This window comes from Lysinibacillus sp. FSL L8-0312 (assembly GCF_038003285.1).
Taxonomy (GTDB): domain Bacteria; phylum Bacillota; class Bacilli; order Bacillales_A; family Planococcaceae; genus Lysinibacillus; species Lysinibacillus fusiformis_D.
Map to the genome: position 1 here is coordinate 3,457,304 of NZ_JBBOOV010000001.1, position 57,671 is coordinate 3,514,974.

A 57,671-nucleotide genomic window follows, 5' to 3' on the forward strand; every position below is an offset into this window, starting at 1 on the left:
ACTGCTGATTCAATCAGGGAAGCCAGTAGCTGTATTCCGTACGCATGAGCATTCTCCCCGTGTATTAATTGCCAATTCAAACCTAGTACCTGCATGGGCAAATTGGGATCATTTCTATGAATTAGAGGACAGAGATTTAATGATGTATGGGCAAATGACTGCGGGTAGCTGGATTTATATTGGTGCTCAGGGCATTTTACAGGGAACTTATTTATCATTCGTAGAAGCAGGGAAGAAGGTATTTGGCACTGCGGATTTACGTGGTAAATTCATCCTAACAGGTGGTATGGGCGGTATGAGTGGTGCACAGCCGTTAGCTGGGAAAATGGCAGGCGCTGTAATCTTAGTCGTTGAAGTGGATCGTGCCCGCATTGAACGTAAAATAAAAGAAGGATACTGTGATTACATCGTGGAGACTGTGGATGAAGCCATTGCATTAGTCGATAAATTACGTAATCAGAAAGAGCCAGCTTCTATTGGTCTTGTAGGGAATTGTGCAGATGTCAATCGTGAGCTGTTAAATCGAGGGATTATTCCGGATTTTGTGACGGATCAAACATCTGCACATGACCCGATTAATGGCTATGTACCAAATGGCATGACATTTGAAGAAGCATTAGCACTTCGGAAATCGGACGTTAAAACGTATGAGCACAAAGCGAAAGAAACAATGGCAGAGCATGTTCGTACAATGCTAGCGTTTCAAGATGCAGGTGCAGAAGTATTTGATTATGGAAATAATATTCGTGCCTATGCCAAAGAGATGGGTGTAACGAATGCCTTCGATTTCCCGGGCTTTGTACCAGCCTATATTCGTCCACTATTCTGTGAAGGAAAGGGACCATTCCGTTGGGCGGCTCTTTCAGGAAACCCTGAGGATATTTATAAAACAGATGCACTTGCGAAAGAGATGTTCGCTGAAGACGAAGGTCTAGTCAATTGGATTGATATGGCGCAAAAAATGGTTAAATGGCAGGGGTTACCAGCTCGTATTTGCTGGTTAGGCTATGGTGATCGTCATCGCTTTGCATTAAAGGTAAACGAAATGGTTGCGAATGGTGAATTGTCAGCACCGATTGTCTTTGGGCGTGATCATTTAGATTCAGGTTCAGTCGCATCACCAAATCGTGAAACAGAAGGGATGATGGATGGTTCGGATGCAGTATCGGATTGGCCAATTTTAAATGCGCTTGTAAATACTGCTAGTGGTGCGAGCTGGGTGAGTGTGCATCATGGCGGTGGTGTAGGAATGGGATATTCACAGCATGCAGGTCAAGTACTAGTTGCGGATGGATCGGCGCTTGCTGCTGAAAAAATCGCACGAGTATTGATTTCGGACCCTGGCATGGGTGTTGCCCGTCATGCTGATGCAGGCTATGAGATTGCGATTAATACGGCAAAAAACAAAGGTGTCCATATACCAATGTTAAAGGGTGATGTGAAGTGACCATTCTAATTAGAAATGCCAATGAAGTAATTACTTTGAGAAGTAATGCACAAGGACCGCGTACGAAAGAACAAATGCAGGAAATTGCGGTAGTAGAAAATGGCTGTGTACTAATTGAAGAAGATCGTATTGTAGCTGTTGGAGCTTTTGAACAACTGGAAGTAGATTTCCCTGATTTAGTAAGGAAAGCAGACATTATTGATGCTACTGGTAAGATTGTGATGCCAGGTTTAGTGGATTGTCATACCCATTTAGTGCATGGTGGAACACGTGAACAAGAATTTAATATGAGACTTAATGGTTCTACCTATATGGAAATTATGAACGCAGGTGGCGGTATTCATGCTACAACAAAGCGTACACGAGAAACCAGCTTTGAAGAATTATATGAAAAGACGATGCAGCATTTAGATGTATTTTTAAAGCATGGTGTGACAACTGTTGAAGCAAAATCAGGTTATGGATTGGATTGGGATACGGAAAAGAAGCAGCTAGAGGTAGCGAAACAATTACAAGCTACACATGACGTTGATATTGTTAGTACGTTTATGGGTGCGCATGCAGTACCACGCGACTATAAGGAACGTGAGGATGAATTTGTTGATGTTGTAATCCATGACATGTTGCCCAAGGTGGCAGAGCTAAAACTGGCAGAATTTAATGATGTATTTTGTGAAAAGGGTGTCTTTACACCAGAGCAATCTCAGCGCATTTTAGAGGCTGGCAAAGCTCTTGGCTTAACACCGAAAATACATGCTGATGAAATCGAGCCTTATCAAGGAGCGGAGCTTGCTGCCGAGGTGGGAGCTATTTCGGCAGAGCATTTGCTGGTTGCTTCTGATAAAGGAATTCTAAAAATGGCTGAAGCGGGCACAATTGCTGTATTACTGCCAGGAACTGCATTCTTTTTACGTGCACCATATGCAAGAGGACGTCTAATGATTGATGAAGGGGTGCCTGTAGCAATATCAACAGATTTTAACCCGGGATCATCACCGACAATGAGTTTACCATTTATTATGAATTTAGCCTGTATGCATATGGGAATGACATTGGAGGAAGTGTTAACTGCGACAACGATTAATGCAGCTTATGCATTAAATCGAGGCAAACAAATAGGTTCCTTGGAAGCGAATAAAAAAGCGGATGTACTTATTTTAGATGTTGCCAACTATAAGCAGTTACAATATTTCTATGGTATGAACCATACACATACAGTTATCAAAAATGGGCAAGTTGTTGTACAAAACGGCATTCTGTTGAATAATCGATAAAAAATGGGCATAAATAAGGCTGAGGAAGCTTTATTTATGCTTTTTTAAAATTGAGTTGCAATTACCTTGAAGGAAGATTATAATACAATTAAATAGTAATTATTTAATTACAAATTACTTAACCTTGTAATCAATTAAAGGGGTTATACAATGACAAAATTCCGTACTGAGGAAGAAGTGCTTGAGCATTATGATTCTTCAAAATATCAAACACCTGATGGATATACCGCAGATATTGCCATTTTTACAATTACGTCAGAGAAAACAGAAGAAAAGGCGCCGCCCAACATGACGCTTAAGATTATGCTAATTAAGCGTGCGGCTAAGGATGCTGATGGAAATCCGAATATTGAAGGAGGGAAATGGGCACTCCCAGGAGGATTTGTAGATGCCGATCAAAAAGAAACAGCCTATATCGCAGCTAAACGAGAATTAAAAGAAGAAACCAATGTTGAAGGTTTGCATGTTCAACACTTTGGTGTTTATGATCAAATCGATCGAGATCCTCGTGGTTGGATGATCTCAAATGCATTTTACGCAATTGTTCCTGAGACATATATTGAACAACGTCAAGCAAATGATGATGCGGCTGAGGTAGAACTGTTTGATATAGAAAGTGTATTTACACTTCAACTAGCCTTCGATCATAGAAAAATTATTACAGATGCGTTGAATTTTATTAAAAGAGATATGATTCAAACAACCGTTGCTAAAAATTTTTTACCACAAGCATTCACTTTGTCAGAATTACAGCGAGTACTTTTAACAGTTGGGGAAGATCCTCGAATTTCTAATGATTCGGTGTTCTTTACAAAAGCACCCAAATTACCTTTTATCGAAAAAATATTAGATGAGGAAGGCAAACCGAAGAAAACCAAACGAAATTCATTCAGACCTTCGCAACTATATAGATTTAATAATTTTGAAATGGTGGAGTCCATTTATCATTAGGAAAGATCCGTCTTTCCTGATTGTTTTAAATGTAGTAATTTGTAATTTAGCTATTACTAATTAAAAACGGAGTGATGAGATGATGAAAAAGCGAGCATTAATTAATATTGATTATACAGTTGATTTTGTTGCATCTGATGGAGCCTTAACTTGTGGAGAGCCTGGCCAGCTGCTTGAGCAAGCAAATGTAGGCTTAACGAAGGAATTTATATTGAATGGTGAGTTTACGGTGTTTGCCATCGATGTTCATGAACGAGGAGATGTTTATCATCCAGAAACAAAGCTATTTCCACCACATAATATTCGAAATACAAAAGGCAGAGATTTATTTGGCGCTTTAAAACCGTTGTACGAAGCACATAAAGAGCAGGATCATGTCTATTACATTGATAAAACGCGCTACTCAGCTTTTGCAGGGACAGATTTAGAGCTGAAACTACGTGAAAGAGGCATTACTGAGCTTCACTTAATCGGCGTTTGTACAGATATCTGTGTTCTTCATACAGCAGTCGATGCTTATAATAAAGGGTTCGAAGTCGTCGTTCATAAGAATGCTGTCGCCTCCTTTAATCAAACAGGCCATGAGTGGGCGTTAGGACATTTCGAGCATACACTTGGCGCCACTGTGATTTGACATGAATGGAGGGAAAAACATGAAATATGCTGACGATAGTTTTATGTTACACACAGATCTATATCAAATTAATATGGTTCAAACTTACTGGCAAGATGGGGCTCATCAACGCAAAGCTGTTTTTGAGCTATATTTTAGAAACCTTCCATTTGGCAATGGGTATGCGGTATTTGCAGGCTTAAAAAAAGCTATCGAGTTTATTAATAACTTCGGTTTCTCTCAAAGTGATATTCAATATTTACGAGAAGAAGGAAAATATCCAGAGGAATTTCTTCAATATTTACAGGAGCTTAAGTTTACTGGATCGATTAAGGCGATGAGGGAAGGAGAACTAGTCTTTGCGAATGAGCCTATCCTACGAATTGAAGCCCCATTGGCAGAAGCCCAATTAATTGAAACCCCTTTGTTAAATATTGTGAACTATCAAACGTTGATTGCGACAAAGGCTTCACGCATTAAACAAGTGACAGGTGAGGATGTCGTGATGGAGTTTGGTACTCGACGTGCACATGAATTTGATGCAGCTATTTGGGGAACTCGTGCTGCCTATATAGGTGGATTCTCTTCAACAAGTAATGTAAGAGCAGGAAAATTATTCGGTATCCCCGTGTCAGGAACGCATGCCCATGCAATGATTCAAACCTATCGGGATGAGTACACTGCATTTAAAAAATATGCAGCGGCACATAAAGATTGTGTATTTTTAGTAGATACCTATGATACGTTACGTTCGGGCGTTCCTAATGCGATTCGTGTAGCAAAGGAGCTAGGAGATCACATTAATTTTATTGGTATTCGTTTAGACAGTGGTGATCTAGCATATCTTTCAAAACAGGCAAGAAAAATGCTAGATGCTGCAGGATTTACAGAAGCAAAAATTATGGCTTCGAATGATTTGGACGAATATACAATTATGCATTTAAAGTCGCAAGGTGCACAAATTGACGCTTGGGGAATCGGAACGAAGCTTATTACAGCCTATGATCAGGCAGCTCTTGGCGGGGTATATAAATTAGTTTCAATTGAAAACGAAAGTGGAGATATGGTAGATACCATTAAAATTTCAGCAAATCCTGAAAAAGTGACTACACCAGGGCGTAAACGTGTTTACCGTATTATTAATATGGATAATGGTCATGCTGAAGGAGACTATATTGCATTAGAGGGAGAAAACATAGAGCAAGAAGAAAGATTGAAAATGTTCCACCCTGTTCATACGTATATTAGTAAATTTGTAACGAATTTTTTTGCAAAAGATTTACATGAAAGCATCGTAGAAAACGGAAAAGTAGTTTATGAGGAACCTACAATTCAAGAAACACAAGCATATGTGAAAGAAAATTTACATTTACTGTGGTGTGAATATAAACGAACAATGAATCCCGAAGAGTATCCTGTCGATTTAAGTCAAGCATGTTGGGACAATAAAATGGCAAGCATACAGGACATAAAAGAAAAAATTTCACAAGATAGGAGGTAGTTACAATGGCGAGAATAGGTATTTATGGTTCATCCTTTGATCCTATTACCAATGTTCATCTTTGGACAGCAAGCACAGTCGCACACCGCTGTAAATTAGATAGAGTCATTTTTTTACCTTGTTCAAACAAACGTAAAGATAAAACGATAAAAACAGCAGATACTCATCGTTGGAATATGCTACAGCTGGCCATTGCTAAGGATGATCGTTTTATTGCAGATTCCTATGAGATGGACCAAGAAGGCTGGAACATCTATACTTATGACACGATGAAATACTTTAGAGAAAAACATCCAGAGGATGAATTGCATTTTATCATGGGCGCTGATTTATTAGTGGATATCGGCGCGGGATTGTGGAAAAAAGGTGACGCATTAGTTGCGGAGAATAAATTTATTGTAATGGCTAGACATGGCATCGATATGCTATCAACGATTAGTCGTTCTCCCATTTTAAGAAATAATGATGATGGTAGATTCCATCTGATAGATAAAGGGCTAGCGATGGAAATTAGCTCTACTTATATTCGTGAGGAATTTGCGATGGGGGGAGAGCCGAGATACCTCTTGCCTACTGCTTGTTACGACTATATTAAAGAGCATCATCTTTATCAAAAATAGTGGAATTATTTTTTTAAGTGTGGTTGGATGCCGCACTTTTTTTAATTTTGAAAAGATGGTGAATTTCATCATATGTAGCTCTAGGTAAGCTATAATAAAAATAGCAATGGAATACACCCTTTTTGCTGACGATAATTACAATGATTAATGTTAGAAAGGAATTCATGGATGTGCAGCTTACATTAACATTTCTTATTTTAGGAGCAACAATTTTTGCATTTGTGACCAATAAAATACGAGCAGATCTTGTAGCGATTGTGTCACTTCTAGCATTTGTCATTGCGGATATTCTAACGCCAACGGAGGCATTAGCTGGTTTTTCAAACTCTGTCGTTTTAATGATTGCAGGGCTATTTGTCGTGGGCGCTGGAATATTACGCACAGGTCTAGCAGGAATGGCAGGGCAACTCTTACTTAAATGGTCGGGCAATAGTGAGCTGAAATTATTTGTGCTACTGCTTATTATTGTAGGATCTGTTGGTGCCTTTATGAGCAATACTGGTACCGTAGCATTAATGATGCCAATCGTTGTAAGTATAGCGATTAGTATGAAAGTTAGTCCGTCTAAGTTTCTACTCCCACTCTCATATGTAGCAAGTCTTTCTGGTCTGATGACACTGATTGCGTCACCAACCAATTTAATTGTCAGTCAGTTATTGGTTGATCGAGGCTATAATAAACTTGGCTTTTTTGAAGTGACCCCTATTGGTATTGTAGGGATGATTGCTGGAATTACTTATTTAGTGCTTGTACGTAATATTCTATTACCAAAGGATCAAAATCGTACACAAACAAATGAAGGCTATAAACTTTCACCAAAAAAAATTATTAAGCAATATGATTTAAATAATCGTCTATTTAAAATCGCTGTTCCTGAAGACTCACCGATTATTGAGACATCTTTAGCAGAGTTAAAACTGCCAGCTAAGTACACGCTCTGTATGATGAAAATTCATCGTAAATCACAGGAGGGTATCAATTTACTGCCGATGACATATCAGGAAATGGCAGGTCCAACTAGTGTCATTCATGCCAAGGACGAGCTGTATGTTCAAGGAGAAGTAGAGGATATTCGTCGTTTTGTTGAGGATTATCATCTTGAGATGCAAGGGTTAGTGGAAGGAGAAGCTGATGAATTGGTATCGAAACATCTCGGTATTGCAGAGGTGTTGCTGACACCTAATTCGAGTTTTATTAATGAAACTGTTAGCTCTCTTGGATTTAGGGAAAAATATAATTTAAATATCATTGGCATTAATCGCAGAGGTGGTTATAAGCTTCAGGATATGGTTTCTCATAAATTGAAATTTGGAGATGCCATATTAGTACAGGGAGCATGGGATGAAATTCTCTTGTTAGCAAGAGAGACCCAGGATGTCGTGGTTGTCGGTCAGCCTAAAGAACACGCGAGTGTGGCAGCCGCTACAGGTAAAGCTGGTATTGCCGGTTTAATTATGCTGTTGATGATTATTTTAATGGCATTCGAAGTTTTCCCAGCTGTGATCTCAGTAATGATTGGTGCTGTGTTGATGATATTAACAGGCTGTTTACGAAACATGGAAGATGCCTATAGCAATATGAATTTTGAAAGTATTGTGCTGGTGGCTGCAATGTTGCCAATGGCAACGGCGTTAGAAAAAACTGGAGGCATGGCCATTTTATCGGATGGTATTATTAATGCCTTGGGTGATTTTGGACCATATGGCGTGCTCATTGGTATTTATATTTTAACAGCTATATTTGGTCAATTTATAAGTAATACGGCAACTGCTGTATTGTTCGCGCCCATAGCAATGAGTGCAGCCATTGCTATGGAAGTTAGTCCTACAACATTTATGATTGCAGTAGCGGTTGCGGCAAGTATGGCATTTGCTACGCCAATTGCTTCCCCTACGAATGCGCTAGTAATGACGGCGGGGGGCTATAAATTTATGGATTTTGTAAGAATAGGGATACCATTACAAATTGTTATGTTTATCGTTATGATGATTGCCATCCCATTCTTTTTCCCGTTTTAAAAACTCGGTTTCTATACCGAGTTTTTTATTTTATATAAAGATCTATTATTTTTTATCGAAAAGTATGATAAAATTCTTTTTTAGATAGCGGTATAACATGGCACTCACTTGTGAAAATTGAATTTTAGGTTGTCATTATTTTTACGGGTATATATAGGAAGTTTTTCATTACCAAGAAAAAAGTTAAATTTTTTTCATGAAAAGTGTTGACCTTTTAAAAATAAGAGTGTAGTATTATACAAGTCGCCACGGTGACACGCTAAAACAAAGCAAAACATGAACCTTGAAAACTGAACAAGCAAAACGTAATCAATAAAGTTTTCAGTAACTAACTTCGGTTAGTGAACGAAACAAAATTTTGGACATCAAAATGATGCCAGCAAAACAATTTGAGCTATTCAAATTTCTTTTATGGAGAGTTTGATCCTGGCTCAGGACGAACGCTGGCGGCGTGCCTAATACATGCAAGTCGAGCGAACAGAGAAGGAGCTTGCTCCTTCGACGTTAGCGGCGGACGGGTGAGTAACACGTGGGCAACCTACCTTATAGTTTGGGATAACTCCGGGAAACCGGGGCTAATACCGAATAATCTGTTTCACCTCATGGTGAAACACTGAAAGACGGTTTCGGCTGTCGCTATAGGATGGGCCCGCGGCGCATTAGCTAGTTGGTGAGGTAACGGCTCACCAAGGCGACGATGCGTAGCCGACCTGAGAGGGTGATCGGCCACACTGGGACTGAGACACGGCCCAGACTCCTACGGGAGGCAGCAGTAGGGAATCTTCCACAATGGGCGAAAGCCTGATGGAGCAACGCCGCGTGAGTGAAGAAGGATTTCGGTTCGTAAAACTCTGTTGTAAGGGAAGAACAAGTACAGTAGTAACTGGCTGTACCTTGACGGTACCTTATTAGAAAGCCACGGCTAACTACGTGCCAGCAGCCGCGGTAATACGTAGGTGGCAAGCGTTGTCCGGAATTATTGGGCGTAAAGCGCGCGCAGGTGGTTTCTTAAGTCTGATGTGAAAGCCCACGGCTCAACCGTGGAGGGTCATTGGAAACTGGGAGACTTGAGTGCAGAAGAGGATAGTGGAATTCCAAGTGTAGCGGTGAAATGCGTAGAGATTTGGAGGAACACCAGTGGCGAAGGCGACTATCTGGTCTGTAACTGACACTGAGGCGCGAAAGCGTGGGGAGCAAACAGGATTAGATACCCTGGTAGTCCACGCCGTAAACGATGAGTGCTAAGTGTTAGGGGGTTTCCGCCCCTTAGTGCTGCAGCTAACGCATTAAGCACTCCGCCTGGGGAGTACGGTCGCAAGACTGAAACTCAAAGGAATTGACGGGGGCCCGCACAAGCGGTGGAGCATGTGGTTTAATTCGAAGCAACGCGAAGAACCTTACCAGGTCTTGACATCCCGTTGACCACTGTAGAGATATAGTTTCCCCTTCGGGGGCAACGGTGACAGGTGGTGCATGGTTGTCGTCAGCTCGTGTCGTGAGATGTTGGGTTAAGTCCCGCAACGAGCGCAACCCTTGATCTTAGTTGCCATCATTTAGTTGGGCACTCTAAGGTGACTGCCGGTGACAAACCGGAGGAAGGTGGGGATGACGTCAAATCATCATGCCCCTTATGACCTGGGCTACACACGTGCTACAATGGACGATACAAACGGTTGCCAACTCGCGAGAGGGAGCTAATCCGATAAAGTCGTTCTCAGTTCGGATTGTAGGCTGCAACTCGCCTACATGAAGCCGGAATCGCTAGTAATCGCGGATCAGCATGCCGCGGTGAATACGTTCCCGGGCCTTGTACACACCGCCCGTCACACCACGAGAGTTTGTAACACCCGAAGTCGGTGAGGTAACCTTTTGGAGCCAGCCGCCGAAGGTGGGATAGATGATTGGGGTGAAGTCGTAACAAGGTAGCCGTATCGGAAGGTGCGGCTGGATCACCTCCTTTCTAAGGATTATTTCGGAATACAAACCTAGGGTTTGTAAGATTACGTTTTGCGTTCAGTTTTGAAGGTTCATTCTTCTTGAATGAAAAGCTTCAAAACTTGTTCTTTGAAAACTGGATAAAACGACATTGAAATTGTAACAAACACATTTATTTTTTTTAAGTTTTTTATAGGCTTAATAACATTAAGAGGTTTCCGATATTTTTATTGAAAGCCGTTAGGTTAAGTTATTAAGGGCGCACGGCGAATGCCTTGGCACTAGGAGCCGAAGAAGGACGGCACTAACACCGATATGCTTCGGGGAGCTGTAAGTGAGCTTTGATCCGGAGATTTCCGAATGGGGGAACCCACTACGTTTAATCGCGTAGTATCTTGACGTGAATACATAGCGTCTTGAAGGCAGACCCAGGGAACTGAAACATCTAAGTACCTGGAGGAAGAGAAAGAAAAATCGATTCCCTGAGTAGCGGCGAGCGAAACGGGAAGAGCCCAAACCAAGAGGCTTGCCTCTTGGGGTTGTAGGACACTCAATACGGAGTTACAAAAGAGCGAGTTAGATGAAGCGACTTGGAAAGGTCCGCCAGAGCAGGTAAAAGCCCTGTAGTCGAAAGTTCGTTCTCTCCTGAGTGGATCCTGAGTACGGCGGAACACGTGAAATTCCGTCGGAATCCGGGAGGACCATCTCCCAAGGCTAAATACTACCTAGTGACCGATAGTGAACCAGTACCGTGAGGGAAAGGTGAAAAGCACCCCGGAAGGGGAGTGAAAGAGATCCTGAAACCGTGTGCCTACAAGTAGTTAGAGCCCGTTAATGGGTGATAGCGTGCCTTTTGTAGAATGAACCGGCGAGTTACGATTACGTGCGAGGTTAAGCTTTAGAAGGCGGAGCCGCAGCGAAAGCGAGTCTGAATAGGGCGAAATAGTACGTGGTCGTAGACCCGAAACCAGGTGATCTACCCATGTCCAGGGTGAAGGTAAGGTAACACTTACTGGAGGCCCGAACCCACGCACGTTGAAAAGTGCGGGGATGAGGTGTGGGTAGCGGAGAAATTCCAATCGAACTTGGAGATAGCTGGTTCTCTCCGAAATAGCTTTAGGGCTAGCCTCGTGATGAGAATACTGGAGGTAGAGCACTGTTTGGACTAGGGGGCCATCCCGGTTTACCGAATTCAGACAAACTCCGAATGCCAGATATTTATACACGGGAGTCAGACTGCGAGTGATAAGATCCGTAGTCAAAAGGGAAACAGCCCAGACCACCAGCTAAGGTCCCAAAGTAATCGTTAAGTGGAAAAGGATGTGGCGTTGCACAGACAACCAGGATGTTGGCTTAGAAGCAGCCATCATTTAAAGAGTGCGTAATAGCTCACTGGTCGAGTGACGCTGCGCCGAAAATGTATCGGGGCTAAACGATTCACCGAAGCTGTGGATTGACATCTACGATGTCAGTGGTAGGAGAGCGTTCTAAGTGCGTTGAAGTCAGACCGGAAGGACTGGTGGAGCGCTTAGAAGTGAGAATGCCGGTATGAGTAGCGAAAGACGGGTGAGAATCCCGTCCACCGTATGACTAAGGTTTCCTGAGGAAGGCTCGTCCGCTCAGGGTTAGTCGGGACCTAAGCCGAGGCCGATAGGCGTAGGCGATGGACAACAGGTTGATATTCCTGTACCACCTCCTCACCGTTTGAGAAATGGGGGGACGCAGTAGGATAGGGTAAGCGCGCTGTTGGTTATGCGCGTCCAAGCAGTAAGGCGTGTGTGTAGGCAAATCCGCACACTGTAACGTTGAGCTGTGATGGCGAGTCCGTATGGACGAAGTTCCTGATTTCACACTGCCAAGAAAAGCCTCTATCGAGGTGAGAGGTGCCCGTACCGCAAACCGACACAGGTAGTCGAGGAGAGAATCCTAAGGTGTGCGAGAGAACTCTCGTTAAGGAACTCGGCAAAATGACCCCGTAACTTCGGGAGAAGGGGTGCTCTTGAGCGTGCAAGCGCATGAGAGCCGCAGTGAATAGGCCCAGGCGACTGTTTAGCAAAAACACAGGTCTCTGCAAAACCGTAAGGTGACGTATAGGGGCTGACGCCTGCCCGGTGCTGGAAGGTTAAGAGGAGTGGTTAGCGCAAGCGAAGCTGCGAATTGAAGCCCCAGTAAACGGCGGCCGTAACTATAACGGTCCTAAGGTAGCGAAATTCCTTGTCGGGTAAGTTCCGACCCGCACGAAAGGCGTAACGATCTGGGCACTGTCTCAACGAGAGACTCGGTGAAATTATAGTACCTGTGAAGATGCAGGTTACCCGCGACAGGACGGAAAGACCCCGTGGAGCTTTACTGTAGCCTGATATTGAATTTTGGTACAACTTGTACAGGATAGGTAGGAGCCAGAGATCTCGGAGCGCCAGCTTCGAAGGAGGCGTCGGTGGGATACTACCCTGGTTGTATTGAAATTCTAACCCATGCCCCTTAGCGGGGCAGGAGACAGTGTCAGGCGGACAGTTTGACTGGGGCGGTCGCCTCCTAAAAGGTAACGGAGGCGCCCAAAGGTTCCCTCAGAATGGTTGGAAATCATTCGTAGAGTGTAAAGGCACAAGGGAGCTTGACTGCGAGACCTACAAGTCGAGCAGGGTCGAAAGACGGGCTTAGTGATCCGGTGGTTCCGCATGGAAGGGCCATCGCTCAACGGATAAAAGCTACCCCGGGGATAACAGGCTTATCTCCCCCAAGAGTCCACATCGACGGGGAGGTTTGGCACCTCGATGTCGGCTCATCGCATCCTGGGGCTGTAGTCGGTCCCAAGGGTTGGGCTGTTCGCCCATTAAAGCGGTACGCGAGCTGGGTTCAGAACGTCGTGAGACAGTTCGGTCCCTATCCGTCGTGGGCGTAGGAAATTTGAGAGGAGCTGTCCTTAGTACGAGAGGACCGGGATGGACACACCGCTGGTGTACCAGTTGTCTTGCCAAAGGCATCGCTGGGTAGCTATGTGTGGACGGGATAAGTGCTGAAAGCATCTAAGCATGAAGCCCCCCTCAAGATGAGATTTCCCATTACGCAAGTAAGTAAGATCCCTCAAAGACGATGAGGTAGATAGGTTCGAGGTGGAAGTGTGGTGACATATGGAGCTGACGAATACTAATCGATCGAGGACTTAACCAAAACGTTTGAAACATTCAATGAACCGTTTATCCAGTTTTGAAAGAACAACTCTTTCAACTGAATAAGTGAAGTGATGATGGCAAAGAGGCCACACCCGTTCCCATACCGAACACGGAAGTTAAGCTCTTTAGCGCCGATGGTAGTTGGGGGCTTCCCCCTGTGAGAGTAGGACATCGCTTCGCTTATTTTTCGTGGAGGATTAGCTCAGCTGGGAGAGCATCTGCCTTACAAGCAGAGGGTCGGCGGTTCGAGCCCGTCATCCTCCACCATTATTTTTAAAACAGTATAGTATTATCGCGGGGTGGAGCAGTGGTAGCTCGTCGGGCTCATAACCCGAAGGTCGTTGGTTCAAATCCAGCCCCCGCAACCAAATGGTCCCGTGGTGTAGCGGTTAACATGCCTGCCTGTCACGCAGGAGATCGCCGGTTCGATCCCGGTCGGGACCGCCATTTTTTTTTTGCCGGTGTAGCTCAGTTGGTAGAGCAACTGACTTGTAATCAGTAGGTCGTGGGTTCGACTCCTATCGCCGGCACCATTCCCTTGGAGGGGTAGCGAAGTGGCTAAACGCGGCGGACTGTAAATCCGCTCCTTAGGGTTCGGCGGTTCGAATCCGTCCCCCTCCACCATTTTAGGGGCATAGTTCAACGGTAGAATAGAGGTCTCCAAAACCTTTGGTGTGGGTTCGATTCCTACTGCCCCTGCCAGGTATTGAGGTACTCGTTCATATACAGCTGTTATAATTTATATAGTGGCGATTGTGGCGAAGTGGTTAACGCATCGGATTGTGGTTCCGACATTCGTGGGTTCGATTCCCATCAGTCGCCCCATTTTCAAATTGGGGTATAGCCAAGCGGTAAGGCAACGGATTTTGATTCCGTCATGCCTAGGTTCGAATCCTAGTACCCCAGCCATTTTTCTTTTTTACGAGCCATTAGCTCAGTTGGTAGAGCATCTGACTTTTAATCAGAGGGTCGAAGGTTCGAGTCCTTCATGGCTCATCGTTTTTTAATGAATATTGCGCCCGTAGCTCAATTGGATAGAGCGTCTGACTACGGATCAGAAGGTTATGGGTTCGACTCCTGTCGGGCGCGCCAATAAATTTATGTTTTCGGAATGTAGCTCAGCTTGGTAGAGCACTTGGTTTGGGACCAAGGGGTCGTAGGTTCGAATCCTGTCATTCCGACCATTTTTTATGATAAATGGGGCCTTAGCTCAGCTGGGAGAGCGCCTGCCTTGCACGCAGGAGGTCAGCGGTTCGATCCCGCTAGGCTCCACCAGTTCAATATTTTTGGAGGTATACCCAAGTCTGGCTGAAGGGATCGGTCTTGAAAACCGACAGGCGGGTAACACCGCGCGGGGGTTCGAATCCCTCTACCTCCTCCATTTTGGGTCAGTAGCTCAGTTGGTAGAGCATTAGATTGAAGCTCTAAGTGTCGGCGGTTCGATTCCGTCCTGACCCACCATTATTTGCGGGTGTAGTTTAATGGTAAAACCTCAGCCTTCCAAGCTGATGTCGTGAGTTCGATTCTCATCACCCGCTCCAAAATGGGCCTATAGCTCAGCTGGTTAGAGCGCACGCCTGATAAGCGTGAGGTCGATGGTTCGAGTCCATTTAGGCCCATCATTATTCCGAAGTAGCTCAGTTGGTAGTAGCACCTGACTGTTAATCAGGTTGTCGCAGGTTCGAGTCCTGCCTTCGGAGCCACGGCCCGTTGGTCAAGTGGTTAAGACACCGCCCTTTCACGGCGGTAACACGGGTTCGAATCCCGTACGGGTCATCAAGCATGTAGCACAAATATTGTGTTACATGCTTTTTCTTTTATCAATAAATGATACATTAGTAAAGAGTGAAAGCTACGAATCCGCTATCAATGGTTCAGTAGCTTTTTTACATGACTAATATTTTGTTTCTCCTTTCTATAAGATGTCGCCCACCTCTTTTCCTTCTTCATTCACAATATCTTCTAATCATGATTCGATTCATTATAAATTTGAACAAACTATTTCATATATGCAATATGTATGTTTTTTTATAGCTATTTTCGTGGTGCTTGTCGTTTTGTTCCTCTAATATGAGGATAAGTGGAGGAATCGAAATGAATATACAGGAGATCCAGCAATTTTTAAGTTTATATCAGACAGAACAAGATGAATCAGAGCGTTGGTTAGCGAATAGATTACAACAGATTAAGAATGCAGGTGAGTACGACCCAACAACAGAGGAGCTAGCTTTTGGTGCACGGGTGGCGTGGCGTAATAGTAACAAATGTATTGGTCGTCTGTTTTGGCAATCATTGCATGTAGTAGATGCACGTGCCGTTTTAGATGAACAGGATATTTTTCAAAAACTACTGGAGCATATCGATTATGCAACAAATAGTGGAAAAATCCGTCCAACAATAACAGTATTTGCTTCGAACAGAGTGCGTATATGGAATCATCAGCTAATTCGTTATGCAGGCTATGAAACGGAAGCTGGCGTTATTGGTGATGCACATTCTATTGTTTTTACTAAAGTATGTGAATCGTTAGGTTGGAAAAGTGAGAGGACACCATTCGATGTGTTACCTCTTGTTATACAAGTAGATGAGCGAGCTCCGCAGCTGTTTACAATTCCTGTAGAATATATTTTAGAGGTGCCAATTCGTCATCCAGAGTCAGTGGATGTAGAGAAATTAGGAATGAAATGGTATGCTGTACCCATAATTTCAAGTATGCGTTTTCAAATGGCAGGCATTGATTTCCAAGCCGCACCCTTTAATGGCTGGTATATGGGGACAGAAATCGGTGCACGTAATTTAGCAGATCATGACCGTTATAATATGCTACCAGCTATTGCGGAGGTTTTTAATCTTGATACAACCAAGCAAGCTTCACTTTGGCGTGATCGTGCATTAGTGGAACTTAATATTGCTGTCCTTCATTCTTTTAAAGAACAAGGCGTGAGCATTGTCGATCATCATACAGCTGCTCAGCAGTTTAAATTGTTTGAAGAAGCAGAGGAATCAGCAGGACGAGACGTTACAGGCAACTGGACATGGCTAATCCCACCACTTTCGCCCGCAACGACTCATATTTTCCATAAACCTTATGTCAATATTTATCATACACCCAATTATTTTTATCAAAAACCATGCTATTAACTGATTGTGGAGAGGACGAAACGCTATGTTGAATGAGCAAATTCCGAGTATCCCGTGGTTACAATTGACGACACCTTATGGAAGAGGAACGGCTATCCCTCAGCTGATTGAACAGGAGCAATATATAGAGCTAGCTGAGTTAGTGGAGCATCAAGGTACACTATGGCAGGTCACACCATGGGCTTTGCTTGTCCTTCTAAAAAAGCTTGCTAGCAAAAATACCGGGGATGTCTCTGTACAAGAAGTAGAGCTTTATTTAGCTGTGGCACATGCAATTTCTGAAGATTATCTAGACCCATCATATTCAGTTCAAACTATGCAGGAGCTGTTAGATGTCAAATATTTATGGATGGATCACGAAGAGAATGATGAGCTGGAATGGGAGGAGGAAACGCCAAAGGGTTATGAGCAGAAAGCTTTTGTAAGCTATTATTATTTTAGTTATATACTCTTACAAGAGGCTGTTCCTATTTTTGCAGCAGTTATAGCTCACAACAAAGAAACAGCAGACCGTCTTACTGAACTGCTAACCTTACTACAGCAATTGGACAAATAAAACGTCTATACCTATATAGAAGTAAAGCAGATGGGAAATATGAGCAGTTATCCCATCTGCTTTATTTTAATGGACATATTCGTCTTTAGAAGCTCTCATTGAGCAAAAGAAAAGAATGGTCGCCACAGCTACAAAGAGCCAACCAGCAATATTCCAGCCACCAAATAAATCATGTAAGTAGCCAAAAAGAATAGGGCCAATGGCGGCAAATAAATAACCTAATGATTGTGCAAAGCCTGATAAATCTGCTGCCTCAAATGCCGTGCGTGTACGAAGTGTAAAGAACATCATCGCTAAGGCAAATGAAGAACCTCCTGCTAAACCTAAAAGAATCATCCACAGTACCCCAAGACTTGTCCACTCCATGACAACTCCAGTAAAGCCTATTAAATAGAAGAATGTAAACATCACTACAAGAGGTCTTTGAGAAGCCATTTTACTTGCAATGATAGGCACAGCCAATGCCATTGGTACTTGTGAAAATTGCATGATAGAAAACATCCAACCAGCTTTGTCAGGAGCCAATCCCTGGGCGATGTAGATTTCGGGAATCCAAGCAGCAGTCGTATAAAATAATAAAGACTGTAATCCCATTGCACCTGTGACAGCCCAAGTAACAGGTGACTTCCATAAGGGTGTACTCGTCATTTTAGAGGTAGTGGCTGGCTCAGGTTTATTTGATTTCAATTGAGGTATCCAAATTAAAATCGTTACGACCACTAGTACAAGTGCAATGGACAGCGCTCCTTGCCAGCCAAATGATGAATTGGCTATAGGATAGCTAATACCTGCGCCAAGCCCAGCCGTTAAGTTCATCGACATAGTGAAAAATGCCATTAATAAACCAACATGGTATGGAAATTTTAATTTTAATAATCCTGGAATCAGCACATTTCCAAATGATATGGCTATGCCGATGAGTACAGTACCAAATACAAGTAACCCCGTTGTACCAAGGGAACGTAGAACAATCCCCAAGGCTAATAAAATAGTGGATAAAAATAGTGTTAGCTCAAGCCCTAGTTTGCGTGCTACAACGGGCGCAAATGGTGAGATGGTAGCAAAAGCGAGCAATGGAATCGTTGTTAGAAAGCCTGCAAGTACATTAGAAATACCAAGATCGTCACGGATAAATGATATAATAGGGCCAACAACAGTTAGTGGCATTCTTAATGTAGAGGCTATAAAGATAACTCCGAAGACTAAAAGTAAGGTTGTTCCCCTCCAGCTAATTTTTTTACTCGGAAAACTAGCGGAATGATCATTTGTAGTCAAAATAAATCCCCCTGTTCGTAACCGCTCTAATTGAACTACTATAACACTTTAACAAACTAATAAAAATAGTAGAAGATTCACAAAATACAGAACATTTATTGTTATATTGAAATGTCAAAGGTCTTATGCTAATATAATAAGCATCATAAATTTAATAATTATATGCCTCATGTTTGTATTGAGGTAGAGGTCGCGATATTTATAAGTATGCTAATGGAAATGACAAGCATTGATGAGATTAGCTGAAAGGGAATATTGCCGAAGTGTGAGGGGACTTGAAAACCTCATGCTGGGGCTGTCTCCGAAAGGAACAGAACTGTCACGTTTGCACAACGTGTTGAGCTATCATTTAGGAAAAACTGAGGATTAACTTAGCCATCACAGTGTATATGTGATGGCATTTTTTTGCCTCGTAAATAGGAAGGAAGCTATATCGTGAGTGAAATAAAAGTAAATCAGCTCGGACATAAAGCGCCAAAGCTGAAAAAAGAATTGAAAAGCCGTCATATCACAATGATTTCTTTAGGCGGTACAATTGGTACGGGACTATTTTTAGCCAGTGGTGGTGCCATTGCACAAGCTGGACCTGGTGGTGCATTGCTTGCCTACGCCCTAATCGGTATTATGGTGTACTTTTTAATGACAAGCTTAGGGGAAATGGCTGCCTATATGCCATCATCCGGTTCATTTAGTACGTATGCAACAAAATTTGTAGATCCAGCACTAGGCTTTGCATTAGGCTGGAACTATTGGTATAACTGGGCAATCACTATTGCAGCAGAAATTGCGGCAGTATCCTTAATTATGAAATATTGGTTCCCTGATAGTTCATCAGCCCTTTGGACAGTATTATTTATTGCTGTTGTACTGTCATTTAATTTACTTTCTGTAAAGAGCTATGGAGAAAGTGAATATTGGTTTGCGATGATTAAAGTAGTGACAGTCATTGTTTTTATTATTATCAGTTTATTAATGATTTTTGGTATTTTAGGTGGACAGGCGCCTGTAGGCTTTACTAATTTCTTTATTAGTGATGGACCATTTCACGGTGGCTTCCTAGCTACATTTGGAATTTTCCTAGCAGCCGGATTTTCATTCCAAGGAACAGAGTTACTTGGGATTACAGCAGGTGAAACAGACGATCCAGGAAAAAATATTCCAAAGGCTGTTAAATCCGTATTCTGGCGTATTCTTTTGTTTTATATTTTAGCAATTGGTGCAATCGGAATGTTGATTCCATTTACAGATGAACGCTTATTATCAGAAGATATCGCAGTATCACCGTTTACATTAGTGTTTGACCGCTTAGGTATTGCATTTGCAGCTTCGTTAATGAATGCCATTATTTTAACGGCTATGCTGTCAGCTGGAAATTCAGGGCTTTATGCATCATCACGTATGCTATGGCAATTAGCAGTGGATGGACATGCGCCTAAGTTCTTCACAAAGCTAAGTCGTCGAGGAATACCAATTTATGCATTGATGGCAACATTAGCTGTAGGTTGCTTAGCTTTTTTAGCGTCTTTCTTTGGTGATGGCGTTGTTTATATTTGGCTGTTAAACGCCTCTGGTATGTCTGGTTTTATTGCATGGCTCGGCATTGCCTTTAGTCATTATCGCTTCCGTCGTGCATTTGAGGCACAGGGCCTAGATCCAAAGCTATTACCTTATAGAGCAAAATTGTACCCGTTTGGACCACTATTTGCCTTTACTGTTTGTATGATTGTGGTCATTGGGCAAAATTACACGGCCTTTACGGGAGACCAAATTGATTGGTATGGGATATTAGTTTCTTATGTTGGAATCCCACTATTTTTACTGTTATGGTTTGGCTACAAAATCAAGCACAAAACAAAAATGCTTTCACTTCAAGAATGTGATTTAAAAGTGGAAGATTAAATAGTAGGGCTGTTCTGTAAACTAATGAATGATTGGTTTATGGGACAGCTTTTTATGTCTTAATCGTCGTTAACTAGCCATTCGAAAGTCGATGTCTAATCAAATAAAAAACAGGTACCCATTCTTGAACTGCCCCGTAATAGTTAGAAATCAAACTTTTACGGGGCAGTTCATCTCGAGTACCTGATTTTTATTATCCAAATATTGTTTCCCACAGTAAGTAAATATTCAATGTCACAACGATAACAACAACAAACCAACCTAAAAACGTTGTAATACGGTGATTGACTAAACTGCCCATGATGTTTCGTTTGCTTGTAAACATCACAAGAGGGACAAGAGCAAATGCAATACCGAAAGATAAAACAACCTGACTTAGAACGAGCGCATAGGTTGCATTCACGCCTGAAGCAATAATGACTAGAGGCGGCACCATAGTAATCGCTCTACGTAAATAAAGTGGTATTTTTCTTTGAATGAATCCTTGCATGACTACATCACCTGCTAACGTCCCGACAGAGGAGCTAGCTAGCCCGGCAATAAGTAAACCAAGACCAAATGAAATAGCAGCCATGGGGCCGAGCGCATCTTTTAAGCCATTGTAGGCAACATCTAAATCTTCTACAACCACGCCTTGTGTGTGGAAGACTGCTGCAGCAATGATCAGCATGCTCATATTAATCGCTCCGGCAATAATCATAGCGATGATAATATCGATAAATTCAAAACGGAAAATACGTTTTTTTTCATTTTCATTCCGACCAACAATACGATTTTGCGTTAACGATGAATGTAAGTAAATAGCATGAGGCATGACAGTTGCTCCTAAAATACCTGTTGCTAATAATAGTGAATCTACACCTTCAAACTGTGGCGTGAACATGCCAATCGCTACATCGCCCCATTCTGGCTGTGCTAAAAATGTTTGGAAGGCAAATGCTAAGACAACAATTAACACCATGCCCGAAATACCGGCTTCAAAGGCTCTAAATCCTCTTCTTTGAAGTTCTAAAATAGCAAATGAACCAACTGCCGTAATTAATGCTGCGGGCAGCATAGGGATATTGAAGAGCAAGTAAAGCCCTAATGCTGCACCAATAAATTCAGCGAGATCTGTAGCAATGATGACCAATTCAGCCTGTATCCATAAAAAGATGGATGTTTTTTTAGAAAAATGCTCGCGTGCTACTTCAGGCAAGTTTTTACCTGTCGCAATTCCAAGCTTGGCAGATAAGGATTGAATTAACACGGCCATTAAATTAGAAAAGGCTATAACCCAAAGTAGCAGGTAGCCATATTGAGAGCCTGCTGTAATATTTGTAGCAAAATTACCAGGATCGATATAGGCGACGGCTGCAATAAATGCAGGTCCTAAAAATGGTAAAAAGCGTCGCCAACCTTTTATATCTCCATCTAAAACCGCCTCGGCAGACGATTTTGTGACTCGTTTGTAAACCATATTGTTCCCTCGTTTCAAAAAGTATCATTAACGAAATAAAGTTTCCTATAGGAAAATAAGATATTAGTATTCTAACGCTAGGAATCAAAAAAGTGAAGTGGTTTGCTTTAAGTTTCTATAAGTATGTGCCATTCTCATCATTTTCTAATTAGACTTTCACCACCAGCATCGTTTACGATGAAAAGAAAAGATGAAGGACGGATTCGACATGACCAATCGAATTTTAATTATAGAAGATGAAGAAAATATTGCGAGAGTGCTACAGCTTGAGCTTCAATTTGAAGGCTTTGAGGCGGAAATGGCTCATACAGGGACAGATGGTTTGCTTCGTTACCGTGAACAGCCATGGGATTTGATCCTACTTGATGTCATGCTGCCTGAGATGAGTGGCATTGATGTGCTAAAGCGGATTCGTGCAACGGAATCCCAGACACCTGTTATTATGCTTACTGCCAAAAGTGAGGTGGAGGATAAAGTAAAAGGATTGGATTTAGGAGCCAATGATTATGTGACAAAGCCGTTTGAAATTGAAGAATTGCTGGCGCGTATTCGCAATGCTTTACGATTTTCACAAAAGGCTAGTTCAAAACAAGTTGCCCTTGCATTTGGACACTTATCGATAAACGAGCAAACAAGAGAGGTCGTATATTTTAATAAAGATATTCAACTGACACCTCGTGAATATGATTTATTGTTCTATTTACTAAAGCATCCTAAACAAGTACTGACTAGGGAACAGCTACTAGAGGCTGTATGGGGCTATGACTATTATGGGGATACAAATGTTGTGGATGTCTATATTCGCTATGTACGACAAAAGCTTGAAGCTGCTAATGCAACGCCTATTATCCAAACAGTTCGTGGAGTTGGCTATGTGTTGAAGGAACATCGTGATGAGACTTAAAACAAAAATTCATCTACTTACAACATTGCTGATGCTAGTAATATTAGTGGCCACAAACAGTGGAATTTATTTATTGTATGAGAAATCTGCCTATGATACGGAATATCATCAGCTTCAAACACGTGCCAATGATTTAAGCTCCACATTCAGTCAGTTAAATGCTCAAACTAACCTACAGCAAGTATTAAGAGCCTATATGCCGACAGATGGTGCCGTCTACATTTATGATGGAGAGCGTTTAAAAACAAAGGTTCAGGCTACCCTTGACATGCCAGAAGGCCCTTCCATTACCTATACAATGCCTGCTATTTGGATAGACGGAACGGTTGTGGATATCACATTACAGCAATCCATGGAAGAAGTAGAACGGACATTAAGTTTGCTAAAGGTTATATTGATTATTGTATCTGTTATTGCAACGATTCCTATTTTCTTAGCAAGCCTAGTACTTGGGCGACTTATTTTATTACCGCTAGAACGTTTAAATGAGACTATGCGAAAAAGTGCATCGACAGGAAAATATGAAAAAATGGATATACCAGTAAAAGGTGGGGATGAGTTAACAAACATTAACCGTACTTTTAATATGATGATGGAAAAGCTTGAACAGCATTATCGAAAGCAAGAAGAATTTGTATCGAATGCTTCCCATGAATTGAAGACACCCATTACGGTTATTGAAAGCTATGCAAAATTACTGCTCAGAAGAGGTTTTGACAATCGGGAAGTTGCACAGGAATCATTACTAGCTATTGCCAATGAATCATCACGCATGCATGAAATGGTGCTGCAATTGCTAGAACTAGCTAAAAATAATGAGCATCTGGACATTCATTTTGAACAGCTAGAGCTCGCGCCGTTCTTGAATAAAGTGGCTTCCCAAATGCAGCATGCGTATCATCGAGCATTTATAGTTGATGTGAAGAAGCCAAGTTTTGTTTATAGTGATGAAAAAATATTAAAGCAACTACTCTTTATTTTGCTGGATAACGCTAGGAAATATAGTGAGGAGGAAGTGCATATTCTCGCAACAGAAACAGCTAATCATGTATGCATTACCATCCAAGATTTTGGTATTGGTATTCCAGCGGAGCATATTCCACATTTGTTTGAGCGATTTTATCGTGTAACAGGAGATCGTAACCGTAAGACAGGTGGTTCTGGGCTAGGACTTGCCATAGCGCATGGGCTTGCAGAACAATTGGGGATAATGATGGATGTAAAAAGTACAATTGGAGAAGGGTCAAGCTTTACCTTATGTATACCAAAGGAGGGACAACAATGAGAAAGTGGCTGTTGATAATTGTTGTGATTGTCCTTCTCGGTAGCGGAACGTTTTGGTTTATTCAAACGCGTTATTTTCAAGTCGAGCCTCTTAGCGAAGCGGAGGCCATTCGCCATGTTGAAACAATCTATAAAGGTCATGTTACTCAGGTGAAGAAACAAGGAAAAACCTATGAAATGCTCTTTACGCGAGATCATATCAAGTATGGAGCTGTGCTCGATGCTACGACACAACAGGTGACTGATTTAAAAATAAAAGAAGGACAAAGTAAATTACTGTTAACAGAAAAGCAAATCAGGCAGATGGTTAAACAGGAATATGGAGATGTAGAAAGTGTTATGTTAACAGATTCCATTTATACAGTGCGAGTTGAAAAAGATAGCAAGCAAAAAGATATCACACTTGATGGCTATTCCGGTGAAGTATTATCGGAGAAAATGGTGGAGCCACAAGAACAATCTGTAGAAGGGCCTATTATTACTGAGCAGCAAGCCGTTCAAATAGCACTGGAGCAATTGAAGGGAGAGGTGGATTCAGTCGATTTTGAAGAAACCTCAGAGGGTGGTTACTATTTAGTTGAAATTGAAACACAGGATGACGAAGCCACTTTTCAAATTCATGCCGTTTCAGGAAAAGTTCTGTCTGTTACATGGGATGACGAACAATAAATCATTTCTCATGAAATTCTAATGTTCCTCTTATAGTTCTATCATCTTCGCTTGCTAAGCTAAGAATAGATAAAACAAAGGAGAGATGAATATGAAAAAAATAATTATGATTCCAGCATTGGTAGTTACTCTTGGGGTTGGAGCAGCAATTGGCTCGACAACTTTATTATCAGGAAATGCGCAAGAAAATAAGGTATTAACAATGCAGCAGATTGAGAAGAAAGCATTAGCAATAGTTGATGGGACTGTTGCGGATATCGAATTTGATCAAAATCAATTCCGCTCTATTTACGAAGTAGAGGTGCATACCGAGACAGCGGAACATGATTTAAAATTTGATGCTTATACGGGAAAATTACTGAAGCAGAAAAAAGAGCGTCGAGATGACGATGATTGGGATAATTACATTTCTGTTAGCACGCCAACAGCGAAAATTATTACAAAAGAACAGGCTATCGAAACAGCCTTAACGAAAGCAAAAGGTACCGTGACAAAAATTAAGCTGGATGATGGCTTATATGAAATAGAATTGAAAGATGGTCAGTATGAATATGAAGTAGATGTGGATGCAATGACAGGGAACATTGTTGATTTTGAACAAGATATAGAAGACTAAAAGAGCGAGCTGTCTTAAAAGTAGAGCATACTTTTAAGACAGTTTTTTGTTGTAGCGAGAGTATTGGCAGCAATGACGAGTATTAACATATGCTCGAAAAAAGTCTATGTTTTTCACTCGTGAAAATGAAAAATTTTCTTCTTTACTTTTTCAATCAGCAGGCGTAATATGACATCATTATAAAAGTTTCAAATTTCTAAATCGCTGAAGCAACTAAACGCGGGGGAACCAATTTTGATGTATGGCATAAGCCATTCTTGGGGTGAATCTCTTCCATTTGGAGGGGTAGGGCTACTCAGGCCCGAATCCGACAGCTAACCTCGTAAGCGTTAAGAGCAGAAAAGTGGAGCTTGGCAGACGGATGAACGTCTACAAGTCTTATTTAGTGATGACTTGTAGACGTTTTTTGATGTTATTTAGAGAGGCGAAACACATTCTATGAAACTAGAAGGTGTTTATCAATGAAATCCTCATTCAAACGTTATGTAATCGGCAAACCATTAAGATCCGATGAGTTAGGGGAACAAAAGCTTAGTAAAGCAAAGGCATTGGCAATCTTATCGTCCGATGCTTTGTCTTCAGTAGCCTATGGACCAGAACAAATTTTAATTGTTCTTATGACAGTGGGCACACTTGCCCTTTGGTATTCTTTACCGATTGCCGTTGGAGTGGTCGTTCTGCTTGTGGCACTGATTTTATCTTATCGTCAGGTTATTTTTGCTTATCCACATGGTGGTGGCGCTTATGTAGTATCGCGAGAAAATTTAGGAGTGAATGCAGGTCTTGTAGCTGGAGGCTCTTTGCTTGTTGATTATATTTTAACAGTAGCAGTTAGTGTTTCAGCAGGTACAGATGCTATTACATCGGCATTTCCAAGCCTTAATCCATACAATGTACCCATTGCTATCGTTTTTGTGATTTTCTTAACAATTTTAAACCTACGAGGTGTAACAGAGTCAGCCTCTATCTTGGCATACCCAGTCTATCTATTTGTAGGCGTTATGCTCTTGTTAATTGGGATTGGGCTCTATCAGGTTACAACTGGTCAGGTGCCAGCAGAGCTGCATCCAAAGGTTGGTACACCAGTGGCAGGGATTAGCTTATTTATTTTATTAAAGGCATTTGCCTCAGGTAGCTCAGCGTTAACCGGGGTAGAAGCTATTTCTAATGCTATTCCTAATTTTAGAAATCCTGCTCCTAATAATGCAGCAAAAACACTTTTAGCGATGGGCGCCATTTTAGCTGTTTTATTTATTGGTATTGTAAGCCTAGCTTATTTTTATGGGGTTGCCCCAACAGCAGAGGCAACAGTAGTTTCCCAACTGGCAGAAGCTAGTGTTGGTCGGAATTTCCTTTATTATATTGTACAGGGGACTACGGCAATGATTTTAGTACTTGCCGCAAACACAGGGTATTCAGCCTTTCCATTGCTTGCTGTGAATTTATCGAAGGATGGTTTTATCCCAAGAATATTCCAAATTCGTGGAGATCGTCTTGGTTATTCAAATGGCATCATGATGCTAGGTGTTGCGGCCATTGTCTTAATTATTCTTTTTGATGGAGCCACAGAGCATTTAATTCCGCTATATGCAGTTGGGGTATTTATTCCGTTTACATTAGCGCAAACGGGAATGATGCGAAAATGGTGGCGCGAAAAACCTAAAGGTTGGGTAGCAAAATTTTCTATCAATACAATTGGAGCAGCGATCTCTTTCATTGTAGCTATGATGTTCTTTGTGACAAAAATGCCCCAAGTATGGCCAGTGTTCGTCTTTTTACCAATCATTATTTTTGTATTTCATCGGATTAAGCACCATTATCAAGCCGTTGGAGAACAATTGAGATTGAATCAGGAGGAGCTGACTACTATTGAGGGAAATGTGTTCATTGTGCCAGTCGCTGGTATAACAAAGGTAGTTGAAAACTCTCTTCATTATGCTAAATCACTTAAGGTGGATAAAGTGATCGCCTTTTATGTAGCTTTCGATCAAGCAGAAGCAAAAGCTTTTGAAGAGAAGTGGAACGCATGGCAACCTGATGTACGGTTAGTGACTTACTATTCACCATATCGTAGCATTACACAGCCATTGATGAAATTTATTGATAAAGTAGAGCACCATTGTACTAAAACAAATCATAAAGTGACGGTTGTGATTCCTCAATTTCTACCGAAAAAAGGGTGGCATCATATGCTACACAACCAATCGAGTCTACTCATTCGTACGACACTGTTATTTCACAGAAATGTCGTCATTATGACAGTCCCTTTTCATTTATCAAAATAATGCTAGCAAGCTAGAAAATAGTCTGTTATAATCAGTACGTTGATTGAAAACACGAACGTTTGCAATTGAAAAGTTGCGAAATACCATTAAATTCCGAAAAATCAAACTTTATTTCGTAAAAGTTATAGGTTCTTGCCGAATAAAGTGATAAATTGGATATTCTGATAGTTTCATACAAATCCACTCATATAATAGCGAGAATAGGGCTCGCAAGTTTCTACCGATTTACCGTAAATAAATCGACTATGGGTAGCAATGCTTTTAGAGAACTTCAATTATAATGATGTTTTCTATTCGTTTCGACGTTTTTACGCTGAATGCTTTGCTCCACTCGTAGCTGAATGGAAACAAGGTATTTAGCGTTTTTTATTACTCTGAAAGAAAGAAGGATATAAAAGAAATGAAGTTATTACAAGACAAAATTATGCAAGAGGGTAAAGTATTATCTTCATCCGTATTAAAAGTTGATTCATTTTTAAACCATCAAATTGATCCAATATTAATGAAGGAAATTGGGCATGAATTCGCAAACCGTTTCTCTGATCAAGTGATTACAAAGATTTTAACAATAGAATCTTCAGGTATTGCACCATCTGTTATGTTAGGGTTAGAAATTGGCGCGCCTGTCGTGTTTGCTCGTAAACGCAAATCGTTAACACTTTCAGATAACCTTTATTCATCAAAGGTACATTCGTTTACAAAAAATGAAACAAATGAGATCTCTGTATCACGTAATTTCTTAAATGAGGACGATAATATTTTAATTGTTGATGATTTCTTAGCAAATGGTGAAGCTGTCAAAGGCTTACTAGATATTGCTGCACAAGCTGGTGCGCATGTTGTGGGTGTGGGCATCGTTATTGAAAAGGGCTTCCAAGATGGTGGAAAATTATTGCGTGAGCAGGGAGTTCGCGTTGAGTCATTAGCGATTGTAGACTCTCTTGAAGATGGCAATGTAACATTTGCTACGGAGGCTCGCTCGTAATGAATACCTTTAAATCAACTGCGCTAGCGATTCAACATTTACTTGCGATGTATGCTGGAGCCATTTTAGTGCCACTGATTATTGGTGGAGCAATTGGCTTTGATTCAACACAAATGACGTATTTAGTAGCAATTGATATTATGATGTGCGGGATTGCAACACTTTTACAGGTATATTCAGGTAAATTCATCGGGATTGGCTTACCTGTAGTACTTGGCTGTACATTCACAGCAGTAAGTCCAATTATTGCGATCGGCACCAATCCAGAGCAAGGTATTACAGATATTTATGGTTCTATTATTGCCTCTGGTGTAATTGTAATGATTATTGCGGGCTTCTTCGGCAAGCTTGTGAAATTCTTCCCTCCAGTAGTAACTGGATCCGTTGTTTCGATTATCGGTATTTCCTTATTACCAGTAGCTTTAAACAATATGGCAGGTGGACAAGGTGCTGAGGATTTTGCTTCTGCTTCTAATGTGGCATTAGCGTTTATTACATTAATCATTATTTTAATCGTGTATCGTTTTTCTACAGGTTTTGTTCGTGCGATTTCTATTCTGATTGGATTAGTAGTAGGTACCGTTTTAGGTGCATTCATGGACAAAGTGGATTTCACGCCAGTAGCGGATGCTAATGTATTTCACATGGTACAACCTTTCTACTTTGGCATGCCAACATTTGATGTAACGGCAATTATCACCATGACACTTGTAGCAATGGTATCTTTAGTAGAGTCATCTGGTGTCTATTTTGCACTAAGTGATATTTGTAATAAAAAATTAGATTCAAAGGATTTAGCTCGCGGCTATCGTTCAGAAGGTCTAGCTTCAGTAATCGGTGGTATTTTCAATGCCTTTCCTTACACAACATTCTCACAAAACGTGGGACTTACGCGTATGTCAGGCGTTAAGGACCGTAAAGTCATTTACATCACTGGTGGATTATTAGTAGCACTTGGCTTCCTACCGAAAATCGCAGCGTTAACAACGATTATTCCAACATCCGTACTAGGTGCAGCGATGCTTGCGATGTTCGGAATGGTGATTACACAAGGTATGGGGATGCTTGTACCAGTTATGAATGAGTCAGCTGAGAATGCGATGATTGCTGCGATTGCAGTAAGTTTAGGGGTCGGTGTATCAGTCGTTCCTGGCATTTTTGATGCACTACCAGAAAAAGTGTCTATTTTAACATCCAACGGTATCGTCTGTGGTTCTGTCACAGCGATTATCCTTAATATTTTATTCAATATGATTGGGCCTAAGCATAAGCAAGACCCGATGCATGGTGAAGTATAAAGGGAAAATTAAATAACTTTCATCTAAATACCCCACATGTTTTGATGAAAAGAACGTTGTAAAGTCGCCTATCTTTTGGCTATTAATTTAGTTGAAAGTAGGTGGCTTTTTTGTATGCGTAAAAGATTATTCTTTAGAAGAACAAGCTAAATTGAAATTCAGGTTATTAAGTTTTTTCTTATTTTTATTCTGCCAAAAAGGGGAAAGAAGTTAGAAAAGTATACTTCATAACTTATGATGAGCACTATATATTTTTTGTTCAATGGTTAGAGCTCTTGAATATAAAATAACTAAAGAAATGAAATAGTAGTCGCAAAATTGACATCAGACGTATTCGGAAGAAATTTAACTTTTTGTAATTGGATTAATTTGATATATGAATTAATTGTGAAAATTGGGAAAAAGTAATATTTACCATTTATGTAAAATGGATTATAATAATATTTGTGATACATATTATGAAAATGGAGGTATTAATTTACATGTTAAAAAAACTTATATTAGGTGCAACAACAGTAGGATTGTCTTTAGGGATTGCTGCCAATGCAAATGCAGAAGAACCTATTGAAACTAATTTACCACATCAAGGGAATACAGTGATTAGCATAGATCTTCCTATTACTACTTTTAGTAATCAAATATATGAAAGAGTTTTTGAGCTGTATCCTAAAAGCCAGTATCAGATGGCAGCAGATACTCCTAAAACAAAATTTGTGTATAAACAACTAAATAATGGAAATAAATACGGAGGAACACTAAGCAAAGAAACCACAACCATTGAACACGGTGGCGTAAATGGTGACTATTGGAAAGTCTGGTATTCTGGTATGCTATCAAGATATCTTGATTAGTTTTTAGTAAGAGGCTGGGACAAAACTAGCTGATATTCAAGATAAAAGGGAAATCGATGTTGTTCGATTTCCCTTTTTACTTATTTGACTAAGTTTTTTGATTTTCTTTACCTCATTTCTTGATTAATGGCAATATATTTCCGAACTGCCATTAATGCTAAACGTATTTCGTTTTCAACCTTCGATTTTCCTCGTATTAAAAACCGAATGGAACTCAAATTAGCCTTTAAGAATCCAAAAACTGGGTCCGCATCGACTTTGCGTTTTCGATAGATGGCACTCGTTTTCTCTTCCGAAAGCTTGACTCTAACATATTCTTTTTGCTGTTTCCATTTTTCATTCACCATGATTTTCTAATTGGTGCCTTCCTTTGCTTTTGTACAAGATGAACGGAATGAACATCCTAAACAGTCTTCTCATGAACGTACGTTGAAAGCATGTACAATATTCCGTACAGATGGATATTCCAATTCTAGACGTTTCTGATGTTGGGTTATGTCCCAGTCTCTTTTTGATCGTATTCATAATATTGTGAGTGACCTGAAGTAATAACATCCTATTTTCGAAAATTAAGCTATAAAAATGTGACATTTCATGCTAATGGATTATGGAGCTGGCGAGAGTCGAGATTTTCACCCTCCATTTCCTATCATTTCTGAACATTGTTTTTTACAATTAAATAAAAAATCCTTTTAGCAGTCTAGTACTTACTTCAAGATAATATGGAAATACGCTAAATTTATTTTTATTGATACTTGTATCAATAGCACTACTTTCCCTTGTTTACATATAATCATCATTATTAATTATTTTACTCACTTTAAAATGATTTTTTCTTTCGAATCTGTTTCATACCATTGGTCAAACAAGAACCACTTTCCAAAAATATATAAATTTGTGTCTAAGTGCGATTAACATATCTCATAAGCAATACTTAGGTAGTATTATATCGCGCAATTAGTTTAGAAGAGCACTTTTAAAGCAATGCCATCTGCAATGTTTAAAATTAGGTTATAAGGGGAATTTAAAAATGAGGATGGTTTTTAATAGAATGTAATTCTCTCTTTCAACATACACTTATATATAACTACTCTGAGAAAGGTCTAGTACAAATGCAAAGTATCGTTTTAATATTAATTCTTCAATTAGTTTATGTACCTTTTTTAACATTGCGAACAATATTTTTGGTAAAGAATATTACATTCCTTGCTGCGATATTTGGTATGCTGGAGATGTTAGTGTATGTATTTGGCCTTTCACTCGTTTTTAGTGGGAAGCAAAGCATGTTATCTATGGTTGTCTATGCAGTTGGATTTGGATTAGGTATATTTTTAGGAGCAAAAATAGAACGTAAGCTAGCGATAGGCTATGTTTATACAACCATTAATACGCAAAATAAGAATGAAGAGCTTGTGAAATTTCTTCGTAACGAAGGGTTTGCAGTCACGATTTATATCGGAGAAGGGCGAGATAGTAATCGCTATAAATATGAAATTTTAACGAAGAGAAATCGTGAAGGGGAGCTCTTTCAAATAGTAGAGCAATTTGAGCCGAATGCCTTTATTATCTCGTATGAGCCTAAATCATTTAAGGGCGGCTTTTTACTTGCTCGTATGAAGGCTAAGCAAAAATAATTTAATAAGGAAGGACCTCTGCTAAATGCCGAGGTCCTTTTTTAGGATGTTAATTAAATTTTGTTTCTACCCAGTCTTTAAATAAACTAAAGTCTGTGTAGACAATTTCCTTGTAGCTCATGGCTTGTAAAATTGTATGCTCTATAAATACATCAAGCTCTTTGTCGATTGCTTTCAAAATCTCCTCCTCACTGTGATAGGTAAAAACATGAGAATAATCGATATCAGCTCGTGCATGTATTTTAGCAGCAATTTTCCCCATAAGTGATGTTGTAATAAAGTAATCCTCTACATCCTTATAGTTTTTAGGCTTAATCTTCTTTTTATAAGGAGAACGTTCACGAATATAAAATTCCTGTCCATTCATCGTGATAAAGGCTAAATGTGGGTCCTCTAAATGGTGCATAGCTTTTTGAGTTCCGACTACACGTGCTCCCTGATGCTCATAATGAGCCCAAAATAGTTCCTGATAAGGGAGGAAGTAGGCAGGAATTGCTGTGCGTACCTCTTTCATTTCTAACACTAAATCCTCGACTCCTGACGCACCTTTTTCGTCTTCCACTAAAATATAGTAACGTTTTAAACCGATGGAAGCTGTACCAGAGCCATACTTATAAGCTATGTCCCTAATTTTATATGTAGATAGTGCGTTTGAAATGGCGCTGTATTCTTCACTAGTAACAGGTTGAATTTCTTCATTCCATAAGAAGGCACGCTGACCATCCTCATTTACATACGAAATATCCTGTAAAAAATGAGATCGCTGGCGTTTATCAAGCTTTTTCAATAATCTCTTTGCTGGTCCCTTTGTATTGTCCTTTGTGAACATCAAGGTTAAAGGATTATCCTGCTTACGCTGGAATCGTTTTAGCTGATCTATGTAGCTACGGAGAAAATACTGAATAGCCGTTTCCTGAGTTGTCTTATGTAAGCCTTGTTCTTCTAAATAGAGCGCAATACTGACGCTCATGCGAATAATATCATATAAATAAGAGCCGACATAGCCCTCATCGAAATCATTAACATCAAAAACAATCTCGCCTGCCTCATTTTGAAAAGCACCGAAGTTATCCATATGCATATCACCTTGAATCCAAGTTGGCTTTCTATCAGGAGTATGGAAGATTGAGGCGGATTTTGTCATATCAAAATAAAATAGATAGGCACTTCCGCGGAAAAAGCGGAATGGGCTTTCTAGCATTTTGCGATATTTCTCCAGGCGCTGTGCCACTGTTAATGTCATTCGTTGTACATCAAATTCTTCAAAGATTGTTTCTAATTGTTCTTGTCTTAAAAAAGTTCTAGTATGTTTAACTTGTTCCAATAAAGCATGCTCCATACAATAATCCCCTTTGTTAAATCAAAATTTACCTGTATATACGAAAAATAATTGAATAGGTTTCGAAGAAATTTAGCAAATGTTCTCGATAAAAATGGTTATACATCTAAGGGTATTTCATAACATGTTCGATAACCTATTTTCATACTATAAGACATGCTTAATCACGGAGGGGGGTTATATGTATTTCTTTACAAAAGGTCTTGTCATTATAGTAGGAAGTATTTCATTGTCGTTAGGAATTAATTTATTTTTAACGCCATATGAAATTTTAGATGGGGGAGTAGTAGGGTTAGCGCTTATATTACATTATCTATATAAGCTCAAAATCGGTTTAATGATCATTATTATTAGTATTCCTATTTTTATTATTGCTTGGTTTAAATATAGAGCCTATTTTTACAATAGTATACACGGCTTAATAGCATCTTCCGTAATTATTGATTTGTTAAAGCCTGTGCGAAATCTTGTCCAAATGGATGCGCTTTACAGTGCCATTTTTGGAGGTATACTTGTCGGCTTCGGCATTGGTCTGATGCTGCGTTTTCAGACAAGCACAGGGGGGACAGACTTAATCGCTCAATTTATCTGTGACAAGACAGGTATCAATGTTGGAATATTAATATTTTTTATTGATTCCATTGTTATTGTTATAGGAGGCTTCCTACTATCCACATCGACCTTCCTATTATCCATTATTACCGTATTGGTAGTAGGCATTACGACAAGTGTTATTACTAGTCGAAGTCGAGTATCAGGAACGTAAAAATAGTCCCAGTATAAAACTGAAACTATTTTGGCGTCTGATTATCAAGTGTTTTCATTAGCTTCTTTTTAGGATGTGCTGGTTTGATCTCTGCAATGAGTATAGCTAGTAAAATAAGTACTGCACCTACGACCATGCGACTTGTTAAGATTTCATGCAAAAAGATGACGGATAACACCATACCGAAAAAGGATTCAGTCGATAGGATAATCGCAGCTTTAGTAGCAGTTGTATATTGATTGGCTACATTTTGGAAGAGGTAAGCAATTGTCGTAGAAAAAATACCTAGGTAAATAATCGAATAGATTGCTTCTTTTTCGAATGATGTCGGGATATCCCCTTGGCTAATGACGACTAGAACACCTATAAAGGATGCCGTGAGAAATTGAATAATGGTAAGAGCAATGGCATCTTCTTTTTGAACAAAAAGATTAGTATAAAAGATATCAAAGGCAAAAGCAACGGCACATGCTAAAGAAAGTGCATCCCCAACATTCATTGTTAATGAGCCTTGTAGTGATAAAAAGCCGATTCCTGCAATCGCAATTAGGGAACCAATGATTTCATAGCCGTCAATGCGGCGTTTATAAACCGCATAGGCTATTAAAGGAACAATAATGACATTCACTGCGGTTAAAAAGGCATTTTTAGACGGTGTTGTATATTGGAGTCCAACGGTTTGAAGGGCGAATGCTATATACAGAATTGTACCTAATAAAGCTCCCTTCCAAATAACAGATTTCGAAGCTTTTTTTAATCGAGAACCAAATAAAACCAATAATATAATGGAAGCTAATAAAAATCTACCAGCCATCACTTGATAAACTGTTAAATATTCTAAGGCAATAGCTGTTATAACAAATCCACTACCCCACACGATTGCAGTAATCAATAGCATGCCATCAGCTATGTAAGTTTTCATGTTTTCTTCCTCCTGACTTCAATAGAATAGCATAGGAGTGAGGAAAAGAATTTGATTTTATTTCTAAATATTCAGGCGTTTTTTGTACTTATTCCAAAGCGATTACTCAAAACCTACCTTGCTATGTAATAAGTACAATTTAACGGCTGCAGCTAAGTGTTCATAAAAAACATAATCATTATCTGTCGGTGCTACTAAATGACGTATTTTAGCCATACGATAGCGAATTGTATTAGGATGACAAAATTGTGCTACGGCAACTTCCTTAATATTTCCTTTTTTTACGATATAGGTTATGGCAGTTTCCATTAAATCGGGATCAGCCTTATCATCAAGTAAAGGAGCTAAAAAAGAAGTAACATAATCCATCGCAAATATAGGATCTTTACGATACAACTCAATTAATAAACGATCCGATGCGAGATGCTTATAATGAAGGCTAGGCAGCATGTCAATCTCAGCTAATATACTGGCAAAGAAGGCTTCGCGTAAAGCAGTAGGGAAGCCAGTTTGAGTATCGTAGCTACTGCTATAGCCAAAAGTGATCTTTTCCGTTGGGATGGCATATAATGCTAACCATTCATGTAACACCTTGTCAAATTGAAACAGCTGGGATGGATGTGTCATGATGATAAAAAGGCTCTGCTTATAGGAACAAATCAGACCTGATTTAAGTAGTGGCTCTAACGAAAAAATAGCTTGCATCCAGTTATGGTGAGATGTGTCACTTGCTCGTAAAGTTACTACAAATACATATTTTTCAAAGGGTCTATTGAGCTGCTGTAAAATGGATTTGATTTGCTCTTGTGTAGTATCTTCCTCCATTAATCTCCGTAAGATCGTTTCTAAAAAGAATGAATAATCCTGTGTTTTAGCGTAGGCCATTGTTTCTAAAATAATCTTCTCAAAAAACTCATCTCCACCAAATCTTAAAATAGGAAAATCTTGTTCCTCTGCATAAGTCAAAACCTCTTCAGGTAAATCTCTGAAAATAACAGGCTTATAAGCTAAGGCACTCGCCCCGAGCTCCACTAGATTTTTTACTGCATTTAATAAATACTCAGGCTTTTGTTTGGCAAATAATAAACTACTTAATACAACGCTGTTGGGCGTGAAAATTGTATCTCGCACATGGTGTATGTCTGGTGAAAATTCAAAGTCTAAAATCTCTACATTTTGAACAGCTTTATGCAAACCGTTGTGGCCAGCGACAACGGTGAAATTCTTTGTAATGGGTAATTGTAAAAATTTTTCTACATTCATAAACGGACCATTGCCTTTCTTGTAGTAAGGTACTAACTTCTATTATAAATTTACTTGTTCATAAAAAACCATTTGTATTCATGCAAATGGATATCCACCACAAAAAAATCTGCTCATTCAGCGGTAAACCGTGAAGTGAGCAGATTTCAGTACTTATCGTTTAAATGTTAGCAAAAATATTTGGCTTTCTATTTCTCAGTGGATTCGTTTGCTCAACGGCATACCCTACATTTAAAATGCGTCCTTCTTTAAAGGCAGGGCCAATAATTTGTAGCCCTATTGGTAAATTCCCTTTAAAGCCACAAGGAACGGAAAGGGCAGGTAAGCCAGTTAAGTTGCTAGGGCCTGTAAAGCGAATAATATTATCAATTAAATCCACTTTTTGACCATTTAACTCTGCGAAATCATCACCAATTGTATTAGCCACAACAGGTAGAGTAGGGGTAATAAGCACATCTACCTTATTAAAAATCTCTGTAAACTCCTGTTTGATTTGACGACGTACCTGTTGTGCCTGTAAGTAATTGACTGCAGAAGGCAATTCACCGAGCTCAAAGAGTAGGCGTATATCGTCACCAAAATCTTGTGGTCGCTCTTGTAAATCGGAATGGTGTATAGCTGCCGCCTCCGAAAGGGACGTCACAAGCTCTGCCCATTCTGCATATTGTAATGAAGGAATTCGCACTACTTCCACTTTCGCACCTTGATCTACTAAGTTTTGAATACTTGCTCGAACAGCTTTTTCAATATCAGCATCCACATTTTTAAAGAAGTATTCTTCATTGATACCAATCACTAAATCCTTGATATTGCCAGAAAGCTGCTGCACGTAGTTGTCTGTTGGAACGTCAATGCAAGTAGGGTCTCGATGATCAAAGCCAGAAATGACTTCAAGCAAGCCTGCTGCATCCTTTACTGTCTTTGTCATTGGGCCAATATGGTCTAAACTCCAAGCGAGTGGGTAACAGCCATATTTACTTACACGACCGTGTGTAGGTTTTAAACCAACAATGCCACAAGCAGAGGATGGAATTCGAATGGAACCAGCTGTATCCGTTCCTAATGAAGCAACACTGGCCCCTGCTGCAACAGCCGCCCCAGAGCCGCCGCTAGAACCGCCAGGGATTTTATCTAAATCCCATGGGTTGCGAACAGGTCCGTAATGAGGATTGTTATTGGTAATTCCCCAAGCATATTCATGCATGCTTAGTTTTCCAGTGAAAATTACACCAGCGTCACGAAGTTTTTCAACCACTGTCGCATCATAATCAGAAACGAAGTCCTTATGAATTTTTGAGGACATCGTTGTTATCTTATCTTTGAAATACAAGTTATCTTTTAAGGCCATCGGAATCCCATGATACATGCCTTTATAGTGGCCTTGGAGAATTTCCTGTTCCACTTCTTTTGCCTTTGCTAAAGCTTCTTCCCTGTAAAAGGCCATATAGGAATTAATTTTAGGCTGACTTTCCTCAGCAAAATCTAAAATCGCCTTCGTTAATTCCACGGGAGATAGTGTCTTCGATGCAAGTAAGGGTGCCAACTCTTCAACGGATTTTAAATGTAAATCAGTTGTCAATATGATCACCTCCAGGAATACTACGTACCGCGATATCTGCATCATCAATCGCAATACCTTCTAAATTGCTACGAAGTGACTGCATGCCCTCCCAGCGTGTTTTTAATAGTTCAAGGTGTTCAGGTTTCGGTGTAATTCCTTTGTTCTCCAATAATTGTTGAATAGACAAGCTCATTAACAGGATCCTCCCTTGAATAATTTTTATATCTAAATAGGTTTCCCTATTAAGATCGATAAGGTAAAAACGCAAAATATTATAATAGGTAATATAAACCTATTATTACAATCATACACTAACAATAATTTATATCAAATAAATTATTTGTAATATATTTAATATTATGAAATATTTACTACGCTAATAAACGGTCAAAGTCTAGTGTGTGTGCTTGCTCTTTTTACATACGATTCACAGTCTATTTACAATCAAAGCGTACAATGAACCATAATAACCAATTGAAGAGGTGCAAGAATGGAGTCTGCTGTGGGGCAAAATATAAAAACTAGTAATATATTTTCTTTTTTAAAATATTTATATGGGCAACATCAAAGCAATACGTTATATATGAAACGTTTAAAAGCATTGAAACAAATTATTCAGCATAACGATTTACATACATATTTTCAACCTATTGTAGATTTACAGTCAAAACAAACGATGGGATTTGAAGCATTAAACCGTCCAGTTTCCTCAGCATTATTTAATAGTGTCGACCAGTTTTATGAGTTTGTTGGACAAACAGATTGTGTATTTTTATTTGAATGTTTTTGTCGAAATCTTTCCTTACAACGATTTAAGGAACGTATGCCTAACGATTTGGCGAATAAAAACTTCTTAGTCTTTCTTAATATACATCCAAATGTATTAGTAGATAAAAATTACCATTGTGGAGAAACACTGCAATTGCTAAAGGAACTTGGCATTAAACCGCAGCAAGTCGTGTTTGAATTAACTGAGCGTAGTGCCGTGATAGATTTTGTAGAGTTTGAGCGTGTATTATCACATTATCGATCACAGGGCTATCGCATAGCAGTGGACGATGTAGGCTCAGGCTATAATAGTTTAAAAACACTCATTTATTTAAAGCCAGAATTCATTAAATTAGACCGTTCCTTAATTCAATTTATCGATCAAAACAGCGAACAGCAACAACTCGTTACCTTATTAATGAAGTATGCCGAGCAAGCTAACACTAAAATGATTGCTGAAGGGATTGAGCGACAAGAAGAGCTGGCGTATCTGCATCATATTGGCATTCACTATGCACAAGGTTATGCAATAGGGAAGCCCGCAAAGGAAATACAATTGGGGAAAATAAGGGTGGGTGACAATGAAGATAGGGGAAGTCATTGAAAAGGTTCCATGTATTGATGAATTTGTGAAAAATAAAGAAGTAGATGTACTTTTTACAAGTAATCCTTCATTGCGTAGTATTGTTGTCGTTCGGGATGAAAAACCAATTGGACATATTACACGCACACATTTCTATCAAAAAATAGGTACTCAATATGGCTATCATTTATTTATGGGACGGCAAAATCAACTTATCATTAAAGAAAATCCTTTAATAGTAGATCGCTATACTCCAATCACTGAGGTTAGTACACTAGCGATGTCTAGACCTCCTGAAGACTTATATGATGATATCATTGTGACGAAAAATGACTTATATGACGGAATGGTTAGCATTCGTGAGTTACTGTTAAAGCTTGTTGATACACAAGTAGCTATCGCCAGTTTTTTAAATCCGTTAAGTAGTCTTCCAGGCAATACATTAATCGATGAAAAGCTAGAGGAAGCATTACAGCTAGCACACTATAGTTTGATCTATTTTGATTTAGATCATTTTAAATCCTACAATGACACATATGGCTTTAATAAAGGGGATAAAATTTTACGTTATTTAACAGATATACTAAAAAGATATATCTGTGGGGCGGAAGATTTTTTAGGGCATATTGGTGGCGACGATTTTGTTGCCATCCTTCCGCATTATGAAATAGAAAAGATTTGTCAGAAGATCATAGATGACTTTGATGCCAATATTTTAAGCTTTTATGAGCTAGAGGATTTAGTGTATGTGCAGGTAGCTAATAGAGCGGGTGAGCTAGGTACTCTAACATGTACATCCTTATCCATTGCCGTTATTACGAATGAATATCAGTATTTTAACTCCGTCGAACAATTATCCAATGCGGTCACACACGTGAAAAAGCAGTGTAAAAAAATTGCAGGCAGCTGTTACCTTATCAACGAACAAAAAACCTACTTCGTTCATTAAACGATGTAGGTTTTTCATGTTGTTGAAAAAAGATCATGTCAAAGGCAGAAAAAGCAACTTTGCAAGGTGAGAGGTTGATTTCCGTTCCGCCAGCGCCCTTTCCAGGGGGCGTCCGATGAGCCGCTTCACTCACTTACGCTCGCTCCAGGGTCTCATCTGTGACGCTAAATCCCCTAGGAGTGACGCTGGCTCCACTCCAATCAACCATTCTGCAAAGTGTCTTTACTTTTTTTCATAGTAATATAGCGATTAAATAGCCCATTATTTTTAGAGGGAATAAGCTCTTATTTTCAATGTGGGGAAGTGATGTGTGACAACACCTCTCCATAAAGAGTAGTGAAGACCTTCGCCTTATTTGAAAACCTTTGCTAAAAAGGTAATACTTTTGTAGGTTGGAGTCAAGTAGCCTGCAACGGGAATCCATTTCTACCTTTCAATTGACTGTTTTGTTTTTCAACACTAAGAGAAACCTACTTCGTTCATTAAACGATGTAGGTTTTTTGTTCGTCAGTAAGGCATTTTGGGTATAGATTTTGTAGTTAATATGAACAATTTTAAAATTCTGGTAACCATTTTGTCACCAACTTCTATGTTTTTGACTAGAATATTAATACAACTGAAATGAGCAATTCTATCAAGCCTTATAGTTTAGCTGTCTATACGTTAAAAGTTAGCCTCATGAACGTTTTCGATAACTATCTACTATTCCCTTTTATAATGGCTCCTTTTACTTATGGCTAATAAATATTATTGATTTTAATTTTAAGGGCATAATCAAAGGAAGAAATCGTTTTTATTTTAGGAATTTATTAATCTTAATAAAACATACTTGAATTATAGGGATTATGGGTATATAATTCGATTACATTATTATAAAACATCTTAGGAGGCATTCCATTGTCGAATTTACAAATCATTCTTAACGTAGCAGTGTTACTTGTGTTCGTTGGAATTTTATATGTTATGAATAAAAAACACGTCAAGTTTTCAAATCGTGTTTTTGCAGGTTTAGGTTTAGGGATTGTACTTGGTCTTGGACTTCATTTTATCTATGGTATAGATTCTGAAGTGTTAGCCAAAACAACATCTTGGTACAACATTATAGGTACAGGATATGTGAAATTGCTACAAATGGTAGCAATGCCATTAGTCTTTATTTCTATTTTAATTGCCTTTACGAAAATGAAGATTGGCAAAAACTTTGGGAAAATGGCAGCTCTTATTTTAGCCATTTTAATTGGTACAACAGCGGTTTCTGCGGCTGTCGGTATTTTTTCTGCAACTGTATTTGATTTAGATGCAACACAAATTTTACAAGGTGATGCAGAAACTGCACGTGGTCAATATCTTGAAGAAAAAACAACGGGCTTAGCAGCTCCAGATCTACCAACACAAATTATCGAGCTATTCCCTGCAAATCCATTCCTTGATTTAACAGGTGCTCGTTCTACTTCAACAATTGCGGTTGTTATTTTCTCAGCATTCCTTGGTTTTGCTTATTTACGTGTGGCACGTAAGGATGAGGGGACAGCAGCTACAATTAAAAAAGGCTTAGATGCAATCTATGACCTTGTAATGGGTGTCGTAACGATTGTCTTACGATTAACACCATACGGCATTTTGGCTATTATGGCTCGTACTGTTGCAACATCAGATTTCGGTGCGATCTACAATTTAGGTAAGTTTGTTATTGCTTCTTATGTGGCGTTATTTATTGTTTTACTAGTACACTTATTAATTCTGACATTAAGCGGATTAAATCCATTCACGTATTTGAAAAAATCTGCAGAGACATTATTATTCGCCTTTACATCTCGTTCTAGTGCGGGTACTTTACCGATGAATATTAAAACGCAAACAGGTCGTCTTGGGGTATCTGAGGGTATTGCAAACTTCTCAGGCTCATTCGGATTATCAATCGGTCAAAATGGCTGTGCTGGTGTATATCCTGCTATGTTAGCAATTATGATCGCACCAACAGTTGGCATTAATCCACTCGATCCTATCTTCATTATTACAGTTATCGCGGTAGTAGCGGTTAGCTCATTTGGTGTAGCAGGTGTTGGTGGTGGTGCAACATTTGCAGCTATTCTTGTGTTATCAGCACTTGATTTACCAATTGCACTTGCAGGTGTATTAATTTCTGTAGAGCCTTTAATTGATATGGGACGTACAGCATTAAATGTAAGTGGGTCAATGACAGCGGGTGTTACAACAGCACGTATTACAAAAGAATTGGATACAGAAATGTACAATGATAAAGAATTAGGTGCTCAAGTAGCAGATCTATAAAATCAAAGAGGCCCCTTTAAAGGTAAAACTTTAAAGGGGCTTACATTTTATATTATTTTTACATAAAAATCTTTACCATTAATTAATTCGGAAACTTCAATTTTATAATTTTGTTTATAGTAATCATAAATATTGTAGGCTAGACCAGAGTGTCCATTTAAATAGGTTCCCTTTTTAATCTCTTTCCGAGGATTATGGAAATCGAAATAGAGGCGTGCATCATTGCTCATTGTATTTAAAATAGCTAGAAATTCTTGTTCTTCAATATGAATTCCTCGTGTATAGCGGCATTCTCTGCGGTAGGTATCGTGAGCAACATTTACGGGAGAAGCTTCAAGAATCATTTCAATCTGTTTATTCAAATGATGATAGCTCCTTTCAAATTATTAGTAACGTCCGTATGTGAACTAGTTACAAATAAGGGTTTTATTAATTTTAGTATATAATTATCAGAAAATTATATCAATATTTTTCTACCAATCTTGTTGCTGTATGTCCTCTGCTATTACTTGTAAATCATAGGCATTTACGATTAAAAGAGTGTAGTCATGAGATTCCATATATTTTTCAGCAAGTCGCTTAATATATTTCGGAGAACCTTCATTTTCTTCATCGTAAATTAATAAAAGCCCATCTGTATTTTGAATAATAAATTTATCCTTCTCAACAAATTGCCAGGGTGCTTCGTATGGTTTTTTGGTCACGCTTGTAACAAAATCGGCTTGGGCAATTAATGTTTGATACTTTTCCCTTTTATGGTCCTGCCAATTTTTCTCTTGCTCTAAAAATGGTGTAATAACGGCATATTTTAAATGTGGAAATTCTTTTTTTAGCATTAAAACAACTTCAGCACTCCAAGATTCTACACCCTGCTGACCACTGATAATAACCCATTCCAGTCCTTCATCAAGTAGTGTGCGTAGACGGGCTTCCAGTGCTTTTTTTATGATGGCAATGCCAGGATGTTTATCATTAAAAATACCAAGTTCATGTGGCTTATAGCCAGTAATCATAATACGCTGTAACAACAAAATACCCCCTAAGCTGTATAGTTGTAGTTCTAGTATACAGTAGGGGGCAAATGAAAACGAATTCCATGCAATTGTCTATGAAAATGCAAGTAGTGTTAGAATCACTGCTACAGCCGCACAAATACCTAAAAACCACCATGAGTCTGTAAAGTCTTCTTTAGTGTCACTATTCATATAAAATAATTCCTTTCTTATTTGCCTACCTGTTGAGTTTTATTTTACCTGCCCAGTCCAAGACCAATTCGTCCATATCCGTAAGATTGTCTCAAATGGGCCACGTTTAAATTTCTTTAAATAGGCAAGGCTGAAAACACATTGCAAGCCATATACAACGATTCCGAATAGGATACCACCAAAGACGCCCAGTTTACCGTATAATCCGAGACCATAGCCATAAAAAACAGTTGTACAAATAATGGTTTGTAGTAAATAATTGGTTAATGACAGTTTTCCAACGCTCTCAAATGCTGGTGCAAGTAGTTGTACAGGACGTGTTTTATAAATGAGTGCTGCAAGGCAAACATAGCCAACCGCTAGTAACTGAGCGCCACCCATTAATAAGATGGAAGAAAAGGCACTTTCTATAAAACTTAGACTTTTACATACGAGCCCAATAGGAACGAGGAGAGTACCTAGCTTATACCATTTCATTTCCTTATCCATCTCCATGAAGGCTTGCTTTTTAGCAAGTGCCATACCGAAAAGGAATAGAGGTGCGTAGAACAACGGTGTAAAAATTAATAAAATGAAGAGGAAGGCTGGCTCTTCCATTCCCGGTACTTCAGCATTAGCTCGAAAATCAAAAATTTCTGAGTAGCTTCCGTTAGCGTAAACGTTATCTGCTTTTTCAATATAGGTATCTAGCTCTTTTTGTTCCTTTTTTGAAGCTTCCATAGAGCCGTATGTTAATGCCGTTGTTAGGACGAAAAGGATACTGGCCCATATAAATAGCGTTTTCGGCTTCCGATTAATAAAAGGAATCAAAAATAAAGTCATACAGCCATAAGAAAATAGAATATCGCCTTCCCATAATAAAGTGGAATGAAGTAAGCCGAGAGCAATCAAGCCAGTAGCACGGCGTAAAATAGACCAGCGACTTTTATTCTTTTTTCCGCGAATGGATTCAATTAATTTAATAAGTGAGAAGCCGAATAATATAGTGAAGATAGGCATAAACGAGCCTTCAATCACAATTTTCACAAAATATAAAGCTCCATTATCTAAGGTAGAAAGATTTTTTAATTCATCTTTGCCATACATCCCGTACTGGAAAATCAGTAAATTCGCCATTAAGATGCCAAATAAACTAAATCCACGCATCGTATCAATGAAAGTAACACGTTTAGTTGTCATTGCGTTTTATCTCCTTAATTGGTTATCTTATACATAGAATAGTGAAGGAAGCTTATGGTGAAATAATGACTACCTTAAATTAATCTTAAAAGTAGGTGAGGAAATGCAGGACGCATCAATTTTAGTGTTAGAGGATGAACGTGCCATTGCTGAAATGATTGAAATCATTTTAAGAAAAGAAGGAATTACCAATATTACATTATGTAACACAATTGAAGAAGCAAAAGATGAAATGAATACTAAAACATTTGACTTTTATCTATTAGATATCATGCTGCCAGATGGAAGTGGGCTGGATATCGCGAATAGGATTCGGGAAAAAAGTGATGCCCCTATTTTTTATTTAACTGCAAAAAGCAGTGATGCAGATAAACTTCGCGGTTTTATGAATGGCGCAGATGATTATATTACAAAACCATTTAACCCATTAGAGCTTGTAGCACGAGTAAAGGTACAGTTAGTCCGTTACATGAAGAAAAAGAGTGTACCAGAAAATCATGTATTTACTTGCAGCCGTTTTACATTTGACATTGACGCAGCAGAAATCGAGGTAGACGGGGTGAAGGAAATAATCAGTGGTCGCTTGTTTCATTTATTAAAATATTTATGTGACAATGTAGGGCAAGTGTTATCAAAAGAGCAAATATACGAGCGCGTATGGGGTGATTGCTTATTTGATGATAATACAGTGATGGTACATATAAGAAAGCTGCGAGAAAAAATAGAAAAAAATCCTGGAAAGCCGACCTGCATTATCACTGTCAGAGGTATTGGCTATAAGCTAGTTGGAGACATTTCTTCATGAAGTCTGCTGGAAAATTAACACTCCGTTTTGTGTCGTATTTCATCATATTCTATCTATTGATCATTTCAGGTTTTATTATAAGTCTGGTGTTTTTCGCTATCTTTATCAATGAACGTGTCGGTGACAACATTCATGTAATGAGCTCCTTTGAAATTGAAGATGATGCCGTTGTAGAGAAAGGGAAGACGGTTAAAATTGCTGATTATTTAGTGAAGAGAGCTGAGGAAAATGTAGGACAGCTCTATTTATTTGATTCATCCATGACAATTGTTGATTATACGGGAGATACATGTGGATTATGTGGCAAGTCAGATAATGAACTATTGGCATTGAAACAACCGGGTATGCATACGTGGGAACTGCCAAATTACTATTTATTATTTCTTCCGACTACTCCTGTCCAACCACTTTTTGAGGAGGCACTTGAAAACTGGACAGCAACAGGGAATATTTCTGCTGTAACACGGCAACGTCTAAAAGAAAATAAAGCCAGTGTTGAAATCTATGACGAGCAATGGAATCGGATTGAAGTCATTGGCGAACGCTATGAGAAGCTAAATAAGCCACAATTACTAGAGGAAAAATACGATATTTTCGAGCATGCGGAGCTGAAGCAAAGCACAGCCTTAGCCAACGATATGACATTTGTTGTGCGAATGCCTAACCCATCTTATAAGCCTTTTGAAGAGCCTTTTAATAAGGCGATGGTATTGTTCGTTTCTATCTTCTTTGGAGGGCATATTATATTGCTGTTGGGCGTTATCTTTTTATCCATCAGTATTTCACGACAATTTGTACGACCATTAGTCTATGTTATATCACGCATTGAACGACTAACTCAATTTGATTACAGTGAAATTAGTGATAAAAAAATCCATCATCAAAAAACAGGGAAGTTAAAACGGAAATTTAAACTGTTTCAACCTGTAGAGGAGTCACTCAATCATCTATCTGAACGACTTGATTCAAATGAAAGACAAATCAAGCATGCAGAGCATTTACGTGAGGAGTGGATAACAGGCTTATCGCACGATCTAAAGACCCCGTTAAGCTCCATTTATGGCTATTCCACTATGCTTGCATCTGAGGAATATGAGTGGACAAAGGATGAGATGCGTATTTTTGCACAAACCATGCAAGAAAAGGCGACATACATGGATGCACTCATTCAGGATTTAACCTATACGTACCAATTAAAAAATAAAGCGATACAGCTGGATAAAGTGTTATTACCGCTAGCCATATGGTTACCACAATTTGCAGATGAACAGGTATGTGTAAAGGTATATGGTGATGTGTTGCTGCAAGCAGATGAGCTTTTACTTAAGCGGATTATGGATAATTTAATAACTAATGCGAAAAAGTATACGCCTGAAGGCACGAAGGTCGTTGTGGAGGCACAACATACTGGTAAAGAAGTAATGCTAACCATTGCTGACCAAGGCCCTGGTATTCCGCAGGAGGAGCTCGATAATCTATTCGAACGCTATTATCGAGGAACGAATACGACAGATGATACAACAGGAACAGGGCTAGGACTAGCCATTACGAAACAGCTCATTGATTTACACAATGGCACAATTAGTGTTCGTTCAGGCCAAGATGGAACCATCTTCGTTCTAAAATTCCAATGTCACTAGTGTTAGATTCGATTTCTAGAGAGGAATGCTCTTGAAGGACGAGGCTTATTAAACAGAGTAAAGAGGTATCAAAGTGTTTTATTTGATACCTCTTTTTGTTTTATTTATTTTTCGTACAACGCTCGGCTGGCTGTTCAATTTTAACATAGCGCCATAAGTTATTAGCGATATCGCGCGCTTCTGCGATATGTTCTGTGCCAACGAATGCCTTACGGAAAGGAGTAAGAAGTGATTCGATGATAAAAAGCTTTGGTTTTTCGCGCTGTAGCTCTTCTAATAAGAATTGAGCATATTCCAAACCTTCCATTGTTTCGTTGTTCGACAAACCCTTTGTAAAGCCTTGTAATTGTTCGATAACCATTTCTTTTGTAACGGTTTTATAGTTCACCACATTTTGAATGGTATTGATCATTTCAACACTCACGATGATTTCTTTCGACTCAAGCATCGTGGGTATAATTACGCTAATATTACGCAATGCTACACGTACAATAGCTTCTCGATTGATATATTTATAATCGGCAATAAAGACAGCACGTAGAGTGAGGTTAATCATCCCAAGTGTTTGGACAGCACATTCATAGCTAATTGGGCTAATCTCTTCGCCAAAAACTTGTACTAGTCGGCTGGCTAGCCATTCTAATTCTTGTAAATGGTAGTTAATAATGATTTTCTTTAGTTCTTTATCTCTTGATTGGAAGACGGATTCGAAAATCTGTATTAAATTATGTTCACGATTGACATACATGAGAACAGCGACTTGCTGTGTCAATACTTCTAAATCTGTAGGGTCTTTACCATAGATAAGCTCATGACGACGATTACTAGCTTCTTCACGCCCTTCATCCAAAATGGCGATTAAGCATTCGTTTTTCGAAGTAAAGTGATTATAAAATGTACCTTTTGAGATTTTAGCTGCATTGATGATGTCATTAATCGATGTATCTAGAAAACCCTTTTCAATAAAAAGTTCACGTGCTGCTGTAATAATCTGTCTTTTTCTTTTGTTCATAACCTCACCTTTTTTATATTATTATACTCTTATTCTACACTTAAAACCCTTGCATATCAACGTTTATAAAAAATATAAACTTATTTGTTGAAAAAAGTAGACTACGAGTATAAAATAAGTTTTATCGCAAAACACAAGAAAGAATTGAGGGATATAAATGAATAGTGAGCAAACAATGAAAAAGCCCCCTTACGGCATGATAGCTATTCTATTTGTGGGTGCTTTTGTTGCTTTTCTAAACAACACATTGTTGAATGTGGCATTACCAACAATCATGAAGGATTTTGGGATTACCTATTCAAAGGTACAATGGTTAGCAACAGGGTATATGCTCGTGAGCGGTATTTTAGTGCCCGCTTCAGCATTCTTTGTGACACGCTTTAAAAATAGACATCTATTTATAACAGCGATGTCCATCTTTACAATCGGTACAATTATGGCAGGCTTTGCGCCAAACTTTGGTGTGCTGCTAGCAGGTCGTATGGTGCAAGCAGCTGGGGCTTCTAGTATGTCACCACTTTTAATGAATGTTATGCTAACAAGCTTCCCGAAAGAGAAGCGTGGAGCAGCGATGGGGATCTTTGGTTTAGTAATGATCATGGCGCCAGCAATTGGTCCTACATTATCAGGCTACATTGTGGAGCATCATGATTGGCGTATGCTCTTCCAAATGATTATTCCATTTGCAATAATTAGTTTATTATTTGGTGTGTGGAAACTAAGAAACGTGATGGAGACACGTGAAGTTCACTTAGATTTCCCTTCAGTCCTTTTATCAACAGTTGCATTCGGTGGTATTTTATACGGCTTTAGTACAGCGGGGGATAAAGGCTGGTCAAGTCCATGGGTATATGGAACAATTACAGTTGGCTTCATCGCTTTAATAATTTTTATCATTAAGCAGTTGAAAATGGATGAGCCACTTCTGGAATTACGTATTTATAAATACCCAATGTTTGCTTTAGGGTCTGTCATCTCAGTTATTATCTCTATGGCGATGTTCTCAGGGATGATTTTAACACCAGCATACGTACAGTCTATTCGTGGTATTGAACCATTTGAGGCGGGCTTAATGATGCTTCCAGGGGCACTTGTTATGGGGATTATGTCACCAATCACTGGTAAGCTTTTCGATAAATTTGGTCCTCGTATGTTGGCCATTATTGGCTTAACAATCACAACAATCGCAACATTTGGTTTAACAAAATTAGAAATTGATTCAAGCTACACATATATCGTATCAATGTATACAATTCGTATGTTTGGTATGTCGATGGTCATGATGCCAATTATGACAAACGGTTTAAATCAACTACCACAAATTATGAATCCTCATGGTACAGCTATTAACAATACATTACAGCAGGTATCAGGAGCAATCGGTAGTGCGATTTTAGTTACATTTATGAATAACCGTACAAAAGCAAAAGCAGAAGAATTAATTGTAGAAGCCAAAGCGAATGCTGCACAATCAGGAGCGGCACCTACAGCAGAGCAAATGCAACAAATGCAAGATCAGATTATGCAAACTGCCTTATTAGATGGTATTACACACTCCTTCTTAATTGCAGCGGGTATAACAGTGATTGCAGTAGTACTTGCCTTCTTCTTAAAACGAGTAAAAGTTGAAAGCACAGCAGCTTCAATGGATTTAAAAAAACCAACTAAATAATGAACAGAACCCCCCTTTATAGGTAAAACATTTACCAACGAAGGGGGTTTCTTATATGTTTATTTGAAAAAAAATTTTAGGTTTGTTGTTATTTTTCATCATTTTATTTTATATGATAATAATAATTTACAGAAAATTTAGATTTTTATATAATGAGGTGCTTTCGTGGTAGATGCATATATCAATGACTTAGTGAACGAAAAGGAACTGCCAGGAGCTGTATTAATTGTTCAACAGCAACAAAACAGGCTATTAACAGGCAGTTATGGAGCCTATACAGCTGAGGATGGTAGCAAGCAAGCTATTGTAAATCATACGCTGTTTGATTTAGCTTCCTTAACGAAGGTTGTAGCTACAGTACCAGCTATTTTACTGCTGATAAGTCGAAATCAATTAACATTAAGAGAGCCTGTTCAAACATTTTTGCCTACATTTCATTACCCAGATATGACGATTCAACAGTTATTACAGCATTGCTCAGGGCTACCGGCAGATTTAACACCAGTGGTAGAGCGGAATCACAGACGTGACATCATGCAGGAGATAATGGCAAGTGAAGTAGTGTGTCAGCCAAATAAACAGGTGGTATATAGTGATTTAGGTATGATTCTACTAGGAAAGGTGATTGAACAGGTTACTGGGTGTTCATTCAACAGTTTTGTAGAGCAAGAGATTTTTAAGTCATGGGGCATGCACCATACTCGTTTTCGATTGCAGGAGCAACAAAGAAGGCATGCGGCATCAACTGAAATGTTTGCAGGGAAATTTGTTCAGGGGATTGTTCATGATGAAAAAGCTCTATTACTCGATGGGGTTGCTGGGAGTGCAGGCTTGTTTTCGTGCGCAGAGGATTTAGCAAAGTATGCGGAAATTTTTTTAGGGATCAGGCAACAAACGGTTATTCCATATGAATGGATGGAGCTTACCTATACAAAAACATTCAAAAATAGGGGACTTGGTTTTGAAGTATGGAGAGGGGACGATACATCACTTTGTTTTGGTAGGAGGTGGAGCAAGAACTCATTTGGTCATACAGGATTTACAGGCACGAGTATTTGGATGGACCCTATTCAAAAAGCATTTGTTATTTTCTTAACGAATGCGGTGCATTATGGGAGAAATACAAAGCTGCGAAGGATTCGGGAGAAGCTTCATACGATGATTTATGAAAAATTACTGATATGAAGGGTGGATCTGTTGGTATGAGACAAAAGAGTAAATGGTTATTGCCGTTTCTTTTATTACTCGTTGTAGCTTTAGTAGGCTGTAACACCGATAAGAAATCAACGAACGCAACAACACCTGGTAAAGAAGACGGGCCGAAAACAGAAGAGGTTTCCCTAACAATAGGGAGTTGGCGGACAGAAGATGTTGCCAAATATGAAAAAGTAATTGCTTTATTTAATGAACAACATCCTGATATACACATTTCCTTTAACCCAACTAAAAATACAGAATATAACACAGTCCTCAATACAGCATTACAAGCGGGGGAAGGACCAGATATTTTCCACTTGCGTCCATATGCAGCTGGGTTGAAGCTTGCAGAGGCGGGTTATGTTGAGAAAATAAATGACTTAAGCGGTTTGCGTGCATATCCTGAAGAGGCATTAATGGCTTCACGTGATGAACAAGGGAATCAGTATGGTGTACCAATTAATTTAAGCTCAACGCAATTTTTCTATAATAAAAAGATTTTTAAAGATAATAATCTCGAAGTTCCTACTACATGGGATGAATTTATAGCCTTAAATGATCAATTATTAGAAAAGGGCATTACACCCATTGCAATGGGTACAAAAGAAGGCTGGTTATTATCGTTGCTACACGGTATTGTGGGCCCCGCTATTTATGAAGGAAATGATTTCTATCAAGCAGTGCTTACGGGAGAAAAGGATTTCTCAGACGCTCAGTTTATCGAATCTATACAAGTGATGAACGACTTGAAAAAGTATTTTCCAGCTAATTCAGAAGGCTTGGGAATGGATGATATTCGTACATTGTTCGCTTTAGAGGATGCAGCGATGTTCCCGCTCGGTAGCTGGGAAATTCCTGTTGTCTTAGAAATGAATCCAGATTTAGATTTAGGGTATTTCCCGATTCCTTCAAAAGAAGGTCATAAAACAGTGACAACTTGGGTAGATGGTTCATTTGCGATCAATGCAAATTCAAAAAATAAAGAAGCAGCTAAAGAATTTTTAGCGTTTTTAACAACAAAGGAATTTGGTGAACTGTTTGTGAGGGAATTTTCTATGATCAGTGCTATTCCTGGCATTACTTCTGATGACGCCTTGCTAAATGACATTAGTAACTCGACTGCTAATGAAGCAACACCATATATGTGGGTGACTAATTTTACTGGTGGGGACCCGACAACAAAGAGCTTGCTTGAGAGTGAGCTACAGGGCATGTACTTAGATCAGGTAACGCCTGAAGAGGTAGCCAAAAAAGTACAGGAAAACGCTAAAGCTTGGTTTACGCCCTTTCAGCAATAAGTAATGTATTAAGATAGACCCCTGAAACTCCACTAAGGTGTATAGGGGTCTTGTTGTCTCATTATGATTAAAGGGGGCTGTTCAGCATGAAAGAATCTACAGCTTCATCGTCAAGAAAGAGGAAATCATGGGCAAAATGGACAATACATCTTTTCCCAATTCCTGCACTAATAGTATACGGAATGTTTGTACTTTATCCGATAGTAGCAGCTTTATCCTATAGTTTTTTTGAATGGAAAGGGATGGCTCGTGGCGGTTTCATTGGCTTCCAAAATTTTGTGACGCTTTTTACGACAGAACCTTATAGCTCCATGTTTTGGAACGCCTTCAAACATAATGTCCTGTATTTTGTTTTGCAAATGGTAGTGATGAATGGATTAGCATTCTTTCTTGCATTTATTATCTACCAAAAAGTTAAGGGAGCGGAGTTTTTTAAGGCGGCTTTCTTTCTACCACGATTATTATCAGTAATCGTAGTAGGTTTCTTATGGAAGCTCATCTTAAATCCTAATTTTGGTACCTTAAATGTTATTTTAGAGAAATTGGGTCTTGAAACCTTACAAAAGGCTTGGCTTGGAGATCCTGGAACAGCTTTAATAGCGATAATTTTAGTGAATTGTTGGTTTGGGCTTGGTTTTGGCGTTTTAATATTTTTAGCTGGCTTTCAAGGAATTCCAAGTGAGTTAGTTGAAGCAGCAAAATTGGATGGTGCCAAAGGCTTTACATTATTACGCACTATTTATTTGCCATTAATGGTGCCATCTATTATGATCATGGGAATTTTAACGTTTATCCAGTCCTTTGAGGCATTTGAGCTTGTATATGCGATGCAGGGCTCCATGGGAGAGCCATATTATTCTACAGATACTTTAGCTGTATTTTTCTATCGCTTGGCATTTGGTAGCTCTACAGCTTCTGGAGCGACAGCTATTGGGCTAGGTTCTGCGCTAGCAACGGTACTATTCCTATTTATTTTAGTTTGTACCACGGTATTTTTACGCCTGGCCAATAAAAGGGATGTCCAAATGTAGGGGGTGAATATAGTGAAGCAAGGTGCAATATGGGTTCGACCTTTTTATTATCTTGTGGTATTTACGGTGGCGACCATTAGTTTATATCCCGTTTTGTTAATGATTTTATCTTCATTTAAAAAAAGTGTGGACATTTACAAAAATCCATTAGGCTTACCAACTAGCTTTAGCTTAGAGACTTACCGTACATTATTATCTAAAATCCCATTTACAACGTATTTTTTAAACAGTCTGTTTGTCAGCGTTGTATCTGTTGTATTGATTGTTGTTGTTTGTTCATTGGCTTCATTTTATATTGCTCGCTTTCAATTTTCTTGGAATCATGCATTGTTTTTTATTTTTTTATTAGGCATGATGATCCCTATAAAGCTAGGTATTGTACCGCTCTTTATTTTAATGCGTGATTTAGGATTAATTAATTCCTTATGGTCTTTAATTTTAATGAATATGGCGACAGGCATACCATTATCCATGCTGATCTTAACAGGCTTTTTTAAAACGATGCCTTATGAGCTGGAGGAGGCTGCCCGTATAGATGGGGCAGGAAACTTAAGAGTCCTTTGGCATGTGGTATTACCGTTAATGAGACCGGCACTTGGAACAGTCGTCATTATTAACTTTATCGCTGCATGGAATGATTTTTTCTTCCCGCTTATTTTTATTACAGAGAAAATGAAACGGACGATACCAGTTGGGATGATGTCACTCTTTGGGGAACATTCCGCAGATTGGGGCTCGCTGTTTGCAGGCCTAACATTAGCATCATTACCAATGATCCTATTATTCTTTATTGCTTCAAAGCAATTTATGGAAGGGCTGACGGCTGGTGCTATTAAATAGACAATACATTATTGCGGTAGATGGAGGCGGGACGAGAACTCGCGCAGTAATTGGAACGAAAGAAGGAGAAGTGCTGGCGGTTGTTGAAGGAGTCGGAACGAATATGAAGGCGACACCACCAAACGAGGTAAGGATACAGATTGAGCATCTACTAGCCCAGTTATTACAAAAGATAGCTGCGACAAAGAGTGATGTTTCGACTGTGTTCTTATGTGTGGCAGGAGGAGATCGACAAGTAGATAAAGTCCGCTGGGAGCAATGGATTGGTTTCATTTTCCCTGCTAGCTCCTGTAAGGTAACGATCACCAATGATGCAGTAGCGGCTCTTACTAGCGGTACATTTACCCAGCAAGGGCTCGTTGTAATAGCAGGCACAGGCTCCATTGTATACGCTGTCAGGAAAGATCATCAAGTTAGTCGTGTTGGAGGATGGGGTTATTTATTTGGAGATGAAGGCAGTGGCTACTATATTGGGCAAGAGGCATTGCGTGTAATTGCTCAGCATTATGATGTTTTTGGCATGAATGGAGATGTCTTTACTGCGGCCATTTTAGAGCAGTTAACATTAACAAATCCTACTGACATCATTACCCATGTTTATGAGCATCCACAACCACGTGTCCTCATAGCCTCTATAGCTCGGACGGTGTTAAGTTTAGCTGAACAACAGAATGATAAAGCAAAGAATATTATCGAACAGGCTGTTCATCATTTAGTGCAATTCCTCCAAACGATGCTGAAAAAAGAACCACAAGTGAAAAATTGGCCTATTGTCATAAGTGGGGGTTTATTTGAAAATCTTTATTTTAAGCAATGTTTTCAAGAGACATTACGGCTAGCAACTAGGCATAATCGGCTCATACAACCTAAAGTGCCACCTGTTATTGGGGCTTTCATTAATGGGCTTTTGAGTGAGGGGATTCAAATGACAGAAGCTTTACAGCAAACGGTAAAAGAAACTTGGATGAGCATCCATGAAAAGAGCGTGGGAGGGATTTAAATTCAATGGAACGCATGACAAAACTGACGACTGAAGGCTACCATCCAGATACGACAAATCTAGATTTAATGTCCACTGCTGAAATTGTAAAGCTGATGAATGAAGAGGATAAAAAAATACCGTTAGCCATAGCCAAAGTTTTACCTGAGATTGAACAAGCTATTACAGCTATTGTTCATGCACTGAAGAATGGTGGACGTTTATTTTATGTAGGTGCAGGGACGAGTGGGCGAATTGGTTTGCTTGATGCAGTGGAATGTCCGCCCACATTTAGTACCTTACCAGCGCTTGTACAGGCAATATTGGCTGGTGGGGAAGAGGCAGTCATGATTGCCGTAGAAGGAGCGGAGGATGATCTGTCATTAGGCGAAGCAGAATTAAAGAAACGACAGCTAACAAACCGCGATGTAGTGATTGGAATTGCGGCAAGTGGTAGAACACCTTTTGTGAAGGGGGCATTAATATACGCGCAGCAAATAGGAGCGAAAACCATCAGCTTAGTTAGTAATTCTCATTCTGCCATTAGTCAGTATACGGACATTGCGATAGAGGTGATTACTGGTCCGGAAATTTTGACAGGGTCTACAAGATTAAAGGCTGCCACTGCCCATAAACAAATACTGAATATGATTACAACAGCCACAATGATCAAGCTTGGCAAAGTCTATAAAAATTTAATGGTGGATGTCCATGCTAGTAACTTTAAATTGCGAGAGCGAGCCAAACAAATAGTTTGTGATGTGACAGGTGTTGCTTATAGTCAGGCTGAAAGTGTTTTGGAGCAAACTAATTTTCAAGTGAAGCTATCGATTGTGATGCTACTGACGAATACAACAATAGAAGAAGCAACGGAATTACTAGCCCAATCCGAAGGGCATGTACGTAGAGCAGTGGAATGAAGAAAGTTTTGATGCGAGATGTGAATGGAAACCTCCATTCAACAAGAGATGAGGATGGAAGAATGGACAAAATAAATGCTGGCTTAATTATGCTTGCAGAAATGCGAGAGAAGCTACCTCCTTCAGAAAAAAAGGTAGCGAGCTTTATTTTAGACTACCCAACACAGGCAATTAAAATGACTGCGGTTGAATTGGGAGAAGCAAGTCATACAAGTAGTGCGGCTGTCATTCGTCTGTGTAAATCGTTAAATATAAGTGGTGTTCAAGAGCTGAAATTACGTATCGCTGGTGATTTACAACATACGAAAACAGTAGATCGGGATATTGAGGCAAATGAAGCATTGCCATCGATTGTAGAAAAGGTGACGATGCAAAGTAGTGAAATTTTGGCACAAACAGCTAATTTAATAGATATAGTTGAATTAGAGCGTGCCGTCACTGCTTTATCACAAGCTCGTAAAATTATATTTTTTGGAGTGGGTGCTTCAGGTATAGCAGCAATGGATGCAGATCAAAAATTTTCAAGAATCAATAAAAATAGTAGAGCTTTTATGGACCTACATTTAGGAGCTACAGCGGTAGTCAATGCACAGGAGGGAGATGTCGTAGTGGGCATTTCCTTTTCTGGAGAAACACATGAAGTGGCTAAAATTCTTGAGATAGCTAGGGAAACACCGGCAACTACAATTAGTTTAACGCGCTATGGTAGTTCTTTAGCAGCTAGTTTAGCGGACATTTGCTTATATGTATCTCCAAATGTTGAAGCTACTTTTAGAAGTGGTGCAACCTCCTCACGCCTTGCCCAACTACTCGTCATTGATATTTTATTTATGGGAGTCGTGACGAGTGCCTATGAGCAGACAGTTGACTATTTAGACGAAACACGTTCAGTCATTCAAGGGCTGCATAAAAAAGTGGCGAAACGAAAAAATAAAATAAAGTAAACGAAGGCGATCTATTATCCCATAGTATCGTCTTCGTTTTTGGTTTCGATTCAGCTGTAGTCGACGCCTTCCTCTAGAGTGTATGCTTAAAGGCGCTCTTCTGTTTCAGGGTCAAAGA

Annotated in this window: 45 protein-coding genes, 18 tRNA genes, 3 rRNA genes, 1 pseudogene and 3 riboswitches (2 of these 70 running past the window's edge); of the genes and pseudogenes, 54 read left to right on the plus strand and 13 right to left on the minus strand. The window is 39.4% G+C overall.

Going from position 1 to position 57,671, the window contains the following annotated elements:
- The 30 genes from hutU to MHI22_RS17510 all read left to right on the plus strand — a co-directional run.
- Positions 1 to 1,447 carry the 3' portion of a urocanate hydratase gene (gene hutU, locus MHI22_RS17365; protein ID WP_340812422.1) on the plus strand. 224 nt of this gene lie to the left of the window's left edge, so the window shows 1,447 of its 1,671 coding nt (coding positions 225–1,671); its start codon lies off the left edge, out of view; the stop codon is at positions 1,445 to 1,447.
- On the plus strand, positions 1,444 to 2,721 hold the full coding sequence (hutI, locus tag MHI22_RS17370) for an imidazolonepropionase (RefSeq protein WP_058844642.1): 1,278 nt from the start codon (positions 1,444 to 1,446) through the stop codon (positions 2,719 to 2,721). Before hutU ends, hutI begins: the two co-directional genes overlap by 4 nt.
- Positions 2,722 to 2,871: 150 nt before the next feature.
- Positions 2,872 to 3,672: an NUDIX domain-containing protein gene (locus MHI22_RS17375; protein ID WP_058844641.1), complete on the plus strand. Its 801-nt coding sequence runs from the start codon at positions 2,872 to 2,874 to the stop codon at positions 3,670 to 3,672.
- A gap of 79 nt (positions 3,673 to 3,751) precedes the next feature.
- The gene (locus MHI22_RS17380) at positions 3,752 to 4,306 is read left to right on the plus strand and encodes a cysteine hydrolase family protein (protein WP_036125125.1); all 555 of its coding nucleotides are present in this window, start codon (positions 3,752 to 3,754) and stop codon (positions 4,304 to 4,306) included.
- Positions 4,307 to 4,325: 19 nt separating this feature from the next.
- Positions 4,326 to 5,786 carry a nicotinate phosphoribosyltransferase gene (locus tag MHI22_RS17385; RefSeq protein WP_036125128.1) on the plus strand — a complete coding sequence of 487 codons (1,461 nt, stop codon included), beginning with the start codon at positions 4,326 to 4,328 and terminating at the stop codon, positions 5,784 to 5,786.
- A gap of 5 nt (positions 5,787 to 5,791) precedes the next feature.
- Entirely contained in the window at positions 5,792 to 6,406 is a 615-nt protein-coding gene (gene nadD, locus MHI22_RS17390; protein WP_101967047.1) for a nicotinate-nucleotide adenylyltransferase, read from the plus strand.
- 164 nt (positions 6,407 to 6,570) lie between these two features.
- Positions 6,571 to 8,424, plus strand: coding sequence for an SLC13 family permease (locus MHI22_RS17395; protein WP_340812721.1), 1,854 nt, complete (start codon positions 6,571 to 6,573; stop codon positions 8,422 to 8,424).
- A gap of 408 nt (positions 8,425 to 8,832) precedes the next feature.
- Positions 8,833 to 10,384, plus strand: a 16S ribosomal RNA gene (locus MHI22_RS17400).
- 218 nt (positions 10,385 to 10,602) lie between these two features.
- Positions 10,603 to 13,530 (plus strand): 23S ribosomal RNA (locus MHI22_RS17405).
- 66 nt (positions 13,531 to 13,596) lie between these two features.
- Positions 13,597 to 13,712: ribosomal RNA gene (gene rrf / locus MHI22_RS17410) — 5S ribosomal RNA — on the plus strand.
- The 16S, 23S and 5S rRNA genes sit together here with 18 tRNA genes alongside, the layout of an rRNA operon.
- Before the next feature lie 11 nt (positions 13,713 to 13,723).
- Positions 13,724 to 13,799 (plus strand) — tRNA-Val (locus MHI22_RS17415).
- Positions 13,800 to 13,825: 26 nt separating this feature from the next.
- Positions 13,826 to 13,900 (plus strand) — tRNA-Met (locus tag MHI22_RS17420).
- 3 nt (positions 13,901 to 13,903) lie between these two features.
- Positions 13,904 to 13,979 (plus strand) — tRNA-Asp (locus tag MHI22_RS17425).
- Positions 13,980 to 13,989: 10 nt separating this feature from the next.
- A tRNA-Thr gene (locus MHI22_RS17430) sits at positions 13,990 to 14,065 on the plus strand.
- Positions 14,066 to 14,072: 7 nt separating this feature from the next.
- Positions 14,073 to 14,156: transfer RNA gene (locus MHI22_RS17435), tRNA-Tyr, on the plus strand.
- A 4-nt stretch (positions 14,157 to 14,160) separates the two neighbouring features.
- Positions 14,161 to 14,234, plus strand: a tRNA-Trp gene (locus tag MHI22_RS17440).
- A gap of 47 nt (positions 14,235 to 14,281) precedes the next feature.
- Positions 14,282 to 14,357: transfer RNA gene (locus MHI22_RS17445), tRNA-His, on the plus strand.
- A gap of 9 nt (positions 14,358 to 14,366) precedes the next feature.
- A tRNA-Gln gene (locus tag MHI22_RS17450) sits at positions 14,367 to 14,441 on the plus strand.
- Positions 14,442 to 14,455: 14 nt separating this feature from the next.
- Positions 14,456 to 14,528: transfer RNA gene (locus MHI22_RS17455), tRNA-Lys, on the plus strand.
- A 19-nt stretch (positions 14,529 to 14,547) separates the two neighbouring features.
- Positions 14,548 to 14,624, plus strand: a tRNA-Arg gene (locus MHI22_RS17460).
- 15 nt (positions 14,625 to 14,639) lie between these two features.
- Positions 14,640 to 14,716 (plus strand) — tRNA-Pro (locus MHI22_RS17465).
- Positions 14,717 to 14,731: 15 nt separating this feature from the next.
- Positions 14,732 to 14,807, plus strand: a tRNA-Ala gene (locus tag MHI22_RS17470).
- Between the two features lie 13 nt (positions 14,808 to 14,820).
- Positions 14,821 to 14,913 (plus strand) — tRNA-Ser (locus tag MHI22_RS17475).
- Positions 14,914 to 14,917: 4 nt separating this feature from the next.
- A tRNA-Phe gene (locus MHI22_RS17480) sits at positions 14,918 to 14,993 on the plus strand.
- 6 nt (positions 14,994 to 14,999) lie between these two features.
- Positions 15,000 to 15,073, plus strand: a tRNA-Gly gene (locus tag MHI22_RS17485).
- Positions 15,074 to 15,077: 4 nt separating this feature from the next.
- A tRNA-Ile gene (locus tag MHI22_RS17490) sits at positions 15,078 to 15,151 on the plus strand.
- Between the two features lie 7 nt (positions 15,152 to 15,158).
- Positions 15,159 to 15,235 (plus strand) — tRNA-Asn (locus MHI22_RS17495).
- A 1-nt stretch (position 15,236) separates the two neighbouring features.
- A tRNA-Glu gene (locus tag MHI22_RS17500) sits at positions 15,237 to 15,308 on the plus strand.
- Positions 15,309 to 15,626: 318 nt separating this feature from the next.
- Complete coding sequence (locus MHI22_RS17505; protein WP_089934917.1) at positions 15,627 to 16,673, plus strand: nitric oxide synthase oxygenase; 1,047 nt, start codon at positions 15,627 to 15,629, stop codon at positions 16,671 to 16,673.
- A 25-nt stretch (positions 16,674 to 16,698) separates the two neighbouring features.
- Positions 16,699 to 17,229 (plus strand): hypothetical protein, encoded by a 531-nt coding sequence (locus MHI22_RS17510; RefSeq protein ID WP_058845205.1) that lies wholly within the window; start codon positions 16,699 to 16,701, stop codon positions 17,227 to 17,229.
- Between the two features lie 66 nt (positions 17,230 to 17,295).
- Here the strand turns inward: MHI22_RS17510 and MHI22_RS17515 are convergent, their stop codons facing one another.
- Positions 17,296 to 18,504 (minus strand): CynX/NimT family MFS transporter, encoded by a 1,209-nt coding sequence (locus tag MHI22_RS17515; protein WP_058845206.1) that lies wholly within the window; start codon positions 18,502 to 18,504, stop codon positions 17,296 to 17,298.
- Between the two features lie 176 nt (positions 18,505 to 18,680).
- Positions 18,681 to 18,857: riboswitch (Lysine riboswitch) on the plus strand.
- 82 nt (positions 18,858 to 18,939) lie between these two features.
- Here MHI22_RS17515 and MHI22_RS17520 point away from each other — a divergent pair.
- Positions 18,940 to 20,403 (plus strand): amino acid permease, encoded by a 1,464-nt coding sequence (locus MHI22_RS17520; protein WP_036122023.1) that lies wholly within the window; start codon positions 18,940 to 18,942, stop codon positions 20,401 to 20,403.
- 193 nt (positions 20,404 to 20,596) lie between these two features.
- Here MHI22_RS17520 and MHI22_RS17525 read toward each other — a convergent pair whose 3' ends face one another.
- The gene (locus MHI22_RS17525; RefSeq protein ID WP_036122019.1) at positions 20,597 to 21,862 is read right to left on the minus strand and encodes an Nramp family divalent metal transporter; all 1,266 of its coding nucleotides are present in this window, start codon (positions 21,860 to 21,862) and stop codon (positions 20,597 to 20,599) included.
- A gap of 208 nt (positions 21,863 to 22,070) precedes the next feature.
- Between MHI22_RS17525 and MHI22_RS17530 the strand changes: the two genes are divergently transcribed.
- The 8 genes from MHI22_RS17530 to MHI22_RS17565 all read left to right on the plus strand — a co-directional run bounded on the left by MHI22_RS17530 (position 22,071) and on the right by MHI22_RS17565 (position 30,754).
- The gene (locus tag MHI22_RS17530) at positions 22,071 to 22,766 is read left to right on the plus strand and encodes a response regulator transcription factor (RefSeq protein WP_089934923.1); all 696 of its coding nucleotides are present in this window, start codon (positions 22,071 to 22,073) and stop codon (positions 22,764 to 22,766) included.
- A complete protein-coding gene (locus MHI22_RS17535; protein ID WP_058845208.1) occupies positions 22,756 to 24,051 on the plus strand; it encodes a sensor histidine kinase in 1,296 nt (431 codons plus the stop codon). Before MHI22_RS17530 ends, MHI22_RS17535 begins: the two co-directional genes overlap by 11 nt.
- Positions 24,048 to 24,719, plus strand: a complete 672-nt coding sequence (locus MHI22_RS17540; protein ID WP_058845209.1) for a PepSY domain-containing protein — start codon at positions 24,048 to 24,050, stop codon at positions 24,717 to 24,719. The genes MHI22_RS17535 and MHI22_RS17540 overlap by 4 nt, the downstream gene beginning before the upstream one ends.
- A gap of 91 nt (positions 24,720 to 24,810) precedes the next feature.
- A complete protein-coding gene (locus tag MHI22_RS17545; protein WP_340812423.1) occupies positions 24,811 to 25,335 on the plus strand; it encodes a PepSY domain-containing protein in 525 nt (174 codons plus the stop codon).
- Between the two features lie 192 nt (positions 25,336 to 25,527).
- A riboswitch (cyclic di-AMP (ydaO/yuaA leader) is annotated at positions 25,528 to 25,678 on the plus strand.
- A 118-nt stretch (positions 25,679 to 25,796) separates the two neighbouring features.
- On the plus strand, positions 25,797 to 27,620 hold the full coding sequence (locus MHI22_RS17550; RefSeq protein WP_340812424.1) for an APC family permease: 1,824 nt from the start codon (positions 25,797 to 25,799) through the stop codon (positions 27,618 to 27,620).
- Between the two features lie 164 nt (positions 27,621 to 27,784).
- A riboswitch (purine riboswitch) is annotated at positions 27,785 to 27,886 on the plus strand.
- A 134-nt stretch (positions 27,887 to 28,020) separates the two neighbouring features.
- Positions 28,021 to 28,605 carry a xanthine phosphoribosyltransferase gene (locus MHI22_RS17555; protein WP_058845212.1) on the plus strand — a complete coding sequence of 195 codons (585 nt, stop codon included), beginning with the start codon at positions 28,021 to 28,023 and terminating at the stop codon, positions 28,603 to 28,605.
- Complete coding sequence (locus MHI22_RS17560; protein WP_036121997.1) at positions 28,605 to 29,903, plus strand: nucleobase:cation symporter-2 family protein; 1,299 nt, start codon at positions 28,605 to 28,607, stop codon at positions 29,901 to 29,903. The genes MHI22_RS17555 and MHI22_RS17560 overlap by 1 nt, the downstream gene beginning before the upstream one ends.
- A gap of 482 nt (positions 29,904 to 30,385) precedes the next feature.
- Entirely contained in the window at positions 30,386 to 30,754 is a 369-nt protein-coding gene (locus MHI22_RS17565) for a hypothetical protein (protein WP_058845213.1), read from the plus strand.
- Positions 30,755 to 30,882: 128 nt separating this feature from the next.
- Here the strand turns inward: MHI22_RS17565 and MHI22_RS17570 are convergent.
- Positions 30,883 to 31,170 (minus strand): annotated as a pseudogene (locus MHI22_RS17570) (transposase); the annotation flags it as partial.
- Between the two features lie 696 nt (positions 31,171 to 31,866).
- Here MHI22_RS17570 and MHI22_RS17575 point away from each other — a divergent pair.
- Entirely contained in the window at positions 31,867 to 32,388 is a 522-nt protein-coding gene (locus MHI22_RS17575) for a DUF2179 domain-containing protein (protein ID WP_004227692.1), read from the plus strand.
- Positions 32,389 to 32,437: 49 nt separating this feature from the next.
- On the opposite strand, the gene MHI22_RS17580 is transcribed toward MHI22_RS17575, so the two are convergent.
- Positions 32,438 to 33,727 (minus strand): DUF2252 domain-containing protein, encoded by a 1,290-nt coding sequence (locus MHI22_RS17580; RefSeq protein ID WP_340812425.1) that lies wholly within the window; start codon positions 33,725 to 33,727, stop codon positions 32,438 to 32,440.
- Between the two features lie 181 nt (positions 33,728 to 33,908).
- On the opposite strand from MHI22_RS17580, the gene MHI22_RS17585 reads away from it, so the two are divergent.
- Positions 33,909 to 34,493, plus strand: a complete 585-nt coding sequence (locus MHI22_RS17585; protein WP_340812426.1) for a YitT family protein — start codon at positions 33,909 to 33,911, stop codon at positions 34,491 to 34,493.
- Positions 34,494 to 34,518: 25 nt separating this feature from the next.
- Here MHI22_RS17585 and MHI22_RS17590 read toward each other — a convergent pair whose 3' ends face one another.
- The 4 genes from MHI22_RS17590 to MHI22_RS17605 form a co-directional block, all read right to left on the minus strand.
- Positions 34,519 to 35,415, minus strand: a complete 897-nt coding sequence (locus tag MHI22_RS17590; protein WP_340812427.1) for a DMT family transporter — start codon at positions 35,413 to 35,415, stop codon at positions 34,519 to 34,521.
- 102 nt (positions 35,416 to 35,517) lie between these two features.
- Positions 35,518 to 36,678, minus strand: coding sequence for a PucR family transcriptional regulator (locus tag MHI22_RS17595; protein WP_340812428.1), 1,161 nt, complete (start codon positions 36,676 to 36,678; stop codon positions 35,518 to 35,520).
- Positions 36,679 to 36,838: 160 nt separating this feature from the next.
- Complete coding sequence (locus tag MHI22_RS17600) at positions 36,839 to 38,257, minus strand: amidase (RefSeq protein WP_340812429.1); 1,419 nt, start codon at positions 38,255 to 38,257, stop codon at positions 36,839 to 36,841.
- The gene (locus tag MHI22_RS17605; RefSeq protein ID WP_009373346.1) at positions 38,247 to 38,432 is read right to left on the minus strand and encodes a hypothetical protein; all 186 of its coding nucleotides are present in this window, start codon (positions 38,430 to 38,432) and stop codon (positions 38,247 to 38,249) included. Before MHI22_RS17605 ends, MHI22_RS17600 begins: the two co-directional genes overlap by 11 nt.
- Positions 38,433 to 38,729: 297 nt before the next feature.
- Here MHI22_RS17605 and MHI22_RS17610 point away from each other — a divergent pair, with 297 nt between their 5' ends.
- The 3 genes from MHI22_RS17610 (at position 38,730) to MHI22_RS17620 (ending at position 42,831) form a co-directional block, all read left to right on the plus strand.
- On the plus strand, positions 38,730 to 39,611 hold the full coding sequence (locus tag MHI22_RS17610) for an EAL domain-containing protein (RefSeq protein WP_340812430.1): 882 nt from the start codon (positions 38,730 to 38,732) through the stop codon (positions 39,609 to 39,611).
- Positions 39,589 to 40,539, plus strand: a complete 951-nt coding sequence (locus MHI22_RS17615) for a GGDEF domain-containing protein (protein WP_058845218.1) — start codon at positions 39,589 to 39,591, stop codon at positions 40,537 to 40,539. The genes MHI22_RS17610 and MHI22_RS17615 overlap by 23 nt, the downstream gene beginning before the upstream one ends.
- Positions 40,540 to 41,436: 897 nt before the next feature.
- Positions 41,437 to 42,831, plus strand: a complete 1,395-nt coding sequence (locus tag MHI22_RS17620; RefSeq protein WP_340812431.1) for an L-cystine transporter — start codon at positions 41,437 to 41,439, stop codon at positions 42,829 to 42,831.
- A 47-nt stretch (positions 42,832 to 42,878) separates the two neighbouring features.
- Here MHI22_RS17620 and MHI22_RS17625 read toward each other — a convergent pair whose 3' ends face one another.
- The 3 genes from MHI22_RS17625 to MHI22_RS17635 form a co-directional block, all read right to left on the minus strand.
- A complete protein-coding gene (locus MHI22_RS17625) occupies positions 42,879 to 43,193 on the minus strand; it encodes a hypothetical protein (RefSeq protein ID WP_036118164.1) in 315 nt (104 codons plus the stop codon).
- Positions 43,194 to 43,304: 111 nt separating this feature from the next.
- On the minus strand, positions 43,305 to 43,844 hold the full coding sequence (locus MHI22_RS17630) for an SLOG family protein (protein WP_371327994.1): 540 nt from the start codon (positions 43,842 to 43,844) through the stop codon (positions 43,305 to 43,307).
- A 231-nt stretch (positions 43,845 to 44,075) separates the two neighbouring features.
- Entirely contained in the window at positions 44,076 to 45,215 is a 1,140-nt protein-coding gene (locus tag MHI22_RS17635; RefSeq protein ID WP_340812432.1) for a DUF418 domain-containing protein, read from the minus strand.
- Between the two features lie 103 nt (positions 45,216 to 45,318).
- Between MHI22_RS17635 and MHI22_RS17640 the strand changes: the two genes are divergently transcribed.
- The gene (locus MHI22_RS17640) at positions 45,319 to 46,020 is read left to right on the plus strand and encodes a response regulator transcription factor (protein ID WP_101966981.1); all 702 of its coding nucleotides are present in this window, start codon (positions 45,319 to 45,321) and stop codon (positions 46,018 to 46,020) included.
- Positions 46,017 to 47,660: a sensor histidine kinase gene (locus MHI22_RS17645; protein ID WP_089934951.1), complete on the plus strand. Its 1,644-nt coding sequence runs from the start codon at positions 46,017 to 46,019 to the stop codon at positions 47,658 to 47,660. Before MHI22_RS17640 ends, MHI22_RS17645 begins: the two co-directional genes overlap by 4 nt.
- Positions 47,661 to 47,760: 100 nt before the next feature.
- Here MHI22_RS17645 and MHI22_RS17650 read toward each other — a convergent pair whose 3' ends face one another.
- Positions 47,761 to 48,672 (minus strand): TetR/AcrR family transcriptional regulator, encoded by a 912-nt coding sequence (locus MHI22_RS17650; RefSeq protein WP_036118149.1) that lies wholly within the window; start codon positions 48,670 to 48,672, stop codon positions 47,761 to 47,763.
- 157 nt (positions 48,673 to 48,829) lie between these two features.
- On the opposite strand from MHI22_RS17650, the gene MHI22_RS17655 reads away from it, so the two are divergent.
- The 8 genes from MHI22_RS17655 to MHI22_RS17690 all read left to right on the plus strand — a co-directional run bounded on the left by MHI22_RS17655 (position 48,830) and on the right by MHI22_RS17690 (position 57,553).
- A complete protein-coding gene (locus MHI22_RS17655; RefSeq protein WP_340812433.1) occupies positions 48,830 to 50,344 on the plus strand; it encodes a DHA2 family efflux MFS transporter permease subunit in 1,515 nt (504 codons plus the stop codon).
- A 165-nt stretch (positions 50,345 to 50,509) separates the two neighbouring features.
- Positions 50,510 to 51,529, plus strand: coding sequence for a serine hydrolase domain-containing protein (locus tag MHI22_RS17660; protein ID WP_340812434.1), 1,020 nt, complete (start codon positions 50,510 to 50,512; stop codon positions 51,527 to 51,529).
- Complete coding sequence (locus MHI22_RS17665; protein ID WP_196243723.1) at positions 51,526 to 52,839, plus strand: ABC transporter substrate-binding protein; 1,314 nt, start codon at positions 51,526 to 51,528, stop codon at positions 52,837 to 52,839. Before MHI22_RS17660 ends, MHI22_RS17665 begins: the two co-directional genes overlap by 4 nt.
- Positions 52,840 to 52,925: 86 nt before the next feature.
- On the plus strand, positions 52,926 to 53,870 hold the full coding sequence (locus MHI22_RS17670; protein WP_271912134.1) for a carbohydrate ABC transporter permease: 945 nt from the start codon (positions 52,926 to 52,928) through the stop codon (positions 53,868 to 53,870).
- 12 nt (positions 53,871 to 53,882) lie between these two features.
- On the plus strand, positions 53,883 to 54,710 hold the full coding sequence (locus MHI22_RS17675; protein WP_058844874.1) for a carbohydrate ABC transporter permease: 828 nt from the start codon (positions 53,883 to 53,885) through the stop codon (positions 54,708 to 54,710).
- Positions 54,697 to 55,710 (plus strand): N-acetylglucosamine kinase, encoded by a 1,014-nt coding sequence (locus MHI22_RS17680; protein WP_340812435.1) that lies wholly within the window; start codon positions 54,697 to 54,699, stop codon positions 55,708 to 55,710. The genes MHI22_RS17675 and MHI22_RS17680 overlap by 14 nt, the downstream gene beginning before the upstream one ends.
- Positions 55,711 to 55,715: 5 nt before the next feature.
- On the plus strand, positions 55,716 to 56,609 hold the full coding sequence (gene murQ / locus MHI22_RS17685; protein WP_340812436.1) for an N-acetylmuramic acid 6-phosphate etherase: 894 nt from the start codon (positions 55,716 to 55,718) through the stop codon (positions 56,607 to 56,609).
- A gap of 62 nt (positions 56,610 to 56,671) precedes the next feature.
- Positions 56,672 to 57,553, plus strand: a complete 882-nt coding sequence (locus MHI22_RS17690; protein ID WP_101966987.1) for a MurR/RpiR family transcriptional regulator — start codon at positions 56,672 to 56,674, stop codon at positions 57,551 to 57,553.
- An 86-nt stretch (positions 57,554 to 57,639) separates the two neighbouring features.
- On the opposite strand, the gene MHI22_RS17695 is transcribed toward MHI22_RS17690, so the two are convergent.
- Positions 57,640 to 57,671: the final stretch of an ABC transporter ATP-binding protein gene (locus MHI22_RS17695; protein WP_036118135.1), read on the minus strand. It continues 1,051 nt past the right edge of the window; 32 of the gene's 1,083 nt are visible here — the last part of the coding sequence; its start codon lies beyond the right edge, outside the window — the gene reads right to left on this strand; the stop codon is at positions 57,640 to 57,642.

Coding starts and splice junctions, on each gene's coding strand:
- MHI22_RS17375 (WP_058844641.1), top strand. CDS start 2,872: ATGACAAAATTCCGTACTGAGGAAGAAGTGCTTGAGCATTATGATTCT.
- MHI22_RS17380 (WP_036125125.1), top strand. CDS start 3,752: ATGATGAAAAAGCGAGCATTAATTAATATTGATTATACAGTTGATTTT.
- MHI22_RS17385 (WP_036125128.1), top strand. CDS start 4,326: ATGAAATATGCTGACGATAGTTTTATGTTACACACAGATCTATATCAA.
- nadD (WP_101967047.1), top strand. CDS start 5,792: ATGGCGAGAATAGGTATTTATGGTTCATCCTTTGATCCTATTACCAAT.
- MHI22_RS17395 (WP_340812721.1), top strand. CDS start 6,571: ATGGATGTGCAGCTTACATTAACATTTCTTATTTTAGGAGCAACAATT.
- MHI22_RS17505 (WP_089934917.1), top strand. CDS start 15,627: ATGAATATACAGGAGATCCAGCAATTTTTAAGTTTATATCAGACAGAA.
- MHI22_RS17510 (WP_058845205.1), top strand. CDS start 16,699: ATGTTGAATGAGCAAATTCCGAGTATCCCGTGGTTACAATTGACGACA.
- MHI22_RS17525 (WP_036122019.1), bottom strand. CDS start 21,862: ATGGTTTACAAACGAGTCACAAAATCGTCTGCCGAGGCGGTTTTAGAT.
- MHI22_RS17530 (WP_089934923.1), top strand. CDS start 22,071: ATGACCAATCGAATTTTAATTATAGAAGATGAAGAAAATATTGCGAGA.
- MHI22_RS17535 (WP_058845208.1), top strand. CDS start 22,756: ATGAGACTTAAAACAAAAATTCATCTACTTACAACATTGCTGATGCTA.
- MHI22_RS17540 (WP_058845209.1), top strand. CDS start 24,048: ATGAGAAAGTGGCTGTTGATAATTGTTGTGATTGTCCTTCTCGGTAGC.
- MHI22_RS17545 (WP_340812423.1), top strand. CDS start 24,811: ATGAAAAAAATAATTATGATTCCAGCATTGGTAGTTACTCTTGGGGTT.
- MHI22_RS17550 (WP_340812424.1), top strand. CDS start 25,797: ATGAAATCCTCATTCAAACGTTATGTAATCGGCAAACCATTAAGATCC.
- MHI22_RS17555 (WP_058845212.1), top strand. CDS start 28,021: ATGAAGTTATTACAAGACAAAATTATGCAAGAGGGTAAAGTATTATCT.
- MHI22_RS17560 (WP_036121997.1), top strand. CDS start 28,605: ATGAATACCTTTAAATCAACTGCGCTAGCGATTCAACATTTACTTGCG.
- MHI22_RS17565 (WP_058845213.1), top strand. CDS start 30,386: ATGTTAAAAAAACTTATATTAGGTGCAACAACAGTAGGATTGTCTTTA.
- MHI22_RS17575 (WP_004227692.1), top strand. CDS start 31,867: ATGCAAAGTATCGTTTTAATATTAATTCTTCAATTAGTTTATGTACCT.
- MHI22_RS17580 (WP_340812425.1), bottom strand. CDS start 33,727: ATGGAGCATGCTTTATTGGAACAAGTTAAACATACTAGAACTTTTTTA.
- MHI22_RS17585 (WP_340812426.1), top strand. CDS start 33,909: ATGTATTTCTTTACAAAAGGTCTTGTCATTATAGTAGGAAGTATTTCA.
- MHI22_RS17590 (WP_340812427.1), bottom strand. CDS start 35,415: ATGAAAACTTACATAGCTGATGGCATGCTATTGATTACTGCAATCGTG.
- MHI22_RS17595 (WP_340812428.1), bottom strand. CDS start 36,678: ATGAATGTAGAAAAATTTTTACAATTACCCATTACAAAGAATTTCACC.
- MHI22_RS17605 (WP_009373346.1), bottom strand. CDS start 38,432: ATGAGCTTGTCTATTCAACAATTATTGGAGAACAAAGGAATTACACCG.
- MHI22_RS17610 (WP_340812430.1), top strand. CDS start 38,730: ATGGAGTCTGCTGTGGGGCAAAATATAAAAACTAGTAATATATTTTCT.
- MHI22_RS17615 (WP_058845218.1), top strand. CDS start 39,589: ATGAAGATAGGGGAAGTCATTGAAAAGGTTCCATGTATTGATGAATTT.
- MHI22_RS17630 (WP_371327994.1), bottom strand. CDS start 43,844: ATGATTACTGGCTATAAGCCACATGAACTTGGTATTTTTAATGATAAA.
- MHI22_RS17635 (WP_340812432.1), bottom strand. CDS start 45,215: ATGACAACTAAACGTGTTACTTTCATTGATACGATGCGTGGATTTAGT.
- MHI22_RS17640 (WP_101966981.1), top strand. CDS start 45,319: ATGCAGGACGCATCAATTTTAGTGTTAGAGGATGAACGTGCCATTGCT.
- MHI22_RS17645 (WP_089934951.1), top strand. CDS start 46,017: ATGAAGTCTGCTGGAAAATTAACACTCCGTTTTGTGTCGTATTTCATC.
- MHI22_RS17650 (WP_036118149.1), bottom strand. CDS start 48,672: ATGAACAAAAGAAAAAGACAGATTATTACAGCAGCACGTGAACTTTTT.
- MHI22_RS17655 (WP_340812433.1), top strand. CDS start 48,830: ATGAATAGTGAGCAAACAATGAAAAAGCCCCCTTACGGCATGATAGCT.
- MHI22_RS17665 (WP_196243723.1), top strand. CDS start 51,526: ATGAAGGGTGGATCTGTTGGTATGAGACAAAAGAGTAAATGGTTATTG.
- MHI22_RS17670 (WP_271912134.1), top strand. CDS start 52,926: ATGAAAGAATCTACAGCTTCATCGTCAAGAAAGAGGAAATCATGGGCA.
- murQ (WP_340812436.1), top strand. CDS start 55,716: ATGGAACGCATGACAAAACTGACGACTGAAGGCTACCATCCAGATACG.
- MHI22_RS17690 (WP_101966987.1), top strand. CDS start 56,672: ATGGACAAAATAAATGCTGGCTTAATTATGCTTGCAGAAATGCGAGAG.